Genomic DNA, 57,671 nt, shown 5'->3' with positions numbered 1-57,671 from the left:
GCCAAGGCCGACGCGGCACTGAAATCGGTGCATCTTGACGACGACCTGCGCGGCTCCTTCATCATTGCCGCCGACACCGTGGTCGCGGTCGGCCGCCGCATCCTGCCCAAGGCCAATCTGGTCGACGAGGCCGCGCAGTGCCTGCGGCTGCTGTCGGGCCGCAATCACCGCGTCTACACCGCGATCTGCGTGGTGACGCCGCGCGAGGCATTCCGTCAGCGCCTGGTCGAAACGCGCGTGCGCTTCAAGCGGCTCAGCGAGGACGACATCCAGGCCTATATCGGCTCCGGCGAATGGCGCGGCAAAGCCGGCGGCTACGCGGTGCAGGGCATCGCCGGATCGTTCGTGGTCAAGATGGTCGGGTCCTACACCAACGTGGTCGGCCTGCCGCTCTACGAGACCGTGACCTTGCTCGGCGGCGAGGGCTTTCCGATCCGCCACGGCTGGCTCAACTCCGTCGCGGTGTGAGGTATCCACTTTCGCGCATCGCAGATGCGATACGGGTGGGGCTCTTTCCTCCTGAACGACTCGCGGTGAGACCCCCCACCCCAACTGCTCCGCATCGTCATGGCCGGGCTATGGAACGAGGCCGATAGCCGGACGCGATAGCTTGCCGCAGGGGGCGCTGCCAAAATATCGAAAACAACCCCATGCAAAGTACCAAGTAGCGGGCGGTGGCCGGCGTTCGAACAAGCAGCTCGACACGACAACTTGACTCGTCGGGCAAATCAGCGGCATTCTTCCATTATCCAGAAATCGCGGAGACGCCCCTCGCTCCGAGGCTATCGCCCTGCGCTTGCGGGCGAGGTCGCTGTCTCGAGCCACGAGGCCAAGCACCTGCGCGCCGGCGAAGACGCATATGCGATTGCCCTACCCGCAAGCGGAGAGGGAGCGCAGCGGAACATGCGGCAGATGATGTAAACTCCGGCCCAGCCATGACCGACCAAGCCCGAACGCCCAAGGCCATACCCTCTGCCACCCCGCGCGCCTGCCCGATCTGCGGCAAGCCCGTCGAGCAGGCGTTCCGCCCGTTCTGCTCGGCGCGCTGCCGCGACGTCGACCTCAACCGCTGGCTGACCGGCCGCTATGTCGTCCCGGGCCGCGAGGACGACGCGGAGGACCCGGAATAGCCAAGATTTCCCAACAAGTTGGGGAAAGGTCAAAAGCCAGGCTCGCCGCGCCGAAGCCTTTGGCGAAGGCGGGTGGACACGGCGCTCCGACCTCTCTATAAACCGCCCGCTCGCTCCGGCCTTTTCGGCCCCGCGGGTATGCCCAGGTAGCTCAGTTGGTAGAGCATGCGACTGAAAATCGCAGTGTCGGTGGTTCGATCCCGCCCCTGGGCACCATCCCTGCGATTTTCCACGCTGAAGCACGATCTTGTACGATTGCGCGTCGCTAGATGCTCAGCGCGAAGAGCGCTCGCGGATTTCTCCCTAGGGCTCGCTAAGTTCACGTACGTTCAAATCCAGCCCGCGCAACCAAATTCGATATCGAAACCCGGTGATCTCGACCGATTGCTGGGTTTCGTTTTTGCTCGCACGCGAGCAGCCTAGCTAGATCAATGGCTTTTTTCGCAAGTTCAAATCGCCTGCAACCAATCTGCGCTCGCCTCCAGGTCTTGGCACGTCATCGCCTTATCGCTAACGGCAACGAAGATTCGGAAGGCCAAGTGATGAGTTGAAGCTCGACGCCGGATCGACGGCCCTCGAGCTTCGCATTCGTGATCCAGAAATGACAGCAAAAGACCAGATGCTCAAAATTCGCACATTCGCTTCCGCGTTGGTTGCAGCCGCCCTCGTGGGGAGTGTTGCCTATGCCCATCCCCAGCTTCAATCGGCCGAGCCTGCGGCCGGGGCGTCAACCGCGCCGCCCAAGCAAATCAGGATCGTCTTCAATGAAGCAGTGATCCCGCAGTTCTCTGGCGTCGAGCTGAGGGGGCAGACGGGAAAGGTGATCGCGACCGGCAAGTCGGAGACTGATCCGGCCAACAAGAAAATTCTTGTCGTGCCGCTTAAAGAAGAACTCGCTCCCGGCGACTACAAGATCGAATGGCACGCCGTCTCCGAGGACACGCATCGCGTCAAAAGCAATTACTCTTTCAGCGTGAAACGCTGATGGTCGATGTTGCCCTCATACTTGTTCGCTTCGCGCATTACGCGGGGACAGCGGTACTGTTCGGAGTCTCGCTTTTTCCGTTCTATGCATACTCGAATTCGGAACCGGCGCCATCAAGAGCCTGGCGCTCCCGGCTACTCCTGGCGACCGGTATCATAGCGGCCATTAGTGGACTGCTTTGGTTTTTCCTCTCGGCCGCGAATATGGCCGGCGGCATTTCCGATCTGGCGGATGCCGAGACTCTGTCGGCAGTCATCCGCGACACCGGTTTTGGCAACGTCTGGATGGCGCGAATGCTCCTGGCCGTTATCATTGTCGTAGCGACCGCGGCATACGCATTTCGCACGGCGAGCATCAGCGTGGACCTCCTCCTTCTGATTCTTGCGGCTGTGTTCTTGGCGTCCTTGGCCGGAGCTGGTCATGCCCGGGTCGAGGAAGGATGGGAAGGCGTTGTGCACGTGCTGTCAGATGCGGCGCATCTTCTCGCTGCGGGAGCGTGGCTCGGAGGGCTCGTTCCTCTTGCCCATGTCCTCGCCTGTCATGCAAGACCGAGCCGTGACGCGGGGCAGATAGATCCGGTTCTGTTGAGATTTTCGGGGATGGGCTACGTCGCCGTCGCGACGCTCGTCGGAACGGGACTCGTCAATAGCTGGTTTTTGGTTGGTTCTGTTTCCAACGTGTTAGCGACCCCGTACGGCCAAGTGCTTCTGGTGAAGCTCGTTCTGTTTGCCGGAATGGTGGTTCTCGCCGTCGCAAATCGATTTTGGCTTGTCCCGGCGATGAGCGATGCCCGGCTTGATGGCTCGGAGGGAGCGATGGCCTGGCTGCGCAGGTTGCGCAACCATGTGTTCGGCGAACAATTTCTGGGAGCAATGGTTCTTCTAATCGTGAGCCTTCTCGGCACCATGAGGCCGGCGATAGGTCAATGACCGAGAACCGGAGATCGTCCCGCGGTCGTCAGGGAGGTGACTGATCGCCGATGCTGTGTCGCCGGCCGGCCGCGATGATGAATTGAAAATGAACTTCACATTCCAGCGTCGTTCAACGCGAGTCCGGCATAACCACGAGCTGCGAACGGATCCGATGGCAGTTCCGATCGGTTCCGAGCGCATTCTGGAGGACGACGATGGAAACCAAGACGAAAAGGCTGCGGATCGCGAGACTGGCTCAGGTCCTGGCTGCTGCGGCAATGCTCGTGACATTTGCGCAGGCTGCGAGTGCCGGTCATGACGACGATGAGGATGGATGGTATCGGCCGCGCGTGCACGACTGGCATTCCGGAGGGCATCACGATTGGCACTCACGCCCGCACTATGGCCCCCACAGCGGGTTCCACTACGATCCATATTACGGGTGGCACTCCGGTAGGCACTACGGTCCCCATGCGGGACCACATCACGACTGGCACTCTGGCCAGCACCATGGGTGGTTCGGCGGCGATCACGACGATTAATCGCCGCGACCCTGCCAGTGCAGTGAGAAAGGCATTGGCAGGGCAACGAACGGAATCGGAGGAGCCAGTGCTGCCACGTAAAACTGAAACCCTTGCGATCCTCTTCGCCGGTTTAATCGGCGGGGTGGCCCACGCCCATCCCGCCCTCAGAGCGGCTGACCCCGCGCAGGACGCCACGGTTTCATCGCCGAAGGAAATCCGATTGACCTTCACTGAGGATCTGGTCGCCAAATTCTCCGGATTGACCGTGAAGGACCAAAGCGGGCGCCTTGTCGAGACGGCCAGTCCCACTGTTGACCCGAACCAGAAGCGCCAGCTTATCGTGCCGATCTCAAAGCCGCTCCAACCCGGAACGTATGATGTTGACTGGCACGCAGTTTCCGTGGACACCCACAGGGTGAACGGTCACTTCTCGTTCAAGGTTGCGCAATGATGGTCGAGGCGGGGGCTCGCTTGCTCTCGCTTGGTTCACTTGCGAGATGATCCGGTCTGACGGGCGCCTGCGTATGAGTCCCTCCCTGGGCACCATCATCCTTGATGCTACCGTAATCAGCAATCGCTCCACGCAGGCGCTCGTCCCGGCGTAGCCCGGAGGGCGAAGCCGGATGGTTCGATCCCGCCCCTGGGCACCATTCCTGAACAGATGGTTTGGGTTGACCCTTTCGGCCGAAAACGGACCGGATGTTGTCATTTGAGCCGACGGTCCTCCGACGCGATGATCGCGTCGACCACGCTTGCGAGATAGGCCTTCCGAGCAGCGACGTCGCCCGACACGAGTTGCTGACGCATCAGGCGGGTGAACCGATCGATAGCGATCGGGTCAATCTAGATGGGGGTTGCACTCGACTTCTTCGCATAATGGAGAGCCACAACGGCCCTACCCCGGCTTGCCATCAACGCGGCGATCCGGTTCTTGAGGAATCCGGATCCATCGGCACCGTCGATAGCGCCGGTCTCAATGGCCGCATAAAGGCGCTCCAGCCGTTCCTCGGCCTCGGAAGTTTGGCGTGCTAGCTAGAGCCTATCGCGCGAAAGGATCTTCATAAAGAGTCCGTCCAGCTGTCTCCGGCATGAAGCGCAGCGCGATCAGCCCAACAACGCATGTAGCCATCATGTAATAGGCCGGCATCAGCTCGTTCCCGGTAACAGAGATAAGGCCGCTGTTGATTGCCGGCGCCGTGCCGCCAAAAATGGATGTCGAAATGTTGTAAGCGCCGGCGAAGCCGGCGAAACGCACGTGGGTGGGAAACATGGCCGGGAAAGTCGCCGAAATGGTCGCGAGTTGCGGTACGTAGAGCAGCCCGAGCAGAATGAAGCCGACACAGGCGCCGACGAGGCCCGTGCCCATGAGCATGTAGAGAGGGGCCACCAGCAGAAACAACCCGATCAGGGAGAAGCTCCACATCGGACGGCGCCCGATTCGGTCCGAGAGCCGGCCAGCAAATGGCAGGAACAGCATCATGAACAGCATGCCGAGGAGCGGCACCGCAAGCGCCTCATCCGGCGACAGGCCGATGCGGCTCTGAAGATAGGTTGGCATGTAGCTGAGCAGCGTATAATTGACGACATTGAGCGCAACCACCAGGCCGCCGACGACGAGCATAGGACGCCGGTGACGTGCCAGAAGGGCGATCAGGCCTGGTGAGGATCGTGCCTGGCTTGCGGTTTCGTGGGCACGGAAGACCGGCGTATCTTCCATTCTCGCGCGCAGATACGCGCCGACGAGGCCCATTGGCGCGGCGACCAGAAACGGAACGCGCCATCCCCAGTCGTGCATCGCCTGATCACCCAGAAAGAGCGAGAAGGATAACATCAGGAATGCGCCCAGCGAGAAGCCGGCCAGCGTTCCGAACTCCAGGAAACTCCCATAAAAGCCGCGTCGGTCATCGGGAGCGTACTCGGCCATGAACGTCGCGGCGCCGCCGTATTCGCCACCGGTCGAAAAGCCCTGTACGATGCGGAGAAGAACGAGCGACAGTGGCGCCCAGAAGCCGACGCTGTTGTAGGAGGGAATAAGCCCGACGCACAGCGTCGCGCCCGACATCAGCAGTATCGTTAGCGCCAACACGGATTTTCGGCCCACCCGGTCTCCCAGCGATCCCCAGAATATCCGCCTAGCGGCCGTATGAGGAAGGAGATCGCGAACGTGGCCAACGCAAAAAGCACCGCTTCCCCGACGTCGCCGGGAAACAGTGCCGCGGAAATGTACGTCACGCCATACGCATAAATGCCGTAGTCGAACCATTCCGTCGCATTGCCGACGGCAGAGGCGGCAATCGCACGGCGCAACGTGGCGCGATCAGCAGTTGGATCAGGTGCGGAAACGGGGGCATTCACGATTGCTGTTCTCCGATCACCGCTGCGTCGGGCGTATTGGGGTCAAGCAGCGATGCAATCGGCGTCGTGCGTGGAAGAATCTGAAAGTCCTGCTGCTCGGGTGCAGGAACAGGTGGGGTTGCCGTCTGCCGCCACATGCCGAACGCGGCCGCGCCGCCGGCGCAAAGGGCGATGAAAAGGAAAAGCCCGCCGCTGCTCCAGCCTGTCATGAATATCGCTCCACCGATCGGCCCGAGCGCGGCGCCGACGGAATACAACAGCACCAGCCGTCCACTTGCGGCGATACGTTGTGCGGCGTGCAGACGGTCGTTGCAATGGGCCACGCAGAGTGGATCGAGCGCAAAGCTGAGGCCACCAAACATTGTTCCGAGAATCAGCAGCCACGGGCCGACCGACGAGAGAAAGGAGATGACCAAGCTGATACACAGGGTTGCCGCGAAACTGAGCACGATGACCTGGCGACGATCATAGCGGTCGGAAATGCGTCCGAGCGGCCATTGCAGGATCACGCCGCCAAGAATCACGATCATCATGAAGTGGGCTGTCTGCGATAAATCGAACCCTAGGCGTCGAACCTGCACTGCGGCCAATCCGTAAAATGCCCCTAACATCAAGCCGGTCGTCATTACTCCGACAGCACCGAGGGGTGATGCGGCAAAGAGTGTTCGGGTTCCGAACGCCGCGGCTTCGGCAGCCGGCGGCGCCGAGTTGCGTGTGAGACAAAGTGGAATGATCGCGAGCGAGATTAGCATTGACGCTAGTTGAAACGGAACGGCAGGCAAATCACCGCTGGCTCCTAGCAGCAACTGTCCCACCGCCTGTCCGCAATATAGTGCAACCATGTAGGCCGCTAGAATGCTGCCGCGCGAGGCCGCGTCAGCGCGTTCGTTCAGCCAGCTCTCGAGACAGACGAAGACGCCAGCGACGCAGAAGCCGTCGATCAGCCGCAGTCCCGACCAGAGCAGAGGATGGACGATTTGCGCGTAGCCGAGCGTGCTCGCGGAGAGAAGCGCAACGAACGCCGCAAAGGCGCGGATATGTCCCACGCGCCGGACGATACGCCCCGAGCGCAGGGCTCCGACGACCAGCCCGGCAAAATAGGCGGTCGCCACCGCGCCGATCACGATCGTGCCCTGTCCCGCCCGCTCGAGCCGCAAACTCAGGAGCGTCGCCATAAACCCGCTTCCCGCCATGAGCATAAAGATGGCGAGCAGTAGGCTACGAACCGGGGAGATTGCCGCAAGCATGACGATTGCGACGCGCGCCGTCAGGCCGCGCGCCGGCCTTCCGCTTCCCCGTCGGCCTCCACCGGGACACGATGCAGAACCCTAGCGCTAGCATCGAAGTGGCAAACGGTCACGACGAACTGAACGTCAGCATTGCGAATCTGATGCCGCGTCGCAATCACGTCGATTCGTGCGTTATCGAGGGCTCGCAGCGCATCGAACACCAAGCCTGGCCAAGCGATGTCGCTGTCGGCCATCGCTTGACGCCATCCGTCCGCGCCGTCATCGGCAACAAAGCGTGCATAGATACCAGGCTCGTAGGTCTTCTTGTGCTCCAGCAGCAGGTCAGTCATTCCGGCATAGGCGGAGACGACAAAGGCGCGATTGTAAAGGTCCTCGCCCTTGCGCTCCGCGATCGGAACGTCGTCGAATAGCGTGCCAGTCGCGGCCATCGATGTGCCGCCGATCTTCTCGACACTATGAAAACCGCTCATGCGAGAGCATCCTCCATCAACGGGCCGTGCTGAGGCACGAGAGCTTTCGGGTCGCTGCGCGCGGCAACGAAGCTCGGCCGCGGTTTTTTGACGCCGAATGGCGCCTGCAGCCGGTTGCTCACGGCGTTATAGACGAAGAACGCGTTAGCGCGTGGAAATGGCGTGATGTTGCCGTTCGATCCGTGCATCGTGTTGCAATCGAAGATCACCACCGTGCCCGCCTTACCGGTCGGCGCCACGATGCCGTGGCGGTGCGCCAACTCGGTCAGACTTTGCCGGTCGGGCACGCCATACTCCTGCTTCTTCAGTGACGTGCGATAGTGGTCTTCCGGCGTCGCGCCAATACAGGTCAGGAAGACGCGGTGCGATCCGGGCATCAGCGTCAGGGGGCCATTGTCCGGCGTATTTTCCGCCAGCAGGACTGACATGGAGAGTGCTCGCATGCGCGGCATGCCGTCTTCCACGTGCCAAGTCTCGAAGTCGGAATGCCAGTAGAACTCCTTGCCTTCGAAGCCGGGCTTGTAGTTCAGGCGTGACTGATGGATGTAGACCTTGTCGTTCAGCAGGAACTGAGCAATGCCTGCCAAGCGTGCGTCGGCGGCGAGGCGCCCGATCACTCTACTCTGAGAGTGGATCTCGAAGACCGAACGGATTTCTTGGCTGTCCGGCTCGGCGATGATCGTTTCCGGATTGAGGCCGTTAGGGCTCGATAGCAGTTTCTTTGCCTGCGTCTGCAGGTGGTCGACTTCCTCGGGAGAGAAGACATCCTTGAGCACGAGGAAGCCATCGCGATCGAACTGCTCGGCCTGCTGCCGCGTTAGCGGTGCGCTCTCGCTCCAGTCGCTATGAATAACGGGATCGAGACGCGGAAGCATCTGGGCCTCCGAGGTGAGACGGGATGGGTAAATGTCTGTCAATGCCTTTCCCTCTTTCAGTTGTTTCAGGAGTTAACGGCCGCCTCGCGCGGCGCTTCGACATCAGTCGGATAGGCACCAGTCTCGTCGTGCACTTCCTGGCCGGTGACCGGCGGGTTGAACACGCAGGCCGTCAGGAGGTCAGTGTCCGGGCGAACGATATGCTGGTCGTTCTTGTTGAGTGCGTACATGATGCCCGGTGCGAGCTTGTGCGTTTCGCCGGTCCCGAGGTCTTCGATGGTCCCGGTTCCCTTCAGTATGAAAACCGCCTCGAGATGGTTCTGGTAGTGCATCTTGAGTTCTTCGCCCGCGTACATCGTCGTAATGTGGAAAGAGAAGCCCATGCCGTCGCTCTTGAGCAGAAGGCGGGCACTGTCCCAGCCCTTCGATTTGACGAGACGATCGGTCTTTCGAATGTCGCGGAGTTGACGAACGATCATTGTTCTTTCCCTTCGTTATTCGGCTGCAATGCCGTAGCTGCCGGTCCGCACCGCGCGGACCAACTCCTCGATGATGTCGAGGCCGGCCGAGGAGCGGCGTCGTCGATAATGAGAGGTGCAAGCACCTTGACGATTTCGTCGTGTGCGCCGCTCGTTTCGATGATGAGTCCGGCGGCAAAGCAGGCGCTGGTGATGGCATCGGCAGTTTCACCGGACCCGACGTCGATGCCACGCATCATGCCGCGGCCGCGTGTCGAAAGGCCGAATCCAGAAGCGATGGCATCCAGGCGTCGTGCGAGCAATCGTCCCTTGCGCTGGACGTCCTGCTCGAACTCATCATTCTTCCAGAAGTTCCGCAGAGACGCGGTTGCCGTGATGAAGGCGTGATTGTTGCCCCGGAACGTGCCGTTGTGTTCGCCGGGCAACCATTGATCCAACTCGGGTCGGAACAGTGTCAGCGCGAAGGGAAGCCCCATGCCGGACAGCGATTTTGCCATGGTGACGACGTCGGGCGTAAAACCCATGCCTTCAAAGCTGAAAAACGGACCGGTGCGTCCGCATCCGGCTTGAATATCGTCGACGATAAGGAGTGCGCCGTGGCGTTTTGCGATATCGGCGATTGCACGCAGCCAATCCGGCGATGCGGTGTTGAGACCGCCTTCGCCCTGAACCGTCTCGACTAAAATCGCGGCCGGCGCATCGAGCCCGCTGGAAGGGTCGGACAGCCGCCGTTCCAGTAGCGCGGCGGTGTCGAGATCCGGGCCGTGATAGCCATCGTAAGGCTCGTGGCTGACATGGCTGAGTGGTACGCCCGCGCCGGTGCGCTTGGCGGCATTGCCGGTGCAGGCCAGCGCACCGAGGGTCATGCCGTGGAAACCGTTCGTGAAAGCGATCACCAGTTCACGGCCGGTCACCTTGCGAGCCAGTTTGATGGCGGCCTCGACCGCGTTAGTGCCGGTCGGTCCGGTGAACATGACGCGGTAGTCCAGCCCGCGTGACTTCAGAATCAGCGACTCGAATGTTTCGAGGAACTCCGCCTTGGCGTCGGTATGCAGGTCAAGCCCGTGCGTGATGCCGTCAGTCGAGATGTAGTCGATCAGCGCTTGCTTCAGCGCGGGATGATTGTGTCCGTAATTAAGCGTCGAGCATCCCGACAGGAAGTCCAGATAGCGTCCGCCCTGATTATCATACATCCAGACATTGTCAGCTCGGCTGAACTGGCGCGGCATGGTGCGCGCATAGCTCCGCACGACCGACTCCCGGCGTTCGTAGATGGATCGGTCCGGGATATGGCTGGTCGGCTTGGGTCGTGTATGGCGACCAAGTGTGGTTGTTGTGGTCATGTCGTCAGTTCTCCTGATCTCTGGCTCCGGGCTGTCGGTTTGGCAGGGGGCCAATGCGGGCCAGCCACTCTGTGGCGTGCTTACCGGCGAAATGCGCGTCGCACTCGAACATCACACTGCGGATCAGCGGAGCGCCCCACGCGCGGGCCAGTCCGTTGAACAATGCCCAGGATGGAGCGTTGTCGTCGGTCACTGTGGTGAGGAGATACTTGGCACTTTCGGCGGAAGGGCGATCCAGCAGCGCGTTGATCATGCGCTGAGCAAGGCCTTTGCCGCGCGCCGCCTTCGCGACCGCGACCTGCCAGACGAAGAAGCTGTTCGGTTCCGAAGGCGGGCGATAACCTGAAACCCATCCTAGAATTTGCGCGTGACGTTCCGCAACGAGGCAGGAGTCCGTGAAGTGCGTGCACTGGAGGAGGTTGCAATAGGCGGAATTGGAGTCCAGTGGCGCGCAGGCTGCGACCAGGCGGGTAACCGCAGGGCCGTCAGCGGGCGACGGCTTTCTCAACTGGAACGCTTCGCTGACATCCGGAGCAGCGTCGAAAGCCACTGGCGAGGATCCACCGAAAGCGTCGACCTGACGGCCGGCTATTGCTTCAGATTTCGAATTAATCGCTTCATTCTCCGAAATATATAGCGCTTTACCTTATAGGAAAATAAGTGGCGAAATCTTGAAAATTGGCTTGAGATCTCACATCAAAAGCTTCGTAGATATTTCGTTATACGAATAAAATTTGAAGGACTGACTTGGAACCGGTTACGATTCGCCTCGGCGCGGCCGTAGCTATAAAGAAAAGCCACATGAAATCAGAGATCGCCTCACTGACGCTGCGCGCCCTGCGAAGAGTGCTGCGGGCAACTGAGATCGGCAGTCGCCAGCTGGCCATTGCGACCGGCCTTACGACATCGCAATGGCTCGTGTTGCGAGAGATCGACGCGCGCGAGAAAACCACGCCGGGTGTCATTGCGCAGGCGCTTCAGTTCGGTCAGGCAACGATCACGACGATCGTCGATCGGCTTGTGGCGCTCGATCTAGTGCAGCGCCAGCGTAACGCAAACGACAAGCGCCAGTTCCTTCTGACGGCGACGCCGGCAGGCAGGGACATCGTGGCCAACGCACCCGACTTGCTTCACCTGACGTTTACAGATCGCTTCGTCCAGTTGCCGCAATGGGAGCAGGCCATGATCCTTGCTGCAGTAGAGCGGCTGGCCATGCTGATGGACGCGCACAACATCGATGCCGCGCCATTGCTGGACAGCGGGGCCATCGATCGATCCCAACCCAGATAGGTCGATTGCCTCGACTGCGTGGACGGCTCGACAGAGCCGGATCTTCCCGCGCAGGTCACTTCCCCGGCTGAAGCAATTGCGGGGTGCGGGCGTTTCCTTGGTGGCCGACATATCGTCAGAAGCCGACGTCGGACGCTGCGCCTCAACTCGCGTACAAATAGTTCGGCAGCCACAGCGTCATGCCGGGCCAGAGATACATGATCACCATGCACAGGATCACGATCAGCATGTAGGGCATCATGCCGGCGAAGATCTGGTTCAGCGTAACGTGCTTCGGGGCGACGCCCTTGAGATAGAACGCCGACATCGCGACCGGCGGCGACAGGAACGCGGCCTGCAAGTTCACGAACACCAGCGTGCCCCAAAGGATCGGATCGATGTTGAAGTGCTTCAGCATCGGCAGGAAGATCGGCACGAAGATGATGATAATCTCGGTCCATTCCAGCGGCCAGCCCAGCACGAAGATGATCGCCTGCGACAAGATCATGAACTGCACGGGCGTCATGTTGAGCGACAGCACCCAGCTTTCCAGCAGCGCCTGACCGCCGAGAATGGCGAACACCGCCGAGAACAGCGCCGAGCCGACGAACAGCCAGCAGACCATCGCGGTCGTCTTTGCGGTCAGGAACACCGCTTCCTTGGTGCGCTTCCAGTCGAGCGTGCGGGCGTGGAACGCGAGGATGAAGGCGCCGGCGGCGCCGACGCCGGCGGACTCGGTCGCGGTCGTGATGCCGAACAGGATCACCCCCAGCACCACGACGGTGAGGATGCCGAGCGGCATCACCGACGACGTCAAGAGCTTCAACACTTCGAAGCGTTCGCCGTCCATGCGCAAGTAAGAGCGCGCCGTCCACGCCGCCAGCACGGCGACTGAGATCGCGAACCAGATGTAGAACTGGGTGTCCGGTCCCTTTTCAGCGGGCGACAGCTCCTTCGGCTCGATCGGGCTGCCGAGCTGCTGCAGGCCTTCGACGGCTCCGCTCGCGGCACCGGGCTGCTGGTGGATCACGACGTACCACCAGACCGTGCCGAGCGCGGCTGCGGTCGTCAGGAACGGCACCAGCGAAATGAGGAAGTTCTGCACGATCGCGCCATAGCCCATCGGCTTGCCGTCGATCCGGAGCGTCTTCGCCTTTGCGGGCGAGAGCAGTGCCTTGAACAGGCCGACGAACAGGTTCGGCGAATACAGCGCCGCGAAATTCCTGATCCATTCGGGCACGTTGACGCGGGTTTGTTCCTCCGGCAGCGGCGGGGCGATCTTCGGGTTGATCATCGCCCAGCCCACGACATAGACGAGGTAGAGGAACGCCAGGAAGAAGCCGGGAAGCATCGCCGCCGCATAGAGCTTGACCACGGACTGGCCGGCCACCGCGGCATAGACGATGATCATCACCGAAGGCGGGATCAGGATGCCGAGCGTGCCGCCCGCGGTGATGACGCCGGAGGCGAGCTTCACGTCATAACCGGCGCGCAGCATCGGGTTGAAGGCGATCACGCCCATCAGCACCACCACCGCGCCGACGAGCCCGGAGGCGATGCCCCAGAACGTGCACACGATCAGGGTCGCGACCGCGAGCGAGGCGGGGAGGCGGCGGAAGGCGAGCTGGATCGAATAGAACATCTTGTCGACGAGGGCGCCGCGCTCCATCACATAGCCCATCAGCACGAACAACGGGATGGAGATCAGCACGTCGTTGGTCATCGCGCCGTAGGTGCGCTGGACCATCAGCTCGAAAACCTTGTTGTGCGTCCAGTTCTGCGACGGATCGTAGAACGCGATGAAGCCGAAGAACATGCCGAGGCCCATCAGCGTAAACGCCGTGGCAAAGCCCATCATGATGACGACGACGATGAGCGCCAGCATCAACAGGCCGAGCGCGGGATCGCTCATGTGTTCAGGTCCCCGCCCATGCCGCGCTGCCGCGCCATTTCATCGATGCGCGCCGCGCCCTCGATGGCGAGCTTGCGCGATTCCTCGTCCACGAATGCAGAGTGCGCGAGCTGTTCCCCGATGACGTCGGTCTCGGCGACGTCGGCAAGCCTGCTCGGCCATTCGCCGGTCTTCAGGCAAACGATGCAGCGGATGATCTCGCCGATCCCCTGCAGCATGATCAGCGCGCCCGCGATCGGGATGACGGTCTTGAAGTGGTAGACCGGCGGGCCGTCCGCCGTAACGTTGGAATGCTCGTTGATGTGCCAGGAATCCGCGGCGTAGAAATAGCCTGCATAGATCAGCGCGGCGATGCCCGGGATGAAGAAGACGAAGTAGAGAACGAGATCGAGCGTGGCCTGCGTGCGCGGCCGCATCGAGGAGTACAGGAAGTCGCCGCGGACATGGGCGTTCTGCGCCAGCGTATAGGCGCCGCACAGCATGAACAGCGACCCGTACAGCATGTTCTCGGCGTCGAAGATCCATGCCGTCGGCATGTTGACGGCATAGCGCTTGAACACTTCGATGCAGACAACGCTCATCAGGAGGATCATCAGCCAGGCGGTCGCCTTGCCGACCCAGGTCGAGATGCCGTCGATCTTGTACAGTAAACTCTGGACGCTCATATGATATGGTTCGGCATAAAAACGATCCCAACGTAACACAAGGCGCCGTCCGGAGGGTGGTCCGGACGGCGCCCGTGCCGGGTTTATTTCGGCATCAGAGTTTCTTGGCCGCGGCGTTGGGCCCGAAATAGTGGTCGTAGGCCATGCGGCGGTTCACCACCGTGTCCTGCTCCCATTGTGTCGCACGCTTGGCGAACGCGATCTGCGACTGCACGATCTCCTTGAACAGCGGGTTCTCGGCCGCCTTCTTCTGCACCACGCCGTCATAGATCTCGAGCTGCTGCTTCAGGATGGTATCGGGGGTCTTGTAGAACTTGACGTTGTCCTTGGTCTGCAGCTCCACATAGTCCTTGGAATAGCGGTCGATCGCCTTCCAGGACATATCCGCCGAGGCTGCGTCCACCGCGTTGGCGATGATCGCCTTCATCTTGTCCGGCAGCGCGTTGTACTTGTCCTTGTTGAAGGTGATTTCGAACTGCTCGGCGTTCTGATGATAGCTCTGCAGCATGCAGACCTTGGAGACGTCGGGGAAGCCGAGCACGCGGTCGGAGGTGGCATTGTTGAACTCCGCCGCGTCCAGAAGACCGCGGTCCATGGCAGCTACGATTTCGCCGCCGGGCAGCGCGTTCACGGCAGCGCCCATCCCCGAATACACATCGATCGAGATGCCGACGGTGCGGAATTTCAGACCCTTGATATCCTCGGGCTTGGTGATCGGCTTCTTGAACCAGCCGAACGGCTGGGTCGGCATCGGACCGTAGGGGAACGAGACGACATTGGCGCCGATCGATTCATAAAGTTTTGCGAGCAACTCCTTGCCGCCGCCATAGCGGTGCCAGGCCAGCAGCATGTTGGCGTCCATCGCAAAGCCCGGTCCCGAGCCCCAGAGCGCCAGCGCGGTCTGCTTGCCGTAGTGATAGACAAGCACGCCATGGCCGCCGTCGAGCACGCCCTTGGAGACGGCGTCGAGCAGGCCGAAGGCGGGCACGACAGCGCCTGCCGGCAGCACTTCGATCTTGAGCTCGCCGCCGGTCATGTCGTTGACCTTCTTGGCGTAGTCGAGGGCGTATTCGTGGAAAATGTCCTTTGACGGCCAGGTGCTTTGCCAGCGCATGCTGATCGGCCCCTGGGCGCTGACGACGCTCGGCGCGGCTACCGTCGCGGCGGCCCCCGCAGCAGCGACCTTGAGAAAGCCGCGGCGGCTCGAAGTTCTGCCCCTGTTTGATTTGGTCATGGCTGCCTCCTCCCCCCTGGAATAGCGATCCTTTGCGGATCGGCCTTTTTTATTGGGACAAGTCAAAGTCTTGCGCCGGGGTTTGGCAAGAATGTTCCGAATGATGCGACGCTACGACGCGGACTGCAGTGATGACGCGCCGCAAGACGACCAGACCACGGAAGCGTAGCCGCCTTTCGGAAGAGCAGATCATCGGAATTTTGAAAGAGCATGAGGCCGACGTTTCGGCCCGCCGATCTGCCGCAAGCATGGCGTCAGCGACGCCAGCATCTACAAATGAAGAGCGAAGTTCGGCGGGATGGAGGTGTCGGAGCCAAGCGGCTGAAGACGCTGGAGGACGAGAACACGGCTGAAGCGGTTGCTGGTCGACGCCATGGTCTGGTCGGCATGTGTGGTCCACCCCGTCCATGCATGGTGTCGTGACGTCGTCGGTGACGCGACCTGCAGCCGCGCCGGTGACGACGCTGCCGCTAGCGACAGGGCAGGAAGCAGGCGGCCCCTGCAGGCCGCCTGGGCAGATTAGCCTGCGGGCAGAAGAGCCCTATTGGCAGGGGTGCTGGAGTCCGTCGGATCCCTTGAAAAAGGTGCCGGGCCTGCAGACGATGCCGTTGTGCGACGCGTAGGAGTTCCAGTCGCCGTTCCACGCATAGTAGTCGCCATACGCGGCGGGCCGATCGTAGGTGCCGTATGCGGCGTAGGAATTGCGCCAGCCGCCGAAGGGAGCGGTCGCGATCGCCGCGGCGGTTCCGACGGCAGCGCCGGCCACGCCGGCAGCGGCCCCCACCGGCCCCACGGGTTCGCGATAGGCGGCTCGCCGCTGATAATAGCCCCTCCTGCTGTCGTACGGGCTCCCGGCTCCTCGGTTGAGGCAGTTGGCGCTGGCGAATTGAGATGAACAGGCGGCCGGGTTGGAGAAGACCGCTTGCGCCGATGCGGGGCTCGAAACTGCGCAGGCCACGATCACAGCCGCGCCAAGGATTCTCAGGTTCGTCATGCGTTGCTCCCTAGATTGGTTTGCTTGCGACAGGGCTCGCTAAAGCCACACCGGAACGTTCCCGGTTCTTCTCGCATCCAACCAAATGCAACCTCAGGAAGTGGTTCCTGCGCGCCTCGCAACACGCATCAAATCGACGTGACTGATGGATGATCGAAGGATGACTCCAGCGAGGAGGAACAAGCACTGCGGCAGTGCCGACCGAGGATGGGCCACGCGACACGACAGGGATCAAAATGCCGCTCGCCATCGGCGAAGCCGCAAGCTGCGTTCGGCGGTGACGGCTTCGCGCATACGGGGAAAGTCCGGCCTTTGTGTCAATTGGTAGAAAAGCCTTGGGCGAGCGCGATGGCGATCCTGATCGGTTTCGGTGATCAGGATCGCGCGGACTTCGGCGCAAGGCGGCCCATTGCGGTGCGATGTCGCCGCAGGCCTCGTTACCGAACTCGCTCGCGCAAGTTGATCAGGCGGTCAGTGATCTCGAATTCGGCTGAGATGTCATCGCAGACGCGGGATTGCCTAACAGACCCTCACGCTTTGCTGAACATACGCGTAACCGTTCCACACGTTTCGCGTCTGATAGCAGGAGTTGTAGGCCGTCGCGGCTCCGATGGCTGCGCCAGTCGCCAAGCCGGCTGCGGCAGCTCCGGGCCATCCCCAACCGCCTCCGTAGTAACGGCCACCGCGATAATAGCCACCACCGGCCCAACGTGCGCCGCCGCCGTGCCAGCCGCCGGCATGCCATCGCGTGCCGCCGCCATGCCAACCAGGCCGCATTCCTCCTCCGTGGAAGTGAGCCGATCGAGCGCCGGCCCCTCCGAAGCGGCGGGCTTGTGCGTCATAAGGAAGTATCGTTGCTGCAGATGCGATGAAGCTGAGAACCAGCAGAGCCTTGGTTGGTCGCATGTCGGACTCCTTACAAGGGTGTCTCAACCAATCCCGCTGAACGTGCTTCGTTCCGCTGGTTCAACTGCGCGCCACGCTGGCACGAAATGCATAATCGAAGCGGTGGCTGCGGCGAAGCGCATTCAACACTTGGCCGACGCGCGGAATCGCGCAAGGCAGGCTTCGCGACTCCTTATGCTCACCTCAAGAGATGCCCGATCGCGCGCTTGAGCATCGGAACCCGTTCTGCGAAATTCCGGCAGGCACGAGGTGGGAACCTGGCCGGTGCCGGCTCGTTTGCCCCGGCTGCACTTTCCCGGTGCCGACGATTGGCGCCGTATTGTGCGAGCAATTCCGCGCCTGAAGGAGGCTTCGAACATGGCCAGGAAATTCAAGGTCGGCGATCACGTCAGCTGGAATTCCGAGGCCGGCCGCGTCTCGGGCACCATCATCGCGGTTCACACCCGCGATTTCGACTACAAGGGGCACATGCATCGCGCCTCGGAGGCCGATCCGCAATACGAGATCAAGAGCGACAAGGCCGATCACGTCGCGGCCCACAAGGGCAGCGCGCTGCATCATGCGTAGCAAAGACGCGGCGCTTCCGTTCTTCACGATCGGTCATTCCACCCGCAGCCTCGAGGATTTCATCGCTGTCCTCGGCGTGGCCAATATCGAGCGTATCGTCGACATCCGAACCGTGCCGCGGTCGCGCACCAATCCGCAGTTCAACAAGGATACGTTGCCCAAGCCGCTTCAGGCCGCTGATATCTCGTATGAGCATCTGGCCGATCTCGGCGGGCTCCGCGGCAAGGCGCGAAGCGTGCCGCCGTCCGTCAACGGATTCTGGAGCAACGAGAGCTTTCACAACTACGCCGACTATGCGTTGTCGCCGCAGTTTCATGCCGCGCTCCAGCATCTGCGCGACGAAGGGCACCGGCAACGCTGTGCGATGATGTGCTCGGAAGCGGTGTGGTGGCGCTGCCACCGCCGCATCGTGGCAGACTATCTGATCGCGTCCGGCGAGACTGTCGTCCACATCATGGGGGAGGGCCGGCTCGAGCCTGCCCGTCTCACCGAAGGCGCCGTCGTCCAGGGCGACGGCACGGTGGTCTACCCGGTTACGGGTGAACTGAATTTATGAAAAGGGTGAGGCCTGTGGCTACACCGCGATCTTCCGCCGGATGCTCGATCATCCCAGGATCGCGGTCCACCTCGGTGTCGACTATTTCGACGTCGCCGACCGCATCAATCCGCGGCAGCTCGTGGTCTATACCGGTCCAATCGACCACTTCTTCGGCTATGCCTGGCGCACCGTCGACTTCGCGCGCGAGGTGCGCGAAGTCGCCGACTACCAGGGCGCCGCGGTCATCAACTATGCCGACGCCGAGGTGCCGTACACCCGGGTCCACGAGTTCAGGCATCTCCATCCGGAGCGCGCGCATGCCGAAGCGCGGACGACGATCTACCGCGAATATTCCCGCTTCGCGGGCCGCAGCGACGAGCCGTATTATCCGATCAACACCGCCGCCGACCGCGCCATGCTCGCCTCCTATCACGCCATGACGGCGTCGCGGCCGAATGTCATTTTCGGTGGCCGGCTCGGCTCCTACAAATATCTCGACATGCACCAGGCGATCGGCGCGGCGCTGAAGACGTTCGAGCACGAGGTCGAGCCGTTCTTTGTTCGCGAAGGCATGCACCCGCGTGACGCGGCCGCGCGCCGCGAAGTCTTGTCGCCCTTGCCGGCGTGATCTAATCCTGCGAGCTGCGGGCAACGAACGCCATAACAGATCGCCCGCGGTCCCCGGTGAGGAAACAATGAGAAAAACCGTTATTGCCGCGGCTGCCGCCGCCACTAGCCTTGCTGTCAGCATCGCCCACGCCGCGCCGCTTCCGGAAACGTCGGCGCACCAGGCCGGTTTCTCGGAGCGGGGGCTGGCACGGCTCGACGACTTCTTCGCGCGCGAGATCGCGGCCAAGCGCGTGCCCGGCGCCGTGGTGGCGATCGCGCGCGACGGCAAGCTCGTGCATTACAAGGCGTATGGCCAGCTCGATCCGGTGAAGGGCACGCCGATGCCGATCGACGCGGTGTTCGCGCTGGCGTCGATGACCAAGCCGATGGCGGCGGTTGCAGGCCTGACGCTGATGGAGCAGGGCAAGCTGCCGCTGCAGGCCAGGGTCGCCGAGTTCTATCCGGCGTTCGCCGACATGAAGGTCGGCGTGCAACAGGCCGACGGCTCACTGAAGATGGAGCCGCAGGCGCAGCCGATCTTCATCCACGATCTCTATCGCCACACCTCCGGCCTGATGTATGGCGGCCGGCCCGACAGCTCGAGCGCACTGGCGCGGCTCTATCCCGACGGCACCGCGCCGGCGGTCGAGGGCGATACCCAGGCCTTCATCGAGCGCATCACCCAGCTGCCTGGTGCATCAGCCCGGCACCGAGTTCGAGTACGGCTTCTCGATCGACGTGCTCGGCGCCGTGGTCGAGAAGGTCTCAGGCCAGCGGCTTGGCGAATATCTCGCGGCCAATGTCTGGAAACCGCTCGGCATGAAGGATGCGACGTTCCACCCGGCCGATGCGCAGCGCGCGCGGCTGGCGCGTCCGTTCCCGAACGATCCGCTCACCGGCAAGCCGCAAGCCATCAAGCTGCTCGATACGGCGACCAGGTTCGATTGCGGCGGCGCGTGCTCGTTCGCGACCGTCGGCGACTATCTGCGCTTCGGGCAGATGCTGCTCAATGGCGGCGAGCTCGACGGCAAGCGCATCCTTAGCCCCAAGACGGTGCATCACATGACGTCGAACCATCTCGGGCCCGAGATCAAGAACAACGTCGCGGCGGTCGAACCGCATCGCGGCGGATTCGGCTTCGGGCTGTCGGTCGCGGTGCGGACCAGCGAGGGGCTGTCGTCGGTGCCGGGCAATCCCGGCGAGTTCACCTGGAACGGCGCTTACGGCACGCAGTTTTTCTGCGATCCGAAGGAGCGCCTTGTCGTCGTTGTGGGAACCGCAGCGCCGGGCGAGCTGCGCAAATATTATCGCGAGAATGTGCAGGACATCGTCTACGGCGCGATGGTGAAGTAACACCTCAGCAGAAAAGTCGAACCTCACGTTCCCACGTTTTGCATACGTGGAACGTGGAACAGCAAAAGGTCCGTCGCTCAAGCTGAGCGACGGACCTTAAATTTTGCGTGGCTACCAGCGCCTGTAGACGCCGGTCAGCGTACCGTTGTTGTTCCCTTCAGGACCCACGTCACCCTGGGTCGAGCTCGGCGTCGGGTGGTTGGTGCCGTTGAATGAACCGTACCAGCCCGGCTCCGCTGGAGAGTACATCACATCAGGCTGCACGGCCTGATAGCGGGGGCCGCCGTAATATCTCGGACCAGGGTTCCCATAAGGATAGTAGCCTTGTGCGAACGCGCCTGCCGTTGTTGCGATCAGGGACGCCGCGGCGAGGGACAATATCTTGGTCTTTCGTTGCATTCACACTCTCCTTGCTGGTGTCCCGACCAACGACCGCCATGGAGCGGCGTTCCTGATCTGCCATGCATCTCGCAAAGGCAAATCTGCGCGAGCGTGGGATCAGGTTCTTGTGAAGGGGCTTGTGCTCCGGGAGGGCACTGCCGGGCTCCGCCCGGCAGGATGCATCCGTCGCCGGCCCGTTATGCTTATATAGCTATAACGGCGGATGCGCGAGCGGCGCCTCGAAAAACCGGGGCGGTTCGTAAAAGGAAGCCCGCCACTGCGGCGGGCAAGGTCTCAGGGAGGAAAGCGCCCTGACAAGGGAGCGTGCGGCCAGTCTCCCCGATTCGTGCGCGGCTGCGAAGATCGTATAACTACTGTCATCAGGGCCGGCATTATGCGAATGCTGCTGCGGGCCGCGGCCGGTCGGCAAGGGAATGACAAGGCGCGCTAACACGGCGCAAATACAGGGGAAGTTCATGAGCACGTCTGGAGTTTTTGCCCGCGTCGTCGCGGCGATCGGGGCCGGCGCCCTGGCGTGGCGGCGGATGCAGGGCGCGCAGCCCGCGCCGGCCTGGGGCAGCGCGCCGCAGATCCCGCAGGCCAAACCGCAGGGCGCGATCCCGACGCTCAAGATGCCGACGGCGCGGGGCTGGGACAACGACCAGAAGCCGGTCGCCGCGCCCGGGCTCAAGGTCAACGCCTTTGCCGCCGGGCTCGATCATCCGCGCTGGATCAACGTGTTGCCCAACGGCGACGTACTGATCGCGGAGGCGACGCAGATCGCAGGAAAGCCGCGCAGCGTCTTCCACTATGCGATGCAGGCGACGATGCGCCGCGCCGCGGCGCTCGGCGCCAGCGCCAATCGCATCACGCTGCTGCGCGACCGTGACGGCGACGGCGTCGCCGAAAGTCGCGGCGCCTTCATGGAAGGGTTGAGCCAGCCGTTCGGCATGGCCCTGGTCGGCGACACCTTCTATGTCGGCAACACCGACGGCGTGGTGGCGTTTCCCTATGTCGCGGGCGCCGATCGCATCAGCGCGCCGGGACGCAAGCTCGTCAGCTTCAAGCCCGACGGGCACTGGACGCGCAGCCTGCTGCCGAGCGCCGACGGCAAGAAGCTTTATGCCGGCGTCGGCTCGCTCAGCAACATCGCCGAGAACGGTATGAAGGTCGAGGAAGGCCGCGCCGCGATCTATGAGCTCGATCTCGCAAGTGGCACCAGCCGCATCTTCGCCGGCGGCCTGCGCAATCCGGTGGGCATCGCGTGGGAGCCGACCACCAATGTGCTGTGGACCGTCGTCAATGAGCGCGACGGTCTCGGCGACGAGACGCCGCCGGACTATCTGACTTCGGTACGCGACGGCGGCTTCTACGGCTGGCCTTATTGCTACTGGGGCAAGACGGTCGACGATCGCGTGCCGCAGGATCCGGCGATGGTCGCCAAGGCGATCCAGCCGGACTACGCGCTCGGCGGTCATACCGCCTCGCTCGGCCTGTGCTGGATGCCGCAGGGCACGCTGCCGGGTTTCCCCGACGGCATGGTGATCGGCCAGCACGGCTCGTGGAATCGCTCGACGCTGTCGGGCTACAAGGTGGTGTTCGTGCCGTTCGCGGACGGCCGTCCCGCGGGGCCGCCGCGCGACATCCTGTCGGGCTTCCTCGCGCCCGACGAGAAGGTGTCGTACGGCCGCCCGGTCGGCGTCGCGCTCGGCCCCGACGGCTCGCTGCTGGTGGCCGACGACGTCGGCAACGTGATCTGGCGCGTGACGGCGGCGTAGTCGTCGCGCGGGCTTTCAAACCTCCCCTTGAAAGGGGAGGTCGCTTTGCTCGTCGGAGCAAAGCGGGTGGGGATCCGCTCTCTCCGCATACAGCGGCGTCTGCGGCTGACCCCCATCCCGACCTTCCCCCTTTCAGGGGGAAGGGGAAGACAGAGCCGCAGCCGCCGGCTCACACCGTCCTGATCTCGCCGCCATCCATGCGCAGCACGGTGCCGGTCATCCAGCGCGCCGGCGGCGACACGGCATAGGCGACGAGGTCGGCGATCTCCTCCGGCGTGCCGAACCGCCTGATGCCGGCCAGCCTGAGGAAGCCGGCCTTGGCGGTGTCGACATCGACTTGCCTTGCCGCTGCGATCTTCTCCAGCATCGCGAGGCGGCGGCCGGTCATCACGGCGCCCGGCGACACGCAGTTCACCTGCACGCCGTCGGCGATGCCGCGCTCGGCGAAGGCTTTTGCAAGTGCCTCGATCGCGGCGTTGATCGTGCCCACCGCGGCGGCAGCGGCGCGGGGCAGCACGGCGGCATTGCCTGAGGTGAAGATGACAGCGCCTTGCGCCGCTTTCAGCGCGTCCCAGGCGCGGATCGTCAGCCGCCTGGCGCCGTGGAACTTGAGCGCGAGGCCGGCGTCCCATTGCGTATCGGTCATCTCGAACAGATCGTGCCCGGGCACTGAGCCTGCGACATTGACCAGCGCGTCGATGCGGCCGAAGCGATCCAGCGTGGCCTTGACGATTTCATCAGCGGCATCAGGCGCGGCGAGATCGAGCTCGAGCGCCAGCGGTGTGCTGCCACGCCTTTCGATCTCCTGAGCGGCCTCGCGCAGCCTCTCGCCGCTGCGCGCGACGAGGACGATGGCGGAAAAATCCCGCGCGAGCCGCAGCGCGGTGGCGCGTCCGATGCCGGAGCTGGCGCCGGTCACGATGGCGACGGATGTGGTCATGTGTACTTCCTTGGAGTGGTCGGCGCGACTGAGTGGATGTGAGCCCGTCATTGCGAGGAGCGACAGCGACGAAGCAATCCATCCTTCCGTTGTGCGGAGCTATGGATTGCTTCGCTTCGCTCGCAATGACGCGGCTAGAGTGTGGGTGCCGACATCCTGGAGTCAGCGGCTCAGGAACTCGCGGATGGCCTGCGCGATCTCGGCGGCGTGCGTTTCCAGCGCAAAGTGGCCGGTGTCGAAAAATCTGACCACCGCCTTCGGATTGTCGCGCTTGAACGCCTCGGCGCCCGGCGGCAGGAAGAACGGATCGTTCTTGCCCCACACCGCGAGGAACGGCGGCTGGTGGGTGCGGAAGTAAGTCTGGAAGGTGGGGTAGAGCGCAACGTTGCTCTTGTAGTCGCCGAACAGATCGAGCTGCACGTCGTGCGCGCCGGGCCGCGCCATGTAGTAGTTGTCGAGGTTCTGGCCGTCCGGCGACACCGCCGCCGGATCCGAGGTGCCGTGGGTGTACTGCCAGCGCGTGGTCTCCGGCGTCAGGAACGCGCGCAGGGCGTCGCGGTTCGCCGGCGAGGGATCCTGCCAATAGGCCTTGATCGGGGTCCAGCCGTCGCTGAGGCCTTCTTCATAGGCGTTGCCGTTCTGCGAGACGATCGCCGTGATCCGCTCCGGGTGCTTGACCGCCAGGCGGAAGCCGGTCGGCGCGCCATAATCGAACACATAGACCGCGAAGCGATCGAAGCCGATCACCTCGGTAAAGCGATCGATGACGCCGGCGATGCTGTCGAAGGTGTAGTTGAACTTGTCGCGCGGCGGCATGTCCGACTGGCCGAAGCCGGGCAAATCCGGCGCCACGATGTGGAATTTGTCCGCGAGCTGCGGGATCAGATCGCGGAACATGTGTCCGGCGCTCGGGAAGCCGTGCAGCAGCAGCAGCTTTGGCGCGCCGGGCGAACCGGCTTCGCGATAGAAGATGTTAAAGCCATCGACATTGGCGGCGCGGTATTTGACCTGGGACATCTGTCACTCCTTGTGATCGTGCGTTGGTGAGTTCGGGGATTTAGGATTTGATTTGCTTCGCGAGCCCGCTGATCGCTTCGGGACGCAGATAGAGCAGCAGGGCGCAGCACACGGTGGCAAAGCCCAGCAGCGGCATGAACGGCGCGATGGCGGCGCCGGCCGCGAACACCAGCACGGCGAGCAAGGTGCGACGCTGCGTCCATGTCCGCACGCGCTCGGAGATCAGGCTCTGGTCCGCCTGCGCCAGCACCGCGCGCTCGAAGGCGAGATAGGCGAGGTCGATCAGCAGGAAGATCACCGCATAGGCCACCACCGGCGCGGCGGCCATGTGCGATCGCGCGACCCATGCGGTGGCAAACGGCAGCAGCGAGACCGCGAACAGATGCACGAAGTTCAGCCAGATCAACCGCGGCGTCGGCTGCCGCACCAGATGCAGCAGATGGTGATGATTGACCCAGATCACCGCGATGAACAGATAGCTCGCGGCGTAGCTGATCGCGGTCGGCCACAGCGGCAGCAGGTCCGCGAACCGCGCGCCCTCCGGCGCCTTCAGCTCCAGCACCATCACCGTGATGATGACGGCGATCACCGCATCGGAAAACGCGCCGAGCCGGTCGGCCGAGAGACGTTTCTCCTGCATGGCAGCTTTCCTGTCCGAAATCGTGGGAAGAGGTCAGTGCTCTGTAACGCTCTCGACCGCTTCCCGGATGATGTCGGTGACGAGCTTCGGCGCGGTGACGATCGGGGTGTGATCGACCGGATGTGAATGCACGGTCGCCTGCATCCGCGCCGCCATGCTGCGCTGAGTCTCGGGCGCGATCATCCGGTCGTCCTCGGCAACCAGGAACCAGCTCGGGACGTCCTTCCACAGCGGGCGGCCGACCGGCACGGTGATGCAGGCCGGCGAGATCGGCCGCTGCACCGCGGCGAGTACCGCGAGGTCCTCGGACCGCGCGCCTTGCGCGAAGGCCGCAGCGAAGGCGGACTCCGGCAGCCAGATCAGGCCATTGGCGTCGGGCGCGAGCTTCGGCGCGAACGGATGCGGCGGCAGCCGGTAGAATACGTCGGCGACCGTCTCGCCTTCATCCGGCGCCAGTGCCGCGACGTAGACCAGTGCCTTGACGCGCGGCGAGCGGGTCTCGGCGATCACGGCGCCGGCATAGGCATGGCCAACCAGCACCACTGGGCCCGCGACGCGGTCCAGGGTGCGGTTCAGCGCGGCGACGTCGTCGGCGAGCGAGGTGAGGGGCAGCGGCGCCGCCACCGCTGTAATGCCCTCGGCGTCGAGCGCCGTGATCACCCGCGCCCAGCTCGAGCCATCGGCCCACGCGCCATGCGCAAGCACCACGCTGACATCCTTGTTCGACATTGTCCGATCCCTCGTTTCAGGTCGATTCCGACTGTAACCTCTAAAATGCATTTTAATAGGTTACTGCGCTTATGGTCCAATGCACGTAACTTGTCAAATAGATTTTATCAGGTTACTACTGTCGCGACTGAGGAAGCCGCCAGGAGGGCATCACCGTGCAATCCCATCCGCCCGCGATGTTCATCGCAGACAGCCTGGGCCTCGATTTCATCAATTCGATCGCGACGCCGGTCGATACGCCGGTCGACTGGATCGCCGACGGCGACGGCCTGCTGCGCTGGCTCGCGCAGGCGCAGCTGGTGCCGCCCGATGTGCTCGACGAGGTCAAGGCGCGCGCGACGCCTGGCGAGCTCGACGATGTCGCCGGTCAGGCCCGCGATTTGCGCGAATGGTTCCGCGGCTTCGTGCGCAAGCATATGGGCCGGCCGCTGGCGCCGCGTGCGCTCAAGGAGATCGAGCCGCTGAACCGGCTGCTGGAAAGCGATCAGGCGTTCAGCCGGATCGTGGCGCATCGCCACAAGGACGGCGATGGCGGCCATGACGGTTTCGCGCTGGAGCGGACGCGGCGCTGGCGTTCGGCCGAAACATTGCTGCTGCCGATCGGGGAAGCGATGGCCAGGGTCGTCTGCGAGGAAAGCTTCTCCGACATCAAGGCGTGCGAGGGCCCGGCCTGCACGCTGATGTTCGCCGACCACACGCGGGCGCGTGCGCGCCGATGGTGCAGCATGGCGATCTGCGGCAACCGCGCCAAGCAGGCCGCGCACCGCAGCCGGATGAAGGACAGGGGCTGAGACCACCAAAGCATGATCCGGAAAAGTGCGTAGCGGTTTTCCGAAAAGATCATGCTCAAAACAAAGACCAACAGGAGCCCAACAAAATGGCGGCACTTCCCCTGATCGTGTTCGACGTCAACGAAACCCTGCTCGACCTCGAGACCATGGAGCCGGTGTTCGCGCGCATCTTCAACGACAAGAGCGCGATGCGGCTGTGGTTCGCCAACTTCATCATGTACTCGGCCTCGCTCACCGTCGCGGGGTGTTACGTGCCGTTCACCGATATCGGTGCCGCGGTCATGAAGATGCTGGCCGACACCCGCGGCATCAGGATCGACGATGCCGACAAGCAGGAGCTGACCGAGAAATTCTCCACCATGCCGCCGCACGGCGAAGTGCCCGGCGCGCTGCGCAGGCTGCGCGCGGCGGGTTTCCGCCTGTTCACGCTGACCGACAATCTGCTCGAGGTGCAGACCCGGCAGCTGACCCATGGCGGCATCGTCGATCTGTTCGAGCGGCGCTTCTCCGCCGACGGCGTCAAGCATCACAAGCCGTCGCGGCAGGCCTATGGCTATGTCGAGAAGGAGCTCGGGGCAAAGCCCTCGGAGTTCTGCCTGATCGCCTGCCACACCTGGGACACGCTGGGCGCGGTCACGGCCGGCTGGGAGGCCGCGCTGATCAAGCGTCCCGGCAACGATGTCCTCGGCGTCGGCCCGCAGCCGCAGGTCGTCGGCAATGATCTCGACGATGTCGCCGGTCAGCTGATCCGCCGCTACGGCGCCAAAGGGTAACGACGCCTGACGGATTCCCGCGCAGAGAAGAGGGCAAAACGCCCCTCCAGGCCCGATCGCTCGGAAGCGCATAAAACCGGAATGAAATCCATAGCGGTTCTCAACCATGCCCCTTGAGCTTTCCTCAACTTCCGCGGCCGATGCTGCATCCGCCGCAGGGATCGAAGGAGCTCACAGCATGCCGGCCAAGGGACGAGCGACCGCCACCAACGCCACCGCGCAAGGGCGCGAGGACATCCTCAACGCGCGCGCCATCAGCACGCTGGGCGCCGGCGTCGTCAGCGCGATGAGCGCGGTCGGCGCCGCCGTCATCAAGAAGAACAAGCCGGCACTCGGCAAGAATGCGGACTGGTTCTGGCACATGTTCGCAAAATGCGAGGCCAGGGCCGCGCGCATCGCCGAGCAGGCCGCGCGCGATCCGGAGGCCTGCGGCGATGCCACCTTCATCGAGGTCTATGCCGCGCAATTGCCGAAGCTGATGACAGCGGCGCTCGAGAGCCACGAGAAGGCGCTCAAGGCGAAGTGATGCCGCGTCCAGAGAGTCCCGCAACGGTGCTTGCCCCGTTCTCGTTCCTCTTGACCTCTCAAATGCGCCAAGGCGGCAAAGTAGCGGCGGCTGTCGCCGACCGGACGGTCTTGCAGGTTAGGCGAAGCCGTCACCCGCCATCGCGCTGACCAGCCCTACGGCCCGGATCGGGCAGGCCGCCTGATCCGGGCGCCAGCTTTTCTGCGACGGGGGCATGGCGATTTGGCGCTTCTTGGCGTAAAGCACCCCAAATCGTCATGCGGCTGTGCCGCCTGCCGGGTACGCAGCTCCAGGTCGTCCCGCTCGACGTCCTGCGCCCGGACCAATCAAGGTTTCCCATCTCGTGCCCTTTCCGACCACAAGTTCGCCGCTCGCCCGCGCCTTGGCTGAGCGCAACTACGATCAACCGACCCCGGTCCAGCTCGCCGTGCTCGCGGACGACGCTGTGGACCGCGATCTCCTGGTTTCAGCCCAGACCGGCTCGGGCAAGACCGTTGCCTACGGCTTGGCGATGGCAAAGGACCTGCTCGACGGCGCCGAGCGGTTCGAGCCGGCCGCCGCCCCGCTGGCCCTGATCGTCGCGCCGACGCGCGAGCTCGCCTTGCAGGTCCAGCGCGAGCTTGCTTGGCTTTATGAACAGGCCGACGGCCGCGTCGTCTCCTGCGTCGGCGGCATGGATCCGCGCCGCGAGCAGCGCGAGCTTGCCGAGGGTGCCCACATCGTGGTCGGGACGCCCGGCCGGTTGTGCGACCATTTGCGGCGCGGCCGTCTCGACATTTCGGAACTCAAGGTCGTCGTGCTCGACGAGGCCGATGAGATGCTCAATCTCGGTTTCCGCGAGGATATGGAATTCATCCTCGAGACCACGCCGGACACCCGCCGCACCTTGCTGTTCTCGGCGACGTTCCCGCGCGGCATCGTTGCCCTCGCCAAGCAGTATCAGGAGCAGGCGTTCCGTATCGAGGTCGCGGGTGACGAGGGCGGCCATGCCGATATCGAGTACCGCGCCATCCGGGTGGCTGCCGACGACGTCGAGCACGCCGTCGTCAACGTGCTGCGTTTCCATGAGGCGCCGAGCGCGCTGGTGTTTTGCAACACCCGTGAGGCCGTCCGGCATTTGCAGGCGGCGCTGCTCGAGCGCGGGTTCTCCGTCACCGCGCTGTCGGGCGAAATGACCCAGAACGAGCGGACCCAGGCGCTGCAGGCGTTGCGCGACGGACGGTCGCGGGTTTGCGTCGCGACCGACGTCGCGGCGCGCGGCATCGACCTGCCGAGCCTCGATCTCGTCATTCACGCGGATCTGCCGAAAGACCCGGAGGTCATGCAGCATCGCTCGGGCCGCACCGGCCGCGCCGGTCGCAAGGGCGTCAGCATCCTGCTGGTGCCGCCGGCACGGCGGCGGCGCGCCGAATTGCTGCTCGATCTCGCCGGCATCGATGTGGTCTGGGGCTCCGCGCCGCAGGCGGAGGAGATCCGCAAGCTCGACCATGATCGCCTGCTGCAGGATGCAGTGTTCTCCGAGGAGGCGACATCAGACGATCTGGCGCTGGCGCAGGTTTTGCTCGCCGAACGCGCGCCCGAGGCGATTGCCGCGGCGCTCGCCCGGCTCTACCGCGCGCGGCTGCCTGCGCCCGAAGACATCCTCGATCCCGGCGAGGGACGCGGTCGGGACCGCGACGATCGCCGCGGCGAGCGGGCCTCGCGCCGCGATGATCGTGCCGCCGGGCCGCGATCGAAGACCGGCAAGTCATCCGCGCGCCATGGCATGGAGGAGGCGACCGTCTGGTTCCGCGCCGCGATCGGACGCCGGAAGAATGCCGAAGCCCGCTGGCTGCTGCCGATGATCTGCCGCCGTGGCGGCATCGACAAGCGCGACATCGGCGCGATCAAGATCATGGATACGACCACCGAGTTCGAGATCGCCGCGCGGGTCGCGGATTCCTTCGCGGTCAAGATCAAGCGTCCGGACAAGGAAGACAGCATCCGCATCGAGCCGCTGGCCGATGCGCCGCAGGGAGAGATGCGCGAGAAGCCGGCGCGCAAGCCCTGGCGCGGTGATGACGACGGCGGATACGGCGCGCCGCGCGCCGAGGGTGCAGGAAAGCGGCGCGGCACGCCGGACCGCGAGGCCAGAGCGTTTTCGAGCGAAGGCGCGAGCGGTTCGCGTCAGGAATACGCGTCAAAGAAGGAATCCAGGAACTCGTCCCGATCCGATCGGGACGGAAAAGGCTTCAGGCCGAAATCCGGCGAGGAGCCGCGGCTCGGAAAGAAAAAGAAGCATCCGGGCAAGTCCAGCCACGCCGGACTCACGCAGTGGCCGGATGTGTCGGCGAAACCGAAGTTCGGCAAGAAGCCGAAGAAGAAGCGGCGGGGCTGAGTTGGCGCCGGCGGCGCCGCAGCGTTCAGAATGCCGATGTATGAGTTTCGACGTTGCAACAAATTCAGTGTCGTCCCGGCGAAGGCCGGGACCCATTACCCCAAATGCTCATTGTTGCGCGACGCTGGGGCCGCAGCTCGCTTCGACGACGAGGGCCTGTGGTTGATGGGGTGGACGGCCCCCTACGGCATCAGTTGTGCCAGAATGAGGTTGTTGCAAATCTCAGACAAGGGAGCCGTCCGTGAGAGAGATTATCCGTATTGGCATGGATACGTCGAAGCATATTTTTGTGCTGCATGGGGTTGATGCAGCGGAGCAGGTGGCGCTGCGCAAGAAGCTTTCGCGCAAGCAGGTGCTGGAGTTCTTCACCCAACTGCCGCCGACGGTGGTCGGGATGGAGGCCTGCGGGGCTTCGCAATATTGGGCGCGAGAGCTTTGCAAGCTCGGCCATGAGGTGAAGCTGATGGCGCCGCAACTGGTGAAGCCCTACGTGATGCGGAACAAGAACGACGGGCGGGATGCGGAAGGGCTGTGTGAAGCGATGGGTCGGCCGAGCATGCGCTTTGTGCCGGTCAAGACGGCCGAGCAGCAGGCGGCGCTGATGCTGACCGGGCTGCGCGACGGATTGATCGCCCGACGCACCCAGCTGAGCAACGCGATCCGGGGTTACGCGGCGGAGCTTGGCTTGATCGCGCCCAAGGGGCTCGACAAGATCGAGCCGCTGCTGGCGCGGATCGCAAAGGACGAGAGCCTGCCTGCGATGGCGCGCGAAGTGTTCGCAGTCCAGGGCCGCCAATACGCCGTGCTGCAAGCCGAGCTGAAGCAGCTCGAGGCCAGGCTGATGGCCTGGCACCGGGCCGATGCCACCAGCCGGCGCCTGGCGCAGATCCCCTCCGTTGGCCCGATCACTGCAACACGGCTGGTGATGAAGACGCCCGATCCGCATGCATTCCGTTCCGGCCGGCATTTTGCGGCCTGGCTGGGGCTCACGCCGAAGGATCATTCCACCGCCGGCAAGACCAGGCTCGGCAAGATCACGCGTGCCGGGGACGAGGACCTGCGCCGCTTGTTCGTGGCGGGCGCGACCGCGGTCATCCAGCAGGTTCGGCGAGGCCGGGGCAATCCGTCGCGCTGGCTGGTGGCGCTGCTCAAGCGCAAGCCGCCAAAGCTGGCCGCCGTGGCGCTCGCCAACAAGGTGGCCCGCATCGCCTGGAAGCTGATGGCGACCGGCGAGAGTTACGATGCCGCACGGCTCAATGCCATGTCGGCAACCACCTAACAGATTGGCCGGCCGGAGGGTTCGTCCTCCGGCCGACCCGGAAGCTGCAAGAGCAGATGGAGCAATCGGTCGATCAACGATGCGAGACAGTCCGTGGGACCCATTGGCCGCCAACAGGTCGCGGGGTTGTTTGGAGCTCGTGTCGCGCAACCCATCTTGGCCAGCGATCATCATGCGTCGCATCAACAGGCCGGACATATGGATGCAAGCGATCCGATCTACTCAAAAAGCTCTTGTGCCACGGGGGCCGTCCACATATGGGTCCCGGCCTTCGCCGGGACGACGATGCGGAGAGGGCTTCGCGTCTAACTGATTGCCCGTGAAGCCCGGTATTTTGCAGCCGCTTGGCCCCTCACGCCACCAGCGCGATCTTCGGCACGGTTGCGAGCACCGACTGGTTGCGGCCGTTGGCCTTGGCGGCGTAGAGCGCCTTGTCGGCGGCCTCGATCAGATCGGACGATTGCTGGCCCGCGGTCGGCCGCATGCTGGCGACGCCGATGCTGACCGTCGTGATCAGTTCGCCCGCGCACCATTGCTGGACCTTGCGGCGAATGGTCTCGGCCAGGTTGAAGGCTTCGAGCGCGGTCATGTTGGGCAGCAGCACGGCGAATTCCTCGCCGCCGAAGCGCGCCGGGCAATCGCCGGCGCGGCGCACCGCATCCGAAATGCAGATCGCTATCCCGACCAGCACCTGGTCGCCGGCCTGATGCCCATAGGTGTCGTTGTAGGCCTTGAAATGATCGGCATCGATCATCAAAAGCGCGACCGGCTGGCCGTAGCGGCCGGCCCGGCGCCATTCGCGCTCGATCTCGCCGTCGAACTTGCGCCGGTTCTTCAGGCCGGTGAGGGCGTCGGTGGTCGCCATCTCCTCGAGCTTGTCCTCGGCGTCGGCGCGGCGGACGATCTCGCGGGCGAGCACCAGCGTTGCGCTGAGCACGAACAGGATCAGAAACGCCATGATCGCGCCGATGCGAATGGCCTCGGTGCGCCAGAGGTTGAAGACGGCTTCGAGCGGCTTGCCGACCACCACGTAAAGCGGCCCGGAGCTGCTTCGCCTGACATAGAGCCGCGGTATGTCGTCGACCGGGCCCTTGCCCGAGAAGGCGCCGCCCACCTTCAGGTTCTCGGCCTTCCAGTCCAGCTGCTCCGCGAGGTTCTTGCCGATCACGTCGAGATCGAACGGCGTCCGCATGATGATGGTGCGGTCGTTGCGCAGCACGGTGATGGTGTCACCCGGCATGAGGTTCAGCCGCCCGAACAGGTCATGGAAATAGCTGAAGCGGATCGAGCCGACCACGACGCCGAGGAAGCGGCCCTCGTCGTCGACGATGCGCCGGCTCAGCACGATGGCGTAGGCGCCGCGATGCAGCATCGGCCGGCTGATGTAAAGGCCGGCATCGGGATTGTCGCGCTGGACCGTGAAGTACTCCTCGTCGCTGCGGTTCTCCGGCCGTGGATCCAGGCTCGCTGCGTCGATGGTCAAATTGCCCTTGGTGTCGAACACCTGGATCGCGCCGAAATGTTTTGCGGTCGCGGCGTGATCGAACAGGATCAGCTGGCGCAGTTCCTTGCTGATATTGCGGATCTCCGGCATCTCGAGATTGCTGGCGACCGCGCGTAGCGACAGGTCGTAGAGCTCGATGTTGCGGCTGATGTCGGCCTCGATGCCCGACGCCAGGTTCTCCAGGGTGCGGCGGGCCAGTTGCTCCTCGCCGCGGCGCATGTCGAACATCACGCCGGCGCAGACCGCGGAGAAGCCGAGGACGGTCGCAACCGACGCCGCGATCAGCAGCTTTGCCGATAGCCGCCAGCGCCGCCTTGCGTCGTTTCCTCGTCGAAATGGCATGTCCCGCTCCAATGCGCCGTCATGCAACGGGAAATCTTGTTGTCGCCTTAAATGGCGACAGCGGCCGCCGAATGGGTTAACGGGTGGTTGCCGGACTTTTGTCATCGAGGACGTTGTGAACGACTACGACGCATTGCGGGATCATCTGAAGAAGCAGCATCTGCCCGAATTCGTGCTGACCTTCGAGGAGATCGAGGCGATCATCGATGCGGCGCTGCCGCGCGCCGCGCACCGGGCGTCGTGGTGGGAGACGTTGCGCAGCCCGCAGGAGAAGATGCCGCAGCGCGAGGCCTGCCTCGAGGCCGGTTACATCGCCACCCGCCAGGCCGACGGCAAGAGCGTCAGGTTCAAGCGCATGCCTAGCCGTCGTCCCGGCGAACGCCGGGACCCATAACCATAGGGCGTTGTTGTTACGAAGGCAACCGGCCCCAGCGCGTCATGGATGGGCCGCGGCGTATGGGTCCCGGCTCCCGTGCGCAATTGCGCACGAGGCCGGGACGACAAGAGTTAGCTCGCGGCTTCCAGCCGTTCCTCGGTGAGCAGCCGGGTCGCCGCATCGGCGTCCATCGGCTCGCCGAAGGCAAAGCCCTGGGCGTATTCGCAGCCGAGCTGGTAGAGCTCGACGGCATCCGAATCCGTCTCGGCGCCTTCCGCCACCACCTCCATCCCGAGATCGTGGGCCAGCGCGATGATCGATTTCAGGATCACCGGGCGGGTGCCGCGGCTGGTGGTGCGGACGAAGGACTGGTCGATCTTGATGGTGTCGAACGGGAAGCGCTGCAGATAGGACAGCGAGGAGTGGCCGGTGCCGAAATCGTCGAGTGACAGCCCGGTGCCGAGCTCGCGGATCCGCGCCAGCATCTGGGCGGCGTGCTCCGGGTTCTCCATGACCAGCGATTCCGTCAGCTCCAGCTTCAGCGTGCCGCGCGCCACCGAGGAGCGCGACAGCACGGTGCGGATGTCGTGGATCAGGTCGTGGCGCAGCAGCTGCCGCGACGACACGTTGACCGAGGCGAAGATCGGCTCGCGGGCGCGCATCGCGCGCTGCCACACCGCGAGCTGGCGCGCGGTCTGGTCCATCACGAACATGCCGAGATCGACGATCAGGCCGGTCTCCTCGGCGACGTTGATGAACTCCGACGGCGACATCCGGCCGAGCTTGGGATGATCCCAGCGCGCCAGCGCCTCGAAGCCGGCGATCGCGCGATCCTCCAGCCGCACGATCGGCTGGTACAGGATCGTGATCTCCTGCCGCTCGATGGCGCGGCGCAGGTCGCTCTCCAGCGTCAGGCGGTCGGTCTTGCGCGCCCGCATCGCCGGCTTGTAGACGTCGATGCGGTCGCCGCCGATCCGCTTGGAATGATACATCGCAAGCTCGGCGTCCTTGATGATCTCGTCGGTCAGCGGCGCCGCCGGGTCGGACAGCGCAAGGCCGATCGATGCGGTCAGGAAGATCTCGCGGTCGTTGAACGCGATCGGGGCGCGGATGGTCTTGCGGATGGTCTCGGCGAAATTGGTGATCCGCGCCGGGTCCTGCTCCGACAGCAGGATCAGGCCGAACTGGTCGCCGGCCATGCGGGCCAGCGTGTCCTGCGGCTTGAGGATGCGGGTCAGCCGCCGCGCCAGCGTCAGCAAAATGGAAATCGCCGACCGCGATCCCGACGGAATCGTTGACCTGCTTGAAGCGGTCGAGGTCGATCACCATCAAGGTCGGCCGCAGGTTCGGCATGGTCTTGGCGAGATTCGCCACTGCGCCGAGGCGGTCCATGAACAGCCGGCGGTTCGGCAGGCCGGTCAGGTTGTCATGGACGGAGTCATGAAGCATCCGCTCTTCGGAGTTCTTGAACTCGGTGACGTCGGTGAGGGTGCCGACCACGCGCGAGACCTCGCCGTCGGAGCCGACCACCGGCCGCGCCTTCAGCGCGAACCACATGAAGTGACCGTCCGGCGTGCGTAGCCGGAAATCCTGCACCAGGCGGCCGCGGCGCTGGTCGAGCACGCTGTCGAGCGCGGCGCGGAAGCGGTCCTGGTCGAGCGGGTGCAGCACCTCGAGCCATTTCGCCGCCGGGCCTTCCAGCGTGCCGCGCTTGAGGCCGAGTAGCGCCTCGGTCTCCGGGCTGGTGAACACCTTGTCGGCGGACACGTCCCAGTCCCAGATCAGGTCGCCCGAGCCGGTCAGCGCCAGCGCGCGGCGCTCGACATCGGAGACGACGCCGGTGGTGGCGCCGCCGCCGGCAAAGGCGTGCTGCATCACCGTGAATCCGATCAGCATCACGATCAGCACCAGGCCGCCGAGCAGCGCCGGGCCGACGATGTCGTTGGTGACGGAGCCCGCGACCGTCATGCCGGCCGCGACCACCCAGACCACCAGCAGGAACCAGGTCGGGATCAGCAGCACCGCGCGGTCGAAGCCGTGGGTCGAGAGATAGACGATCAGCGCGAAGCCGGCGAAGGCGATCATGACCAGCGACATGCGCGCGATGCCGGAGGCGACCGCGGGATCGAACAGCGCCAGCGCGACCAGCGAGCCGAGGAAGACCAGCCAGCCGATCGTGATGTGCGAGTAGCGGACGTGCCATCTGCTCAAATTCAGATAGGCGAACAGGAACACCAGCAGTGTCGCAGCGAGGATCGCCTCGCCCGCCGCGCGCCAGACGCGCTCGGCGTTGTTCGACATGTCGAGCACCTTGCCCCAGAAGCCGAAGTCGACGCCGATATAGACCAGCACCGCCCAAGCCAGCGCCGCGGCGGCCGGGAACATGATGCTGCCCTTGACCACAAACAAGATCGTGAGCACGAGCGCGAGCAGGCCCGAGATGCCGATCACGATGCCCTGGTACAGCGTGAACGAGTTGACCTTGTCCTTGTAGGCGTCGGGTTCCCACAGATAGAGTTGCGGCAGCTTGTCGGTGCGCAGTTCCGCGACATAGGTGACGACGGCGCCGGGATCGAGCGTGATGCGGAACACGTCGGCGGTCGGGCTCTCCTGCCGCTCCGGACGATCGCCGACCGACGGCGTGATGGTGGCGATGCGCGACAGGCCGAGGTCGGGCCACAGCAGGCCGGACGACACGATGCGGTAGTGCGGCGCAACGATCAGGCGGTCGAGCTGGTCGTCGGTGTTGTTGGCGAGCGCGAACACCACCCAGTTCTGGCCGCCTTCGCGGGCGCGAACCTCGATGCGGCGCACGATGCCGTCGGTTCCGGGTGCGGTGGAGACCTGGATGCGGTCGGCTTCACTTCGCTGATGGTCGAGAACCGCCGTCAAATCGATCGCCGGCGCATCGCTGCGCACGCTGACCGCGTCGATCGCATACGCGGCAGGCGCGGCGGCAAACATCATGAGGCCCAGCGCGAGCAGCGCAAGGCACCTGATCAGACGCAATGTCAGTACTCCGCGATCGACAAACTGACCGGACCCGGCGACCGGCCCGGCGGTGGCGCGATAAATGACACGAAAGCGAAGGGAATCAAAGGGTTTCCGCCCCTGCTTCCGTCGCGAGGGTTAAACCGCCAACACAATTTTGCCAATATGTTCGCTGGTCTCCATGCGCCGGTGCGCGTCGGCGGCCTTTTCCAGCGGGAATGTGCTGTCCATCAGCGGTTTGACGCGGCCTTCGCGCAGCAAGGGCAGCACCTTCGCCTCGATCGCCGCGACCATCGCCGCCTTGTCCGCATTACTACGGGGGCGCAGGGTCGAGCCGGTGTGGTGCAGCCGCTTGACCATCAGCTTGGCGAAATTGGCCGTGGCCTTCGGTGTTCCCGACAGGAACGCGATCTGGACGATGCGGCCCTCGACCGCGGCGGCGTCATAGTTCCGGTCGATATAATCGCCGCCCACCATGTCGAGGATGACATTGGCGCCGTTGCCGCCGGTGGCCTTCTTCACCGCCTCGACGAAATCCTCGGTCTTGTAATTGACCGCGTGATCGGCGCCGAGCTTGAGGCAGGCATCGGCCTTGTCCTGCGAGCCGACGGTGACGATCACCTTGGCGCCGAACGCCTTGGCAAGCTGGATCGCCATCGTGCCGATGCCCGACGAGCCGCCGTGGATCAGCAGCGTCTCCCCTGCCTGCAGCGCGCCGCGCTCGAACACATTGTGCCACACCGTCATCAGCGTTTCCGGAATCGCGCCGGCTTCCTGCATCGACAGCGAGGGCGGCACGGTCATCGCCTGCGCGTCCTGCGCGATGCAATATTGCGCGTAGCCGCCGCCGGCGACCAGCGACATCACCTTGTCGCCGATCTTGTGCTTTGCGCCTTCGCCGAGCGCGACCACTTCGCCCGCGATTTCGAGGCCGGGCAGGTCGCTGGCGCCGGGCGGCGGCGGATAGGAGCCGGAGCGCTGCGCGACGTCGGGACGATCGACGCCGGCGGCCGCGACCTTGACCAAAATCTCGCCGGCCTTTGGCACCGGCACCGCGCGGGTCTCCGGCACCAGCACCTCAGGGCCACCCGGCTTGCTGATGGCAACGACGGTCATTTGCGCGGGCAGATTTGGCATGGCTGGTCCCTGGTCAGTGGAGAGGATCGGCGGATGGCATACCGCCTTTTCCACCGAAGCGAAACGCCATTAAGCCCCGAACCGCGCCGTGAGCTGGCTGGCTCTCTCGGGCGTGATTTTCTCGACCAGCGGGCCGAGCCTTGCGACCGGCGTGCCCGCGCCACGATCGAGCAGCGGGACGAGTGGGCCAGTGGGCCAGCGCGGTACGGCATCGCTCTGACCGAGCGCACCGAGCACGCGCGCCGCGAGGTGAGGCACGATGCTCCACGCCAGCGTGGCGCTGAGCGCGACAAGATTGAGCCCGACGCGGGTGATGACCGCCGCGCGTGCCGGATCGGACTTGATCGCCGTCCATGGTGCTGCGTGTTGCAGATAAGCGTTCGCGGTGTCCCAGATCGCGCGGGTCGCGGCCGCCGCGGCGCGAAATTCCAGTGCCGCGTGATGGCGGTGCAGCGCTGCGATGCGCTGCTCCAGTTCAAGCGCGAGTTGGCGCTCGGCATCGCCGGGAGCGCCACCATCCGGGATGCGGCCGTCGAAGGCGCGATGCGCGAAGCTGATGATGCGGTTGGCGAGATTGCCGAAGATATCGGCGAGATCCTTGTTCACGTCGGCGACGAATTTGGCGACGCCAAAATCGGTGTCGGCGCTCTCCGGCGCGTTGGCGATCAGCCACCAGCGCCAGAGATCGGCCGGCGATTCCGCCAGCGCCGCATCGGTGAAGATGCCGCGCTTCCTGCTGGTCGAGAACTTGCCGCCCTCGTAATTCAGCCAGTGGAATCCTTGATCACATCGGCGGTCTTCCACGGTTCGCCGGAGCCGATCAGCGTCGCCGGAAAGCTCACGGTGTGGAACGGGATGTTGTCCTTGCCGAGAAACTGGATGTAGCTGACGTCATCGGCCTGCCACCACCATTGCCGCCAGTCGCGGCCAGGCGCGGCGTCGGCCCATTCCTGCGTCGACGCGATGTAGCCGATCGGCGCGTCGAACCAGACATAGAACACCTTGCCGTCGAAGCCGTCGCGCGGCACCGCGATGCCCCAGGCGAGATCGCGGGTGATGCAGCGGTCGCGCAGCTCCGCATTGAGCCAGCCTTTCGCGGTCGACACCACGAAGGGCGGCCATCCGGTGCGGCTGTCGATCCATGCGCCGATGCTGTCGACCAGCTCGACCTGGCGCAGATACAGATGACGGCTGTCGCGGATCTCGAGCGCGCGGTCGCCTGACAGCGCCGAGCGGGGATCGATGAGGTCCGGCGGGTCGAGCAGCGTGCCGCAATGGTCGCATTGGTCGCCGCGCGCGCCGGCGTCGCCGCAATGCGGACAGGTGCCGAGCACGTAGCGGTCGGGCAGGAAGCGCCGGTCGGCCGGCGAGAATACCTGCTGCGAGGTGCGTGCTTCGATCAGCCCGGCGTCATCGAGCCGGCGATAGAAGTGCTGCGTCAGCGCATGGTTGTACGGCGAGCTGGTGCGGCCGAAATGATCGAACGACAGACCGAAACGCCGGTAGATGTCGGCCTGGACGGCGTGCTGCGCGTCGCAGAACGCCCGGACATCCTGTCCGGCCTCGATGGCGCCGAGCTCGGCCGGCGTGCCGTGCTCGTCGGTCGCGCAGATGAAGAGCATGTCGCAGCCGGTCTGCCGGCGGAAGCGGGCGTGGACATCGGCGGGCAGCAGCGAGCCGACGAGGTTGCCGAGATGCTCGACGCCGTTGACGTAGGGCAGCGCGCTGGTGATGAGAATCTGGTCATGGGTTAGGGTCTTTCGTGTTCGGTGATGCCGCACCCCGCAACAATCAAAGCGGAAAATCAAAAAGCCCTCCCGCATGATCGGAAGGGCTCTGGGGTCGGCTCATGCCTCGCGCGCTGGCGCGCAACTATCCCGTCCGGTCAGACTCCTTGCGGTCGGGCCGGGGCATTCGCGTCAGATGTTGCGCGCACACGAAAGTCACTGCAAAATTCTCCTCTGGACGGATATCTATCATCGCTGGACGGCGCCAGACCAGCATCGCGGGGAGGACACATGCCGATTGAGGATGAGGACCGGCCGCGGAAGAAAATCAGCCATGAGATCGGCCAGGATCTCTCGCTGCTGTCGGTCGAGGAGTTGACGGAGCGCATCGCGCTGCTCAACGCCGAGGTCGATCGCCTGAAAGAGGCGATGACGAAGAAGCGCGCGTCGAAGGATGCCGCGAACGCGTTCTTCAAGTCGTAGCGCTGCGCCATCATTTCTGTCGTAGCCCGGATGAAGCGAAGCGCAATCCCGGGAGCCGCGCTATCCGCGGATGGACCGTTCCCGAATTTCGCTGCGCTCCATCCGGGCTACGCGGCTCCACCTCCCCTTGAAAGGGGCAGGTCGCTTTGCTTGCCAGAGCAAAGCGGGTGGGGATCAGCTCTCTTCACATACGCCGTCGCCTGGCGGTTGACCCCCATCCCGACCTTCCCCCTCTCAAGGGGAAGGAGAAGAGGCCTGTCCCAAACTAGGTCAATGGCCGACATGGCAAACAAAGCCTGAAGAAATCCGTTCATTTACGATCGGTTAAGCTTTCTCGATTATGACTGCATTGTCCTCGTTTGGATACCGAGTGGCTCCTGTCCACTCTGTTTGACGCCTCCCTGTTATCAACTTCAAAGCCGCCGGAAACGGCGGCTCTTTTTTGTGCGTCCTAGCGGCTGGAAACCATAAATCCGGTTGCGGCTGGACTCTTCGGCGCGCCCGCGCAATGATTTGTTCATCATAAGCTGGCGCGTCAGATGCCAGCGGGCGTTACGGTGGTGTGAGGGCGTTAACCATGGCCGATCGTTCCCAGAGCGAAGCCGGGCTTGTACTGTTCAGTGAACGGCTGACCAATTCTGCGGCATTCGGCGTGCTGTTCCGGAAGGCATGGACCTGGTCGAGCAGACCGCCGCCTATCTCGACGGCGACGGACGTGCCGAGGCCAAGGCGCTCGAACGGTCCGTGAGCCTGACCTATGCCACCGAAAGCATGCGCCTGACCACACGGCTGATGCAACTCGCCTCCTGGCTGCTGCTGCATCGCGCGGTCAAGGAAGGCGAGATGACGCTGACCCAGGCCAATCGCGAAAAGACCAAGGTGAAGCTGTCGGCCGCCGATCCCGGCCCGGCCGACATGGTGACCAAGCTGCCGGAGCAATTGCAGCAGCTGATCGCCCGCTCGATGGATCTGCAGGCGCGCGTCCGCCGCCTCGACACCACGATCCACGCGCCGGCGCCGGATCGCTCGTCGATCGGCAACCCGCTGGTGCCGCAGCTCAACCGCCTCAAGGCGGCGTTCGAGCAGTAATCCGGGCAGCAAATCAGTGTGACGCGTCCGCGCGGCGTGGCTTGGTCCGCCGCGGCGACGTGCGCTGATCGATTGCGCGTCGTAGCCGATCGCCGCCGCCTCCAGCTCCTCCGGTTCGAACCCGCCGAAGCCGAGCATCAGGCCGGCGCGCGGTGCGGCCTTGTACATCGGCGAGATCGGCCGCACGACGATGCCGGCGGCAAGCGCTGATTTTGCCAGTTGCACATCGTCGAGGTCGTGGGGCAGCCACAACAACAGATGCATGCCCTGGTCGCTCGGCTGCAGCGTGACGTCGTCGGGCATGTGGTGCGTCAGCGCCGCGATCAGCGTCGCACGCCGTGCGGCGTAGACGCCGCGAATGCGCCTGATATGCGCTTCGAACAGCCCCTCGCGCATATAGGCTGCCAACACATGCTGGTCGGCGGTCGGCGAATGCCGGTCGAGCAGCGCCCGCGCGCCGGCGAAAGCGTCGATCAGCGGCGAAGGCGCCACGACATAGCCGAGCCGCAGCGAGGGAAACAGCACCTTGCTCAGCGTGCCCAAATAGATCACCCGCGATGGGGCGAGGCCTTGCATCGACGGGAAGGGATGCCCGGCGTAGCGCAGCTCGCTGTCGTAATCGTCCTCGACGATCCACGCATTGCTTCGTTGCGCCCACGCCACCAGCGCATTGCGGTGGGCCATGCTCATCGGCATGCCCAGCGGATATCGATGCGACGGCGTCACGAACGCCGCGCGTGCGTGCGGGCACGCGGCGGTGGCGGCATCGACGTCGATGCCCTGCGCATCGACGCCAACGCGCGTGGTGAGGAGATCGAGATCGTCGAGCACGGCGGTCATGCCGGGATAGGCGGGATCCTCGGCCCAGACAGGATCGCCTGACGACAGCAGCACGCGGCCGGCGAGATAGAGGCCTTGCTGGGTGCCGGCCGTGATCACGACCTGCTCGGGCTCGCAATGCACCGCGCGGGATTTGCGCACATAGTCGGCGATCGCCTGCCGCAGCTCGATCAGGCCGCGCGGATCGCCATAGCTCGCCGGCGCCGCGGCGTGCGATGCGCGCACGCGGTTGCCGAGGCGGCGCCAATGGTCGTCGGGCGCGACCGCGCCGCCGGGGACCGCGATCGCAAACGGGACCTCCGGCATCGGCCTGAAGGCCGCCGCCACTTCGGCAAGCCGCGCCGCGCGCGGCGGCAACTGGATCGGCACTGATTTGTTCGGCTTGCGATTGACCGCGACGGGCCGTGCCTGCTCGGCAAGCGTCGGCACGACGCGGGTGCCGGCACCGACCTGCGATTCCAGATAGCCCTCGGCCAGCAACTGCTCGAAGGCTTCCGTCACCGTGCCGCGCGCAACGCCGAGCGAGGCCGACAGCGCGCGCGTCGACGGCAGCAATTCCCCGGCCTTCAGTTCGCCGCTCGCAATCGCGGCGCGCAGGGCCTGCGCGATCTGCCGCCCGACCTGTCCGGCGGCGCGGTCGATCGTGCCGAGCGAGGGGATGCTGATCGTGGCGCGCAGGCGGGGCATAGTGGACCAATCAAGATGATCGAAAGTGGCTCTTATCATAGGCCACTTCAACGCTATGGTGCGAGCAGCAATTGATTAGGCCTGCCAGAGGTCTGCCAAGAGGTCCGCAATGTACCTGCCACCGCATTTCAAGATGGATGAGCTCGGTCCGATCCACGCCGCGATGCGGGCCTCGAAGCTCGCGACGCTGGTCACCGCAACCGCCGATGGCCTGATCGGCACGCCGCTGCCGCTGATCCTCAATGAGAACGAGGGCGACTACGGCACACTGTACGGCCACGTCGCGCGGCCCAATCCGCAGTGGAGGCTGCCGGCGGTCGGCGAAGCGATGGCGATCTTCATGGGGCCCGACGCCGATGTGACGCCGTCTTGGTATGCGACCAAGGCCGAGCACGGCAAGGTGGTGCCGACCTGGAATTACGTCGCCGTCCACGCCTATGGTCCGGCCGAGTTCTTCGAGGATGCCGACCGCCTGCTCGACGTCGTGAGCCGGCTGACCGAGCTGCACGAGAATTCGCGCCCGGAAGCCTGGCAGGTCAGCGACGCGCCTGACGATTTCATCAAGGCGCAACTGCGCGGGATCGTCGGCTTCCGGATGCCGATCACGCGGATCGACGCCAAGAAGAAGATGAGCCAGAACCGCAAGCTCGAGGATCGCGCCGGCGTCATTGCAGGGCTTGAGGCAAGCGACAATCCCCATGACCGCGAGGTCGCCGCGATGATCCCGGCGAACTAGATGAGATGACTTTGCTTCGAATCCAGCCGCGGACTTCGCTCCACCTCGCCCCGCGTGCGGGGAGAGGTCGGAACGCATCGTTAGATGCGTTCCGGGTGAGGGGGAGTCTCCGCGAACGTGTCTATCGCAGAATGCGCGAAAACGGCCCCTCACCCCAACCCTCTCCCCGTAAGAACGGGGAGAGGGAGAACAGCGCCGTCGCTATTCGACCTCATCTCATCACGCCCTAGACTGGACGAAATCGCCCGATGGAATTGTACCTCGCCTTCGCGATCACGACCGCGACCTTCGCGCTGATCCCGGGTCCCGCCATGCTGTATGCCGCGGCCCGCACGCTGGCAGGCGGCCGGCGCGCGGGGCTGATGGCCTCGCTCGGGCTGCATCTCGGCGGCTATGTCCATGTCGCCGCCGCGGCGGCCGGCCTCGCTCTGCTGTTTCATGCGGTGCCGCCGTTGTTCATGGCGATGAAGCTTGCCGGTGCGGCCTATCTGGTCTGGCTCGGGCTGTCGCTGTTCCGCGACCGCGACAATGCAAAGCGCCCCACACTTGCGCCGCTCTCCGCGGAACGCGCCTTCGCGCAAAGCATCGTCGTCGAGGTGCTCAATCCGAAGACGGCGATCTTCTTCCTGGCGTTCCTGCCGCAATTCGTCGATGCGTCGGCCAGCCTGCCGGTCTGGGCCCAGCTGTTTCTGCTCGGCACAACAGTCAATCTGACCTTCTCGGCGGTCGACATCGTCTGCGTGTTCTTCGCCAGCGCCGTGATGTCGAAGTTGCAGCGCTCGAAGCGGTCGCAGCGCATCATGCAGCGGATCGGCGGCAGCATCCTGGTCGCGCTCGGCGCGCGGCTGGCCTTCCAGGATCGCTAGCAGCAGTCATGTCCATCAGCGGCGATGGTGCGGATCAACGCTTCGCCAGCTGCGCGACGAGCTGCTTCTGCAATGGCGCGACCGGTCAATTTCTGCGCGAGGCTTCAGTCGTGTTCGACGTCATGGGCGCGCCGGATGATCGTGGTGGTCGCGGCGGCGCAAGATCGTGGATAAAATCTCTCAGTGCGTCGGTATCGAACGGCTTGCGGAGTATTTTTAGACTTGGCGGAGCTGCTTTTGCGGCATCGCTGTAGCCGGTTGTAAGGGCGATCGGCAAACCGGGGTATCGCGACCGGACTTCTCTCGCCAGCCCGACGCCATCGATGGTCCCGGGCATGACGATATCGCTGAAGACGAGATCGATCTTTGTACCGGCGTCGAGCAATTTCAGCGCCGCTTCGGCCGAATCTCGATAGATCGTGTCATAACCCAGATGCTCGAACAGCGAGGAAGTCACATCCGCCACTTCGGGGCTGTCGTCGACAACGAGAACCGTCTGCCGCTGCGGCTGCCTTGCTCTTGTTCTGGCAGCGGCCAGCTCTTTACTGGTGGTCTGCTCGTCCGCGCAGGACGGCAAGTAGATGGTAATCGTTGTTCCCTGTCCAACCTTGCTGTCCGCCGTCACCGTTCCGCCGGCCTGGTGCGCGAAACCATAGACTTGGGACAAGCCGAGCCCGGTACCCTTGCCGACCTCTTTGGTCGTGAAAAACGGATCGAACATCTTGGACAGCAGGTTTGGCGGAATGCCGGTGCCGGTATCGCCAAGCGCGATCGCAAAGAAAGCCTTTGCGCGGCGATCGCCGCCGGTTTCCTGGTTCGCGGTCACCGCATGGACGGATAAGGTGAACGTGCCGCCGCTTGGCATTGCATCGCGCGCATTAACGGCGATGTTGACGATCGCGAGTTCCAGCTCGGCGAGGTCCACCTTGACCGACGCTACACCCTCGCCGACGTTCTCATTGTACACGATATTCCCGCGCAGCGAGCTCTCGATCATGGTCCGCATGTTCTTGATAGACGCATTCAGATCGACGACCGTCGGGCTGAGATGCTGATGACGAGAGAATGTCAACAATTGGCGTGTGAGGCTTTCGCCGCGTTTCGCCGCGGTCTGTATGGCTTCAATTGCCTTGGGTAGTTTTGGATCAAGCAGGCGAGTGAAGATCTGGGCACTGCCTCCGATGATCATCAATAGATTGTTGAAGTCGTGTGCAATTCCGCCGGTCAGCTTGCCGATTGCCTCCATCTTCTGCGACATCGCGAGCTGTTCGCGTGCCTGAACCAGCTTCTCCTCCGCGTCGCGTCGCTCGGTTGCGTCCCGCAGAATACTGATGAAGCCGATCAGATTTCCCGAGTCATCATGGCTCGACGAGACCGAGCCCGTGATGAAGAACGGCGTACCATTCTTTCTGATGCGCCAACCCTCTACGTCGTACTTGCCTCTTTCGATTGCCGTCTCCAGCGCGTGTGTTGGCGAACCCGCGCGGCGTTCATCCGGCCGATAAAATATTCCAAAATGCTTGCCGATGATTTCTTCCGAGGTGTAGCCGATGATTTTTTGAGCGGTGCTATTCCAACTCGTAACGTGTCCTTCTCTATCAAGGGCAAAAATCGCATAGTCGACGACGCCTTCGATAAGGGTTTGGAAGTGCCGTCTGATGCTGTCGAGCGCCAAAGCGTTCCGTTCAAGTTGACCGTTCAGTTGGTCCTGCACGGAAAGCAGATGGGCTTCCGCGGTCTGACGCGTGGCAATTGCCGCAGCCAGGGCAAGAGGGGGCGCCGATACGCTGATCGAAAGCACGAGCAGTGACAACAACGCTCCGTTCGGATCCGTTTTCGGAAATGGATCATTACCGAACGCGAACCCCCAGACTGCCATTCCGGTGAAAATGAGCGCAGCCGTAGCCGCGGTGCATCGATTGCCGCGCAGACCGGTCCAGATCAACGGGAGCAAAGCCAGAAAGCCCAGCAGGCTGCGATGCGGCAGCGGCAAATTGAGATCGTCGCTGACGAGGTCACTGCCGATCAGCGGGCTGTAGGCCACGATCCCAATGAGACCAGCGAGAGCGATAACTGCGATCGATTCCAGCAGATCCCACCTGGAGGAAATCCGTAAGGGCATCATCGCCCAGAGCACGATGACCGGAGCAATCACCAGGGTCGCGGCTGCGTCGGCAAGCCACCAGGTCAGCGCGGTGGCGAGGGAATTGGGAAAGCTCGGTTCGTTGACGAAGATGAATCCAGCCAAGGCGGTGAATGAACCGATCATCGCGGTCGGCGCAAAGGAAATGCCTGCAAACTTTGCGACACCGGATGGTGTGGCAAACGTCTGGCGTCCGTTCGACCAGCGTCCGATCAGCCATGTCCCGGCCAATGCAGCAAGGAGGCTGCCGATCCCGGCGACGACAAGCTCCAGGAGCGATCGGTCGGTCATCAGGTAAGGCGCGACGGGGCCCAGCAGGATCGCGGGCCAGATCCGGTAGCCACGCAGCAGCATTAGGGCGAGTGCAACCCCGGTTGGCGGCCACAGCGGCATCGCGGCTGGATTGATAGCGGGAAGGAAATGTGTGGAGGCCGCGAGGCTCCCGTAGATCGCGGTGACGATAAAAAGTTCGACCGAGTAGGTCACAGCGCTCCGAGCATCGCCAAAAGCGAAAATCCCGGCCTTATCGAGCCTTGCCCGTTCCATCACAAGCCTTTGCGGTGGGCACCTCAAGAATGCGTTAGGGAACGACCTGGCACCCGGTTCCATGTCACCCGAAGGAGGGCGATCGTATTTTCTCCAAGTCGATGACCCTGCCAAACACTCAACGCAGTTTTGACCAAAGCATGGCCGCTGGATCGAGAGTAGGGGGCGCCAGCAACTTCTGAACAAGAGACCATGGGGCAGAACGGCTGACCTAACGGCGTGGGCCTGCAAAATCGATCCGATCCCGCCACGTGTCGGTGTCGTTCAAGTGACCGCTTCGGGTCTTGGCGAGCGGTCGGCGTTCTCTCGCCGTCATGTCGATGGCGATCGTGAGACACTGGGGGAGATTTATCTTCAACCCTAGGTAGCCAGGCTCGGGCTGTATGGTACCGTGTGCTCATCGGGACGGCATTTCCGTCCCGGATTTGGGAGGGCTATGTCATGAGATTGCGGTCGAGCCTTGTCGCGCCTTCAGCCGTCGCCGTGTTGTCAACTGTCTGGCTGTGCGGCCCGGCAGCGTCGCAAACAGACCCCGCCAAGCCGCTTCCCTCCATCACGGTCGAGGCGCCGAAGCCGGTGGCAAGGCCAAATCGTCCGACACAGGTGGTGACCACGGGGGCATCTCATCGGAGATCGAGAACCACCCAGACGTCGTCGTCAACCGCTCGAGCGCCGTCGCCGGATTTAGTGCTGGGCAGGATTGCCGCGCTGGAGAAAGTCGCCAGCAATTGCAACGGTGGCTGCGAATCGAGCCTCCCGCATGGCAAGGACCCTTGGGTCGGGTGCAGCGAGTCGACGGGCGGACAAACCCACGGACCGTTCTCGTCGACGTGCCGAGACAACCTCACCTACAAATCCTACGTCGATTGCGTCGAGACCAAATGGTTCCTGGGCGAGTACCGAAACAGGGCCTGGTGGCTTTGCAGCAGTCTGCAGGCCGCGGGGAAGTTTAAGGTCGCCGAACTCAAGCGACCGAAGCGTCCGCACTGAGATTTGCCGTCGGCGGCGAAACGAAATGCAAAGCTCGGACAGATCATGTCGCGAGAGCGCGGATGTGTGACTTGCAGCCGGTGCAACACATTCGGCGTCGTCCTGGCGAAAGCCAGGACCCATTACCCCAAATGAGAGTCGCTGCGCGATGCTGGGGCCACGATCCCGTTCATCATCGAATGCGGTGGTTATGGGTCCTGGCTTTCGCCAGGACGACACCAAGGAGAATTGCGGGCCCGTTCAGCCCGCCAATCCGCAGCGGACAAACAAAAACGCCCCCGAAACGGGGGCGTTTTGCGTGTGGTCGCCGCGGCGATCCCGAAGCGGACTTTAGTCCTTCTTGAGGAAGCCCGAGAACTTCTTCTGGAAGCGCGAGACGCGGCCGCCGCGGTCCATCAGCTGTGGGTGCTGCCGGTCCAGGCCGGGTGCGACTTGGGGTCGATGTCGAGGTTCAGCGTGTCGCCTTCCTTGCCCCAGGTCGAGCGGGTCAGGTACTCGGTGCCGTCGGTCATGACGACCTTAATCGTATGATAATTCGGATGAATATCGGCTTTCATGACAGTTCCTTCGGCGCGCCGGCGCCCGTCTCAAGATGTCTGGAATACGGGATTTGCGCGGGTCTATAACCCATGGAGCCCGCCGAAAACAAGCCAAGAAAGGGCCTAAGCCCATCACCGGATTGGGACTTTACCGGATTTGCCAGCCGGGGGTCGGCGGGCCTATGTGGGGGGGCGATAGAACCGGTCTAGATTGATGAGCGTAGCCGAACAGCTTGAGACCCTGCGCGGCGCCCCGCAGCCCCCGCGTGACGCGTTGCTCGATGAGGAAGCCTTCATCGAGAGCCAGATCACGGAGCCGGCGAAGAGCCGTGCCCGGTTGCGGCCGTTGCTTGCACTCGCGCCCTATGTGGCGCGCTACAAGGGGCGGGCGATCCTCGCGCTGATCTCGCTGACGATCGCGGCGATCACCACGCTGATCGTGCCGGTCGCGGTGCGGCGGATGATCGACATGGGCTTCACGCCCGAAGGCATCGCGATGATCAACAGCTATTTCAGCGTGATGATCGCGGTCGTCGCTGTGCTCGCCTGCGCCAGCGCATCGCGCTACTACCTCGTGATGACGATCGGCGAACGCATCGTGGCCGATCTCCGGCGCGACGTGTTCGCGCATCTGATTTCGCTGTCGCCCTCGTTCTTCGATTCCGCACGATCAGGCGAATTGGTGTCGCGGCTCACCGCCGACACCACGCAGATCAAGTCCGCGGTCGGCGCATCGGTATCGATCGCGCTGCGCAATCTGATGCTGTTCTTCGGCGCCGCCGCGATGATGGTGATCACCAGCCCGCGGCTGTCTGGCTTCGTGCTGCTCGCGATCCCGATCATCGTGATCTCGCTGGTGGCGTTCGGCCGCTGGGTACGGCGGCTGTCGCGCACCGCCCAGGATACGCTGGCCGATGCCAGCGCCTATGCCTCGGAGCTGGTCAACGCGATCCGCACCGTGCAGGCCTATACCGGCGAACGGCTCGCCAGGACGCGCTTTGCTGGCGAGGTCGAGCAGGCCTATCAGGCCGCGCGCAGCTCGACCAAAGCGCGCGCGGTGCTGACGCTGATCGTCATCTTCATCGTGTTCGCCAGCGTCGTCGTGATCCTCTGGGTCGGCTCGCACGACGTGCTGGTCGGAACCATCAGTCCGGGCAGGCTCGGCCAGTTCATTCTCTACACGGCGTTCGCCGCGAGCGGCCTCGGCCAGCTCAGCGAGGTCTGGGGCGAGGTCTCGGCCGCGTCGGGCGCCGCCGAGCGGCTGTTCGAGATCTTGCGCGTCAGGCCGCAGATCGCGGCGCCCGCATCGCCGCGCGCGCTGCCGCAGCCGGCGCGCGGCGATGTCGGCTTCGACGATGTCAGCTTCGCCTATCCGACCCGGCCCAACGCGCTTGCGGTCGATGAAGTGTCGCTCTCGGTCCGGTCAGGTGAGAAGGTCGCGATCGTCGGCCCGTCCGGCGCCGGCAAGAGCACGCTGTTCCATCTGCTGCTGCGCTTCTACGATCCGAAATCGGGCACCATCTCGCTCGACGGCGTGCCGATCCGGCAGGCCGATCCGGCCGAGGTGCGCGCGCGCATCGCGCTGGTGCCGCAGGATTCCGTGGTGTTCGCCGCCAGCGCCCGCGAGAACATCCGGTTCGGCCGGCCCGATGCGACCGACGCCGAGGTCGAGCGCGCCGCCGATCTCGCCCATGCCACCGAATTCCTGCGCCGCTTGCCCGAAGGCTTCGACGCCCAGCTCGGCGAGCGCGGCGTGACGCTGTCAGGCGGCCAGCGCCAGCGCATCGCGATCGCACGCGCGATCCTGCGCGATGCGCCGCTGCTGCTGCTCGACGAGGCGACCTCGGCGCTCGACGCCGAGAGCGAGACGCTGGTGCAGACCGCGCTGGAGGAACTGATGCGCCACCGCACCACGCTGGTGATCGCGCATCGGCTGGCGACCGTCTTGTCCTGCGACCGCATCTTGGTGATGGACCAGGGCAGGATCGTCGAGCAGGGCACCCACGCCGAACTGGTCGCCGCGGGCGGACTCTACGCCCGGCTGGCGCGACTGCAGTTCGAGGGGATCTGAGCGAATTGGGCCTCGGCGCGCTCCGCCTATGCGATTCCTATGCGATCGGGCGCGCGCTCCCCTCGAAAACCTATTCCCGCGCAAGGATAGTCGCGCCGCGCCCGACCTCCCTCGACAGCCGAAGGACGTCAGGCGCGCGGGGTGTTCGACTGATGCGCGAGAATGCGACCGAACCGGAGAGCAAGCTGCTCCGTGCCTGGCAGCTTGCCGTGCTGCGCTTCGCAGTGACGCTGGGCGACGACGATCGGATGCACGCGCTCGGTGTGGCCGGCGAGGTCGACCGGCTGGGTGGCGCGGCCGATGACGCCTTCCACTTCTTCCGCAGGACGACCGCGGAGCTGTGCGCGGCGATCTCCGGTCAGGGCGCGGATCAGGAGGCCGTCATCCGGCGATTCCTGGCGCAGATCGACAATGTCAGGCTCAAGCGTGCGGTCGAGGCGGCGATCGCCAGGGACCGCACGCCGCCGAAACTCGTGACGAGCCGCGTGAAGCCCGGCCCCGATCTCTGGCGCGGGCTGCCGTCGCGGCGTGCAACCGGAACGTAAGAAGGGCCTCACTCTGCAATCGCCATCACGGCGCAGCGGATATTCCGTCACAGCATGTCGCCACAACCCTGGCCGGCTTGCTGCGATCAGTGCGATGCGCTTCTCTGTGCTCGACAGGAGACCGGTCGGTTTCGGAATGCGGGGAGTGGCGAGATGGGTGGCTTGGTGATCAGCGGCGGCCGGGTGGTGGATCCGGCCAGCGGGATGGACGCGATCGGCGATGTCGCCGTGGTCGACGGCAAGATCGCCGCGGTCGGCACCGGCCTCGGCGGTTCCGAACGGCAGATCGACGCGACCGGGCTCGTGGTGGCGCCGGGCTTCATCGACCTGCACGCGCATGGCCAGACCATACCGGCCGACCGCATGCAGGCGTTCGACGGGGTGACGACCTCGCTCGACCTCGAGGCCGGCGTGCTGCCGGTCGCGTCCTGGTACAAGCGCCAGGCCGAGAAGGGCAGGGTGCTGAACGACGGCGCCGCCGCCAACTGGGCCTTCGCGCGCATCGGCGCGATGACCGGTTCGAATTCGGAAAGCTCGCTGGAATCGTTTGGCGCCGCGATGCGCGATCGCCGCTGGATCGAAAACGTGGCGACCGAAGGCGAGGTCGGCGGCATCCTGGAGCGCCTCGCGATCGGCCTGAACGAGGGCGGTATCGGCATCGGCATTCTCAACGCCTATGCGCCGGGCGCCGGCGTGCAGGAATTGACCGCGGTGTGCCAGCTCGCGGCGGATCATGCGGTGCCGACCTTCACCCACGTCGCCTACATGTCGCGGATCGATCCCGAGAGCGCGGCGGAAGCCTATATCCGCCTGATCGGCTATGCCGGCGCCACCGGCGCGCATATGCACATCTGCCACTTCAACTCGTCGAGCAAGACGGATATCGAGCGCTGTGTCGCGCTGATCGCGAAAGCGCAGGCGCAGGGCCTGCCGATCACGGTGGAGGCCTATCCCTACGGCACCGGCTCGACTGTGCTGGCGGCGACCTTCTTCAGCGATCCGAAATTCGAGGAGCGCAACGGCCTCGGTTACGATTCGGTGCAGCGCGTGACCGACGGTCACCGTTTCGGCAGCCGCGAGGAGCTGCTGGCGGCACAGGCCGAAGAGCCCTCGACCTTGGTGCTGTGGCATGTGCTCGACATCGAGAACAACGCGCATCATCGCGATCTGCTCGATATGGCGGTGCTGTATCCGGGCGGCGCGATCGCCTCCGACGCGATGCCGTGGACGCTGTCGGATGGCCGTCCCTACAGCGGCGACGCCTGGCCGCTGCCCGACGATGCCACCTCGCATCCGCGCTCGGCCGGCTGCTTCACCCGCTTCATCCGTGAATGGGTGCGCGAGCGCAAGAAAGTGTCGCTGCTCGAGGGCATCCGCAAATGCGCGCTGATCCCGGCCGAGATCCTGTCGGCGAGCACGCCGGCGATGCGGGCCAAGGGCCGGCTGCAGGTCGGCGCCGACGCCGATGTTGTGGTGTTCGACTACGAGACGCTGAGCGATCGCGCGACCTTCTCGGCGATGAATCGTCCGGCGGAGGGCGTGCGGCATCTCGTGGTCAGCGGCCAGCCGCTGATCAGCGACGGTGTGCTCGATGTCGCGGCGCGTCCCGGCCGGCCGGTGCGCCGGCCTATCACGGGGGGCTGAGGTGCCGGTCCCGATCCTGCTGGTCGCGGGCTTCCTCGGGGCGGGCAAGACCACGGTCGTCAACCATCTGCTGGCGCATGCGCAAGGGCGGCGCATCGCCGCCGTGGTCAACGATTTCGGTGCGATCAATATCGACGCCGAGCTGATCGCCGGCGCCAGCGACGGCGTGGTCAGCCTGAGCAATGGCTGCATCTGCTGCACGCTGGAGGGCGACCTGCTGCGCACGCTCGCCACGTTGCTGCGGCGTGATCCGCGTCCCGAATTCATCGTGATCGAGACCAGCGGGATCGCCGATCCCGCCGACATCGTGCGCAACCTGATGGATCCCGTGATCTGGAAGGAGGCGCCGCTGGAGACCGTGCTGTGCGTGGTCGACGCGACGCAGCCTGCGGCGAAGCTGAACGATGCGCTGCTGCGCTCGCAGCTCCGGGCGGCGGACGTGGTGGCGCTGAGCAAGGTCGATCTGACTGACGCCGCCACCTGCGCCGCGATCCGCGACGCCGTGCGCGCGGCGCGTCCGGCGGCCGTGGTGGTTGATGCCTTGCATGGCGAGGTGCCGGCCGCGCTGCTGTTCCCAGCGGACCTCGATCATGTGTCGGCGCCGCGCGAGACCGCGCCGCGACGGCCGTCGTCCGATCGCTTCGACACGCTGAGCTGGACCTCGGAGCGGCCCGTCGTGCTGCCGCGCTTGCAGCAGGCGATCGGCAGACTGGCGCCGAAGCTGGCGCGGGCGAAGGGATTGTTCGAGACGGTGGAGCAGCCCGGGCGGCTGACCGTGCTTCAACTCGCCGGCGGCCGCGCGACCTTGGCTGCGGGCGGCGTCCCGTCGCCCGGCGTGCCGCGCACGCGCATCGTGTTCATCGCCGAGATGGGTGCGCTGTCGCGCGCGGAGATTGATGAGGTGATGCAGGGATGCGTCGAGGCTCAGTGACGCGAACCTACGTTTCCCGTCATCCTGAGGAGCCGCGAAGCGGCGTCTCGAAGGATGAATTGGCCGCCAGCCGGGCCGTGCATCCTTCGAGACGCGCGTGCCGCGCTCCTCAGGATGACGGGTTGCCTTTGGGCGTCAGCCCTCGACGTCGCTGTGTCATCGCCGCAGCAGCATCTCGCAAAGCATGTGTGCGACAATCGCATCGAATTGACAGCCTTGCCGGCACCACCTATCGTTTTTGCCGACGGTTCCCTTCGGGGATCAAAAGGGAATGCGGTGCGAGGGTAACCCCAATGCCGCAGCTGTCCCCGCAACTGTAAACGGCGAGCCTTTCGTCAATTTGCCACTGGGCCATCGGCCCGGGAAGGCGTCGACAGGCGATGACCCGTGAGCCAGGAGACCTGCCGTCAGTCGTGGTCACACGCGAGCACATCGGGCGGGGGCGTCCTGGTGGGATCGGAGCACTGCCTTTTCGGCAATGCGCCATCCGCGTTCGCGGTGACGTGCCACGTTACCGCGAGTCCTTTCATGTCTCCGTCCTCTCCCGTTGCGCGCAAATGGCGCCTCGGTCTTCTCTGCTCCCTGTCATCGCTGCTGTTGCCGGCCGAAGGCTCGGCACAAACGCCGCCACCAACCAGGCTCGATCCGATTGAGGTCGCGCCTTCCGCTGTGGCAAGGCCGAAGCCCGCGGCGCGAAGCCGTGCCGTGGCCGCCGCGGCGCGGCCGAGGCCCGCGACGATCGCAACAACCGGCAACACGCCGCGCGTCGCAGCGTCGGGCGTACGGGGATCGGCATCGCCGACGCTCAATGCCACCACGCAGGGCGGCACCGGCAGTCGTCTCAATCTGACGCCGCTGCAGACGCCGGCCAGCGTCGAGATCATCACGGCGCAGACCATCGCTGAACGCGGCCAGCATAATGTGCTCGATGCCGTCACCCAGGACGCGGCTGGCTTCATCGCAACGCCGGCACCCGGCAATGGCGGCCTGTCGTTCAGCACCCGCGGCTTTGCCGGCAGCAACTCGGTGATGACGCTGTATGACGGCACGCGCTTCTATATCGGCTCCGGCACGCTGACGTTCCCCTACGACACCTGGTCGACGCAACGCATCGAAGTGCTGCGCGGCCCGGCCTCGGTGCTGTACGGCGAAGGCGCGATCGGCGGCGTCATCAACGTGATTCCGAAGAAGCCGCAGAGCACGCCCTATAACGAGGCCGAGGTTTCGCTCGACAGCAACATGACGCGGCGGCTCTCGGTGGACAGCACCGGTCCGATCAATCCCAATGTGTCGTACCGCATCAACGCCACCGGCAACATGTCGGACGGCTGGGTCGATCGCGACAAGACCTCGAACGCGGTGGTCTCCGCTGCCGTGCGGGTGCAGGCGTCGGACAATCTCGCCTTCACGCTCTCGGAAGATTACGGCGATCGCAGCCCGTCGCGCTATTTCGGCACGCCGCTGATCAACGGCGCGATCCACGATGCGCTGCGCTTCAAGAACTACAACGCATTGGACAGTGCGATCCGATATCAGGACAGCTGGACCCGGTTCAAGACCGAGTGGGATGTCGCCGACGGCATCAAGGTCAACAACACGCTGTATTACCTGACCAGCGAGCGGCACTGGCGCGACATCGAAAACTACACCTGGAATCCGAAGAGCCAGCTGATCGATCGCACGAGCTATATCGAGATCTTTCACGACCAGAAGCAACTCGGCAACCGGATGGATGCGACCTTCAGCGGTCACGTGTTCGGCCTTGCGAACCAGGTCGTCGCCGGGTTCGACGTCAACCGGATCGACTTCACCCATACCAACAACTCGCCCTATGGCGGCGCGTCGTCGGTCAATCCTTATGTGTTCGATCCCGGATCGTTCTTCGCCACGACGACGGCGACCACGCCGGGCTTCAACGCGATCGTCAATCAATACGCGCTGTTCGCCGAGGATCGGCTCTCGCTGACCGATCAGTTGTCACTCGTGACCGGGGTCAGGTATGACCGCCCCGAGGTCGATCGCACCGACTACAAGACGCCGGCAAACAGCTTTGAAACCACGCTGTCGGGCACCAGCTGGCGCGCCGGGCTGGTGTACGAGCCGATCAAGAACCTCGCGTTCTATGGCCAGTACGCGGTCGGCGTCGATCCAGTCAGCAATCTGATCTCGCTGTCGACTTCGCAGAAGACGTTCCAGCTCGCGACCGGCAAGCAGACCGAGATCGGGGTCAAGCAGTCGTTCTGGGGCGGCCGCGGCGAGTGGACGCTGGCCGCTTACGAGATCGTCAAGACCGGGCTGACGATTCCCGATCCCGGCAATCCCACCGGCGGCCTGGCATTGCAGATCGGCCAGCAATCATCGCGCGGGGTCGAAGGATCGATCGGGCTCGCGCTGAGCGACGGCTGGCGCGTCGACGCCAATCTTGCACTGCTGCGCGCCAGATACGACAACAACAGCCAGGTGGTCGGCGGCAAGATCGTCAGCTTCAACGGCAATGTCCCGGTCAACGTGCCGCAGCAGGTCTCGAATGTCTGGCTGACCTGCGATTTCGCGCCCAACTGGTCGGTCTATGGCGGCGTGCAGATCGTCGGTGCGATGTACTCCGATCTTGCCAACACCCAGCTGCGTCCGGGCTACAATGTGGTCAATGGCGGCGTCAGGTGGAAGCCGGATGACCGCACCACGGTCGCGTTCCGCGTCTACAACCTGTTCGACAAGGCTTACGCGGTGACCTCGAACGGCACCGGGCAGTGGCTGCTAGGCATGCCGCGTACCGCCGAATTGTCCGTCAACGTGAAGTTCTGACCATGCGCAACGCTCTGATCCGGCGCGGGCGGCGGTGGCTCTATATCGTCCATCGCTGGATCGGCATTGCGACGTGTCTCCTGTTCGCGATGTGGTTCATCTCCGGCCTTGTCATGATGTACGTGGCCTTTCCGCGCCTTACCGACAGCGAGCGCCTCGCCGCGCTTCCTGTCATTCCCTGGAGCAAGGTGCGGGTCACACCCGATCGCGCGATGGCGATCGCGGGCGTGGAGCGTTATCCGCGTGATCTGCGGCTTTCGATGATGGATGACACGCCCGTCTATCGGGTGACCGGCTGGAAGGAAGGGGCGATCACCATTTCGGCGACCGACGGCAGCGTGATCGACCGGATCACGCCGGACCAGGCGCTGGCCATTGCCGCTCATCATCCGCATGCCGTGCAGCCTCGCTTGATCGAAACGATCACGCGCGACCAATGGTCGGTCACGGCGCGCTTCGATCCGTTGCGGCCGCTCCATCTGATCGGCCTCGGTGACGCTGATGGCACCGAGCTCTACGTCTCATCGCGCAGCGGCGAGATCGCGCTCGACACCACGCGTTGCGAGCGCATATGGAATTGGCTCGGCTCGATCCCGCACTGGATCTATCCGACCGTGTTGCGCAAGGACGGCCCGCTGTGGCGGGATGTGGTGCTGTGGATATCAGGTGTCTGTCTTGTCGTCGCGATCACCGGCTTCTGGATCGGCGTCCTCCGCCTGCGGCTGATGCGCCGCTATGCTGATGGCGCCGTCTCGCCCTATCGCGGCTGGATGGCCTGGCATCACATCGCCGGCCTGATCGGCGGCATCTTCGTTCTCACCTGGATGTTCAGCGGCTGGCTGTCGCTCAATCCCGGCGGCGCGTTCTCCGGCCGCGGCGTCACCCGCGAGATCGCGATCGGCTATAGCGGCCATGACACGGCCGACATCGTCGCCGGCTTCCAGTCGTCGCCATCGATGCCGGCGGTGGAGGCCCGCTTCGTCTGGATCGGCGGACACCGGTTGATGTTGCTCGACGACGGTAACGGAGGCCGCAGCATCGCCGATCCTGTGACCGGTGCGCGGATGACCCTCTCGCGC

The 57,671-nt window shown here is 64.3% G+C and carries 47 protein-coding genes, 1 tRNA gene, 6 pseudogenes and 1 riboswitch (2 of these 55 running past the window's edge); of the genes and pseudogenes, 29 read left to right on the top strand and 25 right to left on the bottom strand.

The features are described 5' to 3' along the window. From ACSKB9_RS20580 to copC (ACSKB9_RS20555), 6 genes are all read left to right on the top strand, one after another. A protein-coding gene (locus tag ACSKB9_RS20580; RefSeq protein WP_018269043.1) for a Maf-like protein crosses the window boundary here: on the top strand, positions 1–468 show its 3' portion. Its footprint begins 162 nt before the window's first position; 468 of the gene's 630 nt are visible here — the last part of the coding sequence; its start codon lies beyond the left edge, outside the window; it ends in the stop codon at positions 466–468. A gap of 467 nt (positions 469–935) precedes the next feature. Further along, positions 936–1,130, top strand: coding sequence for a DNA gyrase inhibitor YacG (gene yacG, locus ACSKB9_RS20575; protein ID WP_057018155.1), 195 nt, complete (start codon positions 936–938; stop codon positions 1,128–1,130). Between the two features lie 140 nt (positions 1,131–1,270). Continuing rightward, positions 1,271–1,346: transfer RNA gene (locus ACSKB9_RS20570), tRNA-Phe, on the top strand. 331 nt (positions 1,347–1,677) lie between these two features. Beyond that, a complete protein-coding gene (gene copC, locus ACSKB9_RS20565; protein ID WP_438075334.1) occupies positions 1,678–2,115 on the top strand; it encodes a copper homeostasis periplasmic binding protein CopC in 438 nt (145 codons plus the stop codon). Further along, complete coding sequence (gene copD / locus ACSKB9_RS20560; RefSeq protein ID WP_438075332.1) at positions 2,115–3,044, top strand: copper homeostasis membrane protein CopD; 930 nt, start codon at positions 2,115–2,117, stop codon at positions 3,042–3,044. Before copC (ACSKB9_RS20565) ends, copD begins: the two co-directional genes overlap by 1 nt. Before the next feature lie 453 nt (positions 3,045–3,497). Next, entirely contained in the window at positions 3,498–4,001 is a 504-nt protein-coding gene (gene copC / locus ACSKB9_RS20555) for a copper homeostasis periplasmic binding protein CopC (RefSeq protein WP_438075330.1), read from the top strand. 588 nt (positions 4,002–4,589) lie between these two features. Here the strand turns inward: copC (ACSKB9_RS20555) and ACSKB9_RS20550 are convergent. The 8 genes from ACSKB9_RS20550 to ectA all read right to left on the bottom strand — a co-directional run bounded on the left by ACSKB9_RS20550 (position 4,590) and on the right by ectA (position 10,872). After that, on the bottom strand, positions 4,590–5,636 hold the full coding sequence (locus ACSKB9_RS20550; protein WP_438080315.1) for an MFS transporter: 1,047 nt from the start codon (positions 5,634–5,636) through the stop codon (positions 4,590–4,592). Beyond that, positions 5,624–5,905 (bottom strand): hypothetical protein, encoded by a 282-nt coding sequence (locus ACSKB9_RS20545; protein WP_438075328.1) that lies wholly within the window; start codon positions 5,903–5,905, stop codon positions 5,624–5,626. The genes ACSKB9_RS20550 and ACSKB9_RS20545 overlap by 13 nt, the downstream gene beginning before the upstream one ends. After that, positions 5,902–7,152, bottom strand: a complete 1,251-nt coding sequence (locus ACSKB9_RS20540; protein ID WP_438075326.1) for an MFS transporter — start codon at positions 7,150–7,152, stop codon at positions 5,902–5,904. The genes ACSKB9_RS20545 and ACSKB9_RS20540 overlap by 4 nt, the downstream gene beginning before the upstream one ends. Before the next feature lie 20 nt (positions 7,153–7,172). Beyond that, positions 7,173–7,625 carry a hypothetical protein gene (locus ACSKB9_RS20535; protein ID WP_057017674.1) on the bottom strand — a complete coding sequence of 151 codons (453 nt, stop codon included), beginning with the start codon at positions 7,623–7,625 and terminating at the stop codon, positions 7,173–7,175. Next, positions 7,622–8,500 carry an ectoine hydroxylase gene (gene thpD, locus ACSKB9_RS20530; RefSeq protein WP_438075324.1) on the bottom strand — a complete coding sequence of 293 codons (879 nt, stop codon included), beginning with the start codon at positions 8,498–8,500 and terminating at the stop codon, positions 7,622–7,624. Before thpD ends, ACSKB9_RS20535 begins: the two co-directional genes overlap by 4 nt. 65 nt (positions 8,501–8,565) lie before the next feature. Next, positions 8,566–8,979, bottom strand: a complete 414-nt coding sequence (locus ACSKB9_RS20525) for an ectoine synthase (protein WP_253606495.1) — start codon at positions 8,977–8,979, stop codon at positions 8,566–8,568. Continuing rightward, positions 8,976–10,322: a diaminobutyrate--2-oxoglutarate transaminase gene (gene ectB / locus ACSKB9_RS20520; RefSeq protein WP_438075322.1), complete on the bottom strand. Its 1,347-nt coding sequence runs from the start codon at positions 10,320–10,322 to the stop codon at positions 8,976–8,978. The genes ACSKB9_RS20525 and ectB overlap by 4 nt, the downstream gene beginning before the upstream one ends. Before the next feature lie 4 nt (positions 10,323–10,326). Beyond that, on the bottom strand, positions 10,327–10,872 hold the full coding sequence (gene ectA / locus ACSKB9_RS20515) for a diaminobutyrate acetyltransferase (RefSeq protein WP_225648356.1): 546 nt from the start codon (positions 10,870–10,872) through the stop codon (positions 10,327–10,329). A 251-nt stretch (positions 10,873–11,123) separates the two neighbouring features. Here ectA and ACSKB9_RS20510 point away from each other — a divergent pair, with 251 nt between their 5' ends. After that, positions 11,124–11,612 (top strand): MarR family winged helix-turn-helix transcriptional regulator, encoded by a 489-nt coding sequence (locus ACSKB9_RS20510; RefSeq protein ID WP_057017678.1) that lies wholly within the window; start codon positions 11,124–11,126, stop codon positions 11,610–11,612. A 142-nt stretch (positions 11,613–11,754) separates the two neighbouring features. Here ACSKB9_RS20510 and ACSKB9_RS20505 read toward each other — a convergent pair whose 3' ends face one another. From ACSKB9_RS20505 to ACSKB9_RS20495, 3 genes are all read right to left on the bottom strand, one after another. Further along, positions 11,755–13,503 (bottom strand): TRAP transporter large permease, encoded by a 1,749-nt coding sequence (locus tag ACSKB9_RS20505; RefSeq protein ID WP_438075319.1) that lies wholly within the window; start codon positions 13,501–13,503, stop codon positions 11,755–11,757. Next, a complete protein-coding gene (locus ACSKB9_RS20500) occupies positions 13,500–14,168 on the bottom strand; it encodes a TRAP transporter small permease subunit (protein WP_438075317.1) in 669 nt (222 codons plus the stop codon). The genes ACSKB9_RS20505 and ACSKB9_RS20500 overlap by 4 nt, the downstream gene beginning before the upstream one ends. A gap of 94 nt (positions 14,169–14,262) precedes the next feature. Then, positions 14,263–15,402 carry a TRAP transporter substrate-binding protein gene (locus tag ACSKB9_RS20495; RefSeq protein WP_092080289.1) on the bottom strand — a complete coding sequence of 380 codons (1,140 nt, stop codon included), beginning with the start codon at positions 15,400–15,402 and terminating at the stop codon, positions 14,263–14,265. A gap of 131 nt (positions 15,403–15,533) precedes the next feature. Between ACSKB9_RS20495 and ACSKB9_RS20490 the strand changes: the two are divergent. Next, a pseudogene (locus tag ACSKB9_RS20490) lies at positions 15,534–15,781 on the top strand (transposase); the annotation flags it as partial. A 162-nt stretch (positions 15,782–15,943) separates the two neighbouring features. Here the strand turns inward: ACSKB9_RS20490 and ACSKB9_RS20485 are convergent. Beyond that, positions 15,944–16,396, bottom strand: a complete 453-nt coding sequence (locus tag ACSKB9_RS20485) for a hypothetical protein (RefSeq protein WP_438075315.1) — start codon at positions 16,394–16,396, stop codon at positions 15,944–15,946. 1,263 nt (positions 16,397–17,659) lie between these two features. Here ACSKB9_RS20485 and ACSKB9_RS20480 point away from each other — a divergent pair. The 4 genes and pseudogenes from ACSKB9_RS20480 to ACSKB9_RS20465 all read left to right on the top strand — a co-directional run bounded on the left by ACSKB9_RS20480 (position 17,660) and on the right by ACSKB9_RS20465 (position 20,369). Next, positions 17,660–17,869, top strand: coding sequence for a DUF2945 domain-containing protein (locus tag ACSKB9_RS20480; RefSeq protein WP_438075313.1), 210 nt, complete (start codon positions 17,660–17,662; stop codon positions 17,867–17,869). Further along, on the top strand, positions 17,862–18,425 hold the full coding sequence (locus tag ACSKB9_RS20475) for a DUF488 domain-containing protein (protein ID WP_438075311.1): 564 nt from the start codon (positions 17,862–17,864) through the stop codon (positions 18,423–18,425). The genes ACSKB9_RS20480 and ACSKB9_RS20475 overlap by 8 nt, the downstream gene beginning before the upstream one ends. Then, positions 18,418–19,035: a UDP-galactopyranose mutase gene (locus ACSKB9_RS20470; protein WP_438080314.1), complete on the top strand. Its 618-nt coding sequence runs from the start codon at positions 18,418–18,420 to the stop codon at positions 19,033–19,035. The genes ACSKB9_RS20475 and ACSKB9_RS20470 overlap by 8 nt, the downstream gene beginning before the upstream one ends. A gap of 67 nt (positions 19,036–19,102) precedes the next feature. Then, positions 19,103–20,369 (top strand): annotated as a pseudogene (locus ACSKB9_RS20465) (serine hydrolase domain-containing protein). Positions 20,370–20,480: 111 nt separating this feature from the next. On the opposite strand, the gene ACSKB9_RS20460 reads toward ACSKB9_RS20465, so the two are convergent. Continuing rightward, positions 20,481–20,768 carry a hypothetical protein gene (locus tag ACSKB9_RS20460; RefSeq protein ID WP_075969423.1) on the bottom strand — a complete coding sequence of 96 codons (288 nt, stop codon included), beginning with the start codon at positions 20,766–20,768 and terminating at the stop codon, positions 20,481–20,483. A 458-nt stretch (positions 20,769–21,226) separates the two neighbouring features. On the opposite strand from ACSKB9_RS20460, the gene ACSKB9_RS20455 reads away from it, so the two are divergent. Beyond that, the gene (locus ACSKB9_RS20455) at positions 21,227–22,528 is read left to right on the top strand and encodes a PQQ-dependent sugar dehydrogenase (RefSeq protein ID WP_438075309.1); all 1,302 of its coding nucleotides are present in this window, start codon (positions 21,227–21,229) and stop codon (positions 22,526–22,528) included. Positions 22,529–22,697: 169 nt separating this feature from the next. Here the strand turns inward: ACSKB9_RS20455 and ACSKB9_RS20450 are convergent, their stop codons facing one another. From ACSKB9_RS20450 to ACSKB9_RS20435, 4 genes are all read right to left on the bottom strand, one after another. Next, positions 22,698–23,468 (bottom strand): SDR family oxidoreductase, encoded by a 771-nt coding sequence (locus ACSKB9_RS20450; RefSeq protein ID WP_438075307.1) that lies wholly within the window; start codon positions 23,466–23,468, stop codon positions 22,698–22,700. A gap of 162 nt (positions 23,469–23,630) precedes the next feature. Next, complete coding sequence (locus ACSKB9_RS20445; RefSeq protein ID WP_438075305.1) at positions 23,631–24,485, bottom strand: alpha/beta fold hydrolase; 855 nt, start codon at positions 24,483–24,485, stop codon at positions 23,631–23,633. 40 nt (positions 24,486–24,525) lie between these two features. Then, a complete protein-coding gene (locus tag ACSKB9_RS20440) occupies positions 24,526–25,125 on the bottom strand; it encodes a TMEM175 family protein (RefSeq protein ID WP_438075303.1) in 600 nt (199 codons plus the stop codon). A 33-nt stretch (positions 25,126–25,158) separates the two neighbouring features. Next, entirely contained in the window at positions 25,159–25,854 is a 696-nt protein-coding gene (locus ACSKB9_RS20435) for an alpha/beta fold hydrolase (RefSeq protein WP_438075301.1), read from the bottom strand. Between the two features lie 176 nt (positions 25,855–26,030). Here ACSKB9_RS20435 and ACSKB9_RS20430 point away from each other — a divergent pair, with 176 nt between their 5' ends. The 5 genes from ACSKB9_RS20430 (at position 26,031) to ACSKB9_RS20410 (ending at position 31,600) form a co-directional block, all read left to right on the top strand. After that, a complete protein-coding gene (locus ACSKB9_RS20430; RefSeq protein ID WP_438080312.1) occupies positions 26,031–26,645 on the top strand; it encodes a CGNR zinc finger domain-containing protein in 615 nt (204 codons plus the stop codon). Positions 26,646–26,731: 86 nt separating this feature from the next. Next, positions 26,732–27,418, top strand: a complete 687-nt coding sequence (locus ACSKB9_RS20425; RefSeq protein WP_438075299.1) for a haloacid dehalogenase type II — start codon at positions 26,732–26,734, stop codon at positions 27,416–27,418. Between the two features lie 178 nt (positions 27,419–27,596). Further along, positions 27,597–27,944 (top strand): hypothetical protein, encoded by a 348-nt coding sequence (locus tag ACSKB9_RS20420; protein ID WP_076827336.1) that lies wholly within the window; start codon positions 27,597–27,599, stop codon positions 27,942–27,944. 343 nt (positions 27,945–28,287) lie between these two features. Then, the gene (locus ACSKB9_RS20415) at positions 28,288–30,321 is read left to right on the top strand and encodes a DEAD/DEAH box helicase (protein WP_438075297.1); all 2,034 of its coding nucleotides are present in this window, start codon (positions 28,288–28,290) and stop codon (positions 30,319–30,321) included. A gap of 241 nt (positions 30,322–30,562) precedes the next feature. Beyond that, positions 30,563–31,600, top strand: coding sequence for an IS110 family transposase (locus ACSKB9_RS20410; RefSeq protein ID WP_438075295.1), 1,038 nt, complete (start codon positions 30,563–30,565; stop codon positions 31,598–31,600). A 352-nt stretch (positions 31,601–31,952) separates the two neighbouring features. On the opposite strand, the gene ACSKB9_RS20405 is transcribed toward ACSKB9_RS20410, so the two are convergent. After that, entirely contained in the window at positions 31,953–33,446 is a 1,494-nt protein-coding gene (locus tag ACSKB9_RS20405; protein WP_438075293.1) for a sensor domain-containing diguanylate cyclase, read from the bottom strand. A 115-nt stretch (positions 33,447–33,561) separates the two neighbouring features. On the opposite strand from ACSKB9_RS20405, the gene ACSKB9_RS20400 reads away from it, so the two are divergent. Then, entirely contained in the window at positions 33,562–33,840 is a 279-nt protein-coding gene (locus ACSKB9_RS20400; protein WP_438075291.1) for a DUF7662 domain-containing protein, read from the top strand. 113 nt (positions 33,841–33,953) lie between these two features. On the opposite strand, the pseudogene ACSKB9_RS20395 reads toward ACSKB9_RS20400, so the two are convergent. The 4 genes and pseudogenes from ACSKB9_RS20395 to ACSKB9_RS20380 form a co-directional block, all read right to left on the bottom strand. Next, a pseudogene (locus tag ACSKB9_RS20395) lies at positions 33,954–36,831 on the bottom strand (EAL domain-containing protein). 120 nt (positions 36,832–36,951) lie between these two features. Further along, positions 36,952–37,950, bottom strand: coding sequence for an NAD(P)H-quinone oxidoreductase (locus tag ACSKB9_RS20390; RefSeq protein ID WP_438075289.1), 999 nt, complete (start codon positions 37,948–37,950; stop codon positions 36,952–36,954). A gap of 69 nt (positions 37,951–38,019) precedes the next feature. Beyond that, a complete protein-coding gene (locus ACSKB9_RS20385; protein WP_438075287.1) occupies positions 38,020–38,754 on the bottom strand; it encodes a class I tRNA ligase family protein in 735 nt (244 codons plus the stop codon). Further along, entirely contained in the window at positions 38,715–39,758 is a 1,044-nt protein-coding gene (locus ACSKB9_RS20380) for a methionine--tRNA ligase (protein ID WP_438075285.1), read from the bottom strand. The genes ACSKB9_RS20385 and ACSKB9_RS20380 overlap by 40 nt, the downstream gene beginning before the upstream one ends. A gap of 210 nt (positions 39,759–39,968) precedes the next feature. Between ACSKB9_RS20380 and ACSKB9_RS20375 the strand changes: the two genes are divergently transcribed. Further along, entirely contained in the window at positions 39,969–40,160 is a 192-nt protein-coding gene (locus ACSKB9_RS20375; protein ID WP_016845225.1) for a DUF1192 domain-containing protein, read from the top strand. 577 nt (positions 40,161–40,737) lie between these two features. After that, positions 40,738–41,249: pseudogene (gene rcdA / locus ACSKB9_RS20370) on the top strand (protease adaptor protein RcdA). Between the two features lie 51 nt (positions 41,250–41,300). On the opposite strand, the pseudogene ACSKB9_RS20365 reads toward rcdA, so the two are convergent. Continuing rightward, a pseudogene (locus tag ACSKB9_RS20365) lies at positions 41,301–42,776 on the bottom strand (PLP-dependent aminotransferase family protein); the annotation flags it as partial. A gap of 109 nt (positions 42,777–42,885) precedes the next feature. Here ACSKB9_RS20365 and ACSKB9_RS20360 point away from each other — a divergent pair. Next, positions 42,886–43,512, top strand: coding sequence for an FMN-binding negative transcriptional regulator (locus ACSKB9_RS20360; protein ID WP_438075283.1), 627 nt, complete (start codon positions 42,886–42,888; stop codon positions 43,510–43,512). Between the two features lie 248 nt (positions 43,513–43,760). Continuing rightward, positions 43,761–44,378, top strand: coding sequence for a LysE family translocator (locus tag ACSKB9_RS20355; protein WP_438075281.1), 618 nt, complete (start codon positions 43,761–43,763; stop codon positions 44,376–44,378). Between the two features lie 85 nt (positions 44,379–44,463). Here ACSKB9_RS20355 and ACSKB9_RS20350 read toward each other — a convergent pair whose 3' ends face one another. Both ACSKB9_RS20350 and rpmE read right to left on the bottom strand, forming a co-directional pair. Continuing rightward, positions 44,464–47,067, bottom strand: a complete 2,604-nt coding sequence (locus ACSKB9_RS20350) for an MASE1 domain-containing protein (RefSeq protein ID WP_438075279.1) — start codon at positions 47,065–47,067, stop codon at positions 44,464–44,466. A gap of 1,320 nt (positions 47,068–48,387) precedes the next feature. Beyond that, positions 48,388–48,614, bottom strand: a pseudogene (rpmE, locus tag ACSKB9_RS20345) (50S ribosomal protein L31). A 196-nt stretch (positions 48,615–48,810) separates the two neighbouring features. Here rpmE and ACSKB9_RS20340 point away from each other — a divergent pair. From ACSKB9_RS20340 to ACSKB9_RS20315, 6 genes are all read left to right on the top strand, one after another. Beyond that, entirely contained in the window at positions 48,811–50,667 is a 1,857-nt protein-coding gene (locus tag ACSKB9_RS20340) for an ABC transporter ATP-binding protein/permease (protein WP_438075277.1), read from the top strand. A gap of 152 nt (positions 50,668–50,819) precedes the next feature. Further along, positions 50,820–51,212 (top strand): hypothetical protein, encoded by a 393-nt coding sequence (locus tag ACSKB9_RS20335; RefSeq protein ID WP_229192545.1) that lies wholly within the window; start codon positions 50,820–50,822, stop codon positions 51,210–51,212. A 153-nt stretch (positions 51,213–51,365) separates the two neighbouring features. Further along, positions 51,366–52,856: an amidohydrolase family protein gene (locus ACSKB9_RS20330; RefSeq protein ID WP_438075275.1), complete on the top strand. Its 1,491-nt coding sequence runs from the start codon at positions 51,366–51,368 to the stop codon at positions 52,854–52,856. 1 nt (position 52,857) lies between these two features. Then, positions 52,858–53,787, top strand: a complete 930-nt coding sequence (locus ACSKB9_RS20325) for a CobW family GTP-binding protein (protein WP_438075273.1) — start codon at positions 52,858–52,860, stop codon at positions 53,785–53,787. A gap of 228 nt (positions 53,788–54,015) precedes the next feature. Next, a riboswitch (cobalamin riboswitch) is annotated at positions 54,016–54,210 on the top strand. A gap of 105 nt (positions 54,211–54,315) precedes the next feature. Beyond that, positions 54,316–56,592: a TonB-dependent receptor gene (locus tag ACSKB9_RS20320; RefSeq protein ID WP_438075271.1), complete on the top strand. Its 2,277-nt coding sequence runs from the start codon at positions 54,316–54,318 to the stop codon at positions 56,590–56,592. A 2-nt stretch (positions 56,593–56,594) separates the two neighbouring features. Continuing rightward, positions 56,595–57,671: the 5' portion of a PepSY domain-containing protein gene (locus ACSKB9_RS20315; protein ID WP_438075269.1), read on the top strand. The gene runs 423 nt beyond the window's last position; the window shows 1,077 of its 1,500 coding nt (coding positions 1–1,077); it begins with the start codon at positions 56,595–56,597; the stop codon falls past the right edge of the window.

It is taken from the genome of Bradyrhizobium sp. BR 1433, assembly GCF_051547665.1.
In the GTDB taxonomy this organism is placed as follows: Bacteria; Pseudomonadota; Alphaproteobacteria; order Rhizobiales; family Xanthobacteraceae; genus Bradyrhizobium; species Bradyrhizobium australafricanum.
Note: the sequence above shows the minus strand (reverse complement) of the source record. Positions and strands in the feature narration are given on the sequence as shown.

Coding starts and splice junctions, on each gene's coding strand:
- ACSKB9_RS20485 (WP_438075315.1), bottom strand. CDS start 16,396: ATGACGAACCTGAGAATCCTTGGCGCGGCTGTGATCGTGGCCTGCGCA.
- ACSKB9_RS20460 (WP_075969423.1), bottom strand. CDS start 20,768: ATGCAACGAAAGACCAAGATATTGTCCCTCGCCGCGGCGTCCCTGATC.
- ACSKB9_RS20340 (WP_438075277.1), top strand. CDS start 48,811: ATGAGCGTAGCCGAACAGCTTGAGACCCTGCGCGGCGCCCCGCAGCCC.
- ACSKB9_RS20320 (WP_438075271.1), top strand. CDS start 54,316: ATGTCTCCGTCCTCTCCCGTTGCGCGCAAATGGCGCCTCGGTCTTCTC.
- ACSKB9_RS20440 (WP_438075303.1), bottom strand. CDS start 25,125: ATGCAGGAGAAACGTCTCTCGGCCGACCGGCTCGGCGCGTTTTCCGAT.
- ACSKB9_RS20405 (WP_438075293.1), bottom strand. CDS start 33,446: ATGCCATTTCGACGAGGAAACGACGCAAGGCGGCGCTGGCGGCTATCG.
- ACSKB9_RS20480 (WP_438075313.1), top strand. CDS start 17,660: ATGGCCAGGAAATTCAAGGTCGGCGATCACGTCAGCTGGAATTCCGAG.
- ACSKB9_RS20425 (WP_438075299.1), top strand. CDS start 26,732: ATGGCGGCACTTCCCCTGATCGTGTTCGACGTCAACGAAACCCTGCTC.
- yacG (WP_057018155.1), top strand. CDS start 936: ATGACCGACCAAGCCCGAACGCCCAAGGCCATACCCTCTGCCACCCCG.
- ACSKB9_RS20510 (WP_057017678.1), top strand. CDS start 11,124: ATGAAATCAGAGATCGCCTCACTGACGCTGCGCGCCCTGCGAAGAGTG.
- ACSKB9_RS20450 (WP_438075307.1), bottom strand. CDS start 23,468: ATGACCACATCCGTCGCCATCGTGACCGGCGCCAGCTCCGGCATCGGA.
- ACSKB9_RS20435 (WP_438075301.1), bottom strand. CDS start 25,854: ATGTCGAACAAGGATGTCAGCGTGGTGCTTGCGCATGGCGCGTGGGCC.
- ACSKB9_RS20360 (WP_438075283.1), top strand. CDS start 42,886: ATGTACCTGCCACCGCATTTCAAGATGGATGAGCTCGGTCCGATCCAC.
- ACSKB9_RS20430 (WP_438080312.1), top strand. CDS start 26,031: ATGTTCATCGCAGACAGCCTGGGCCTCGATTTCATCAATTCGATCGCG.
- ectB (WP_438075322.1), bottom strand. CDS start 10,322: ATGACCACAACAACCACACTTGGTCGCCATACACGACCCAAGCCGACC.
- ACSKB9_RS20420 (WP_076827336.1), top strand. CDS start 27,597: ATGCCGGCCAAGGGACGAGCGACCGCCACCAACGCCACCGCGCAAGGG.
- ACSKB9_RS20475 (WP_438075311.1), top strand. CDS start 17,862: ATGCGTAGCAAAGACGCGGCGCTTCCGTTCTTCACGATCGGTCATTCC.
- ACSKB9_RS20335 (WP_229192545.1), top strand. CDS start 50,820: ATGCGCGAGAATGCGACCGAACCGGAGAGCAAGCTGCTCCGTGCCTGG.
- ACSKB9_RS20505 (WP_438075319.1), bottom strand. CDS start 13,503: ATGAGCGATCCCGCGCTCGGCCTGTTGATGCTGGCGCTCATCGTCGTC.
- ACSKB9_RS20350 (WP_438075279.1), bottom strand. CDS start 47,067: ATGGAACGGGCAAGGCTCGATAAGGCCGGGATTTTCGCTTTTGGCGAT.
- thpD (WP_438075324.1), bottom strand. CDS start 8,500: ATGCTTCCGCGTCTCGATCCCGTTATTCATAGCGACTGGAGCGAGAGC.
- ACSKB9_RS20495 (WP_092080289.1), bottom strand. CDS start 15,402: ATGACCAAATCAAACAGGGGCAGAACTTCGAGCCGCCGCGGCTTTCTC.
- copD (WP_438075332.1), top strand. CDS start 2,115: ATGGTCGATGTTGCCCTCATACTTGTTCGCTTCGCGCATTACGCGGGG.
- copC (WP_438075330.1), top strand. CDS start 3,498: ATGCGGGACCACATCACGACTGGCACTCTGGCCAGCACCATGGGTGGT.
- ACSKB9_RS20330 (WP_438075275.1), top strand. CDS start 51,366: ATGGGTGGCTTGGTGATCAGCGGCGGCCGGGTGGTGGATCCGGCCAGC.
- ACSKB9_RS20455 (WP_438075309.1), top strand. CDS start 21,227: ATGAGCACGTCTGGAGTTTTTGCCCGCGTCGTCGCGGCGATCGGGGCC.
- ACSKB9_RS20445 (WP_438075305.1), bottom strand. CDS start 24,485: ATGTCCCAGGTCAAATACCGCGCCGCCAATGTCGATGGCTTTAACATC.
- ACSKB9_RS20355 (WP_438075281.1), top strand. CDS start 43,761: ATGGAATTGTACCTCGCCTTCGCGATCACGACCGCGACCTTCGCGCTG.
- ACSKB9_RS20535 (WP_057017674.1), bottom strand. CDS start 7,625: ATGAGCGGTTTTCATAGTGTCGAGAAGATCGGCGGCACATCGATGGCC.
- ACSKB9_RS20390 (WP_438075289.1), bottom strand. CDS start 37,950: ATGCCAAATCTGCCCGCGCAAATGACCGTCGTTGCCATCAGCAAGCCG.
- ACSKB9_RS20525 (WP_253606495.1), bottom strand. CDS start 8,979: ATGATCGTTCGTCAACTCCGCGACATTCGAAAGACCGATCGTCTCGTC.
- ACSKB9_RS20540 (WP_438075326.1), bottom strand. CDS start 7,152: ATGCTTGCGGCAATCTCCCCGGTTCGTAGCCTACTGCTCGCCATCTTT.
- ACSKB9_RS20500 (WP_438075317.1), bottom strand. CDS start 14,168: ATGAGCGTCCAGAGTTTACTGTACAAGATCGACGGCATCTCGACCTGG.
- ACSKB9_RS20375 (WP_016845225.1), top strand. CDS start 39,969: ATGCCGATTGAGGATGAGGACCGGCCGCGGAAGAAAATCAGCCATGAG.